Origin of the sequence: Mesorhizobium qingshengii, assembly GCF_900103325.1 — a bacterium.
Taxonomy (GTDB): domain Bacteria; phylum Pseudomonadota; class Alphaproteobacteria; order Rhizobiales; family Rhizobiaceae; genus Mesorhizobium; species Mesorhizobium qingshengii.
Window position 1 is genome coordinate 1 of sequence record NZ_FMXM01000002.1, and the last position, 57671, is coordinate 57671.

Here is a 57671-nt window from a genome sequence, read left to right on the forward strand (position 1 = left end):
AACCTTTCGTCAGAAAGTCTGGTTGTAGGCGCCGACTTCCGGGCTGCGGCGCAGCACGGCGTCGACGGCATCGAACATCTGCCGGCGACGCTCTGATGAAACCGGGCTTTCGACGACCACGACAAGCTCCGGCTTGTTCGACGAGGCGCGCACCAGCCCCCAGGTGCCATCCTCGGCGACGACACGCACGCCGTTGACGGTGACGAGGTCCGATATCTTCTGGCCGGCGAAACTGGCGCCATCCCGCTTCATCGCCTGAAAATCGGAAACCACCCGCTCGACCACGCCATACTTCACATCGTCCGCGCAATGCGGCGACATCGTCGGCGTACCGAAGGTCAGCGGCAGCGCGCGGTAGAGGTCGGCCATCGAGCTGCCCGGGTTGCGATCCAGCATCTGGCAGATGGCGATGGCGGTGACCAACCCGTCGTCATAGCCGCGCCCGATCGGCGGGTTGAAGAAGAAATGGCCGGACTTCTCGAAACCGGCGACGGCGCCGAGCTCGGCGACGCGGCGCTTGATGTAGGAGTGGCCGGTCTTCCAATAGTCGGTGACGGCGCCATTGGCACGCAGCACGCTGTCGGTGTTGAACAGCCCGGTCGACTTGACGTCGACGACGAAGGTCGAGCCCGGAAGCTGGCTGGAGATGTCGCGTGCGAGCATGACGCCGACCTTGTCGGCGAAGATCTCGTTGCCCTCATTGTCGACGACACCGCAGCGGTCGCCGTCGCCATCGAAACCAAGGCCGACATCGGCCCCGGTCTCCAGCACCTTGTCCCTGATGGCATGCAGCATCTGCATGTCCTCGGGGTTGGGGTTGTAGCGGGGAAAGGTGTGGTCGAGTTCGACATCGAGCGGGACCACTTCGCAGCCGATGCGCTCCAGTGCCTCCGGCGCAAAGGCGCCAGCGGTGCCGTTGCCGCAGGCGGCGACCACCTTCAGCTTTCGCGCGATGCGCTTGTCCCGGGTCAGATCGTCGAGATAGGTCGCGCGAAAATCGCGGACGAAATCATAGGAGCCACCACCGGCAAGGTCGAAATCGCCTGACAGCACGATCGCCTTCAGCGCGCTCATCTCCTCGGGGCCGAAGGTCAGCGGCCGCGCCGCGCCCATCTTGACACCGGTCCAGCCATTCTCGTTGTGCGAGGCCGTGACCATGGCGACCGAAGGCGTGTCGAGGGCGAACTGGGCGAAGTAGGCCATCGGCGACAAAGCCAGGCCGACATCCCTCACCCGCGCGCCGGCGGCCATCAGCCCGCAGACCAGCGCCAGCTTGATCGAAAGCGAATAGGAGCGGAAATCATGCCCGGTGACGATATCGGGCCCGGCGCCGAGACGGCGAATCAGCGTGCCGAGCCCCATGCCGAGCGCCTGGACGCCGATCAGATTAAGCTCCGGCGGCTGCGTCGAGCCAGGATGGCCGAACCACCAGCGCGCATCGTATTCGCGAAAGCCGGACGCCTTGATCAGCGCCGACGTTTCGAATTCGAAGCTGTTGGGTCGGGCCTCGCCAACGATCCTGGGGGTCAAGACTGGAAAACTCCGAGCAGCTGGAGGAATATTGGTCGGGATTGCAGCTTAACACACAAGTGTTCAAGCCACATTTATCCGTTTGGGTGGTCCTTGTACTTTGGCAGACTGTTGCGAATTTGGCGCGCCCCATTGCGCAAAAGTCGAAGGGTGCTGGCCGTCTCCTGGAAACGCCGTGTCCTTTCCACTGAACACCAATCTGACGCCGTATGGTCATGGTCCATAGGTTGCGGCTTTAGATGGGTAACGGACCAATAATCCCGTTTATAATTTGTGATCGAGTCCTAAAAGGGTTCTCCACAACGCCCTGTCAGCAGCTATCCGAGGTTGCTGGAATCCCACAGGCAAATGCCTTAATGACTTCCCAGCCAACACGCAGATCGTGCTGTCACAAAGGTTTTTTACCGAGGCCGGGCTCTCCCAAATGCCACTGTATTTTTTTGATATCCAAGATGGCGGTCACCGTTCTCACGACACAGAAGGCACCCAATATGCTGGTGCGCGTGAAGCTCGAGTCGATGCGGTAAAAATGCTGGTCGCCCTGGCGCAGGATGGGGTTCAGGGCGGTCTGCAGAGTAGACTCTCGGTCCTCGTATCCGACGAAGGCCGCCGACCAATCATGGAAGCAAATATTGACTGCTCCGTGACGGTTTTTTGACGCTTCTCATCTGCCGATTAGCCTCAGGCATTTTCGGTCAAGCCGGTCGGGACATCTCACCACCTAGTCCCCATAAACTGCCGTCGGGTCGGCGCTCACTTCAACTCGTTGACCTGCTTGCGGTTTGACAACGAACAACCGTACCATCCGTTTTCGACATCTCCGACGGGCTACCAAGATGACGCTCCATCTGCCTTTTCGTTGGCAGCTATGGGCAGACCATCCGCATTTCCCATCAATTCCAGATACCGCTGAGCCGATGCGGCCCACTGAAATTGAGCCGCTCGCTTGCGGCCACGTAGTATCAATTCGGTTCTTAGTCCGTCCTCATGCAGCAGGCGCATAAAACATTCGAACCAGGCGTCCGCATTTTCAGGTGATGCATAAAGTACGGCATCCCCGCCGATCTCCGGCAAACTGGTTCGGTCGGACATGACCACCGGACATCCGATTGCCATGGCTTCGAGCGGCGGCAGGCCGAAGCCCTCAACCAGCGAGGGGAAGGCAAGGCACAGAGAATCGCGCAGAAGTGCCCCGAGTTCTGCGTCCGACCTTCTTCCTAGCCAGATGACGTTTGGCGCATCCTTATAGTCGTTCCTGCCGAAGACACGGGAAGTGGATGCACCCACTACCGCCACCCGCAGTCCAGCCGATGCTAGCCGATCCTGTAATCCGAGGATCAAACCAACATTCTTGTGGGGAATGGAGCTGCCTAGGACAACGATCGTACGAGGGCCGGAAACTGCTTTGGTATGCTCTGTGTGAGCCGGGATCCAGCGCAGCGCGTGCTCATGCCCATTGCCTACGACTTCAATCTTCGCCGCCGGACATATTCCGTAACGTCTTAATTCATTAGCAGAATAGCGGGATACGGTGGTGATCTTGTGAGCTGTCCTGCCCAAGGCCGGAATCAAGGTGCGGTAGAGAAGGCGAAACTGCGACGAATAGCTCTGCGGGCATGCTCGCGTGTTGACGTCATGAATGCACAAAATCTGCTTGCGGGTGGCCAGCGGCCCGCTATTGCAGAGGCTGAGCAGACCGCCTCGGACATAGGCGGGAAGCACCGCCTGTTCCCAAGCGTGCCCTCCAAAGCTGCCTACCCTGCGCACTCGGATCGCTGCAAAGGACAACTTGTCCTCGAAATCTGGCGGAACCAGCAATTCAACGGACAAATCGCGAGCCAGGGCGGCGTTGTCAGCCACCAAGGCATCCATAGCCGAGACTATCTCTCGTGCATATCGCTGAACCCCGGTGATCGGCTGTGCGAGGAAACGGCCGTTGATCGTCCAGTGTCGTGTCATCGGTCAATCACGTCCAAGCGACAGCGTTTCGTCAGTCCGCCGCGCCTTGTCTGAATTGTGGCATTTTGGATCACCAATCCAGCGCGGTCATCTTGCCCTTTGGGACGTCACCGGCCTTCTCGACCACAGAGCTTCGCCTCTGGCTCATCCAAAGGGGTGGCGCAGCGGGACCCGCTTACATCCAATATGTTAAGTTGCCTCCGGCGTCACAGTGATAGACTGCATCGGATAGCAGCCTCGGATCACTTTGACCGCTTGTCCTGTCGGAAAACGGTGAATGGGGTGAAGCGCGTGATATCCAGCGTCGGACTGGCGGTATTTTGCTGATGTGGAAGCTTGCCAATACATTGGCGCCGAGAACCGCTGGGCATCCGGTCGCCGGAGCCAGACGTCTATGGTTATCGCTGGCGTGTCTCTGTGCCATGACCGGCTCATCAGCCGCGGATCTCCTGTGGGGTGTGAATGGTCATCCCTTCAACGCATATCGCGGGATCTCAATCGAACAGCAGCTCGACTACATCCGCGACCTCGGCATGAAGTCTTATCGTGTCAACATTTCCGGTGTCGACAGCGTCGCCAAACTTGCCGAGTTGGTCAAGGCGGGTAAGGAACGTGGCATACAAATCCTGCCGGTGATAACGCCCGACCTGGACCTGGACCATGGAACCGTCGATGAACTTTATGCCCAAGCCTACAGTCTAGCTGAGACGCTCGTATCGCGCTTCAAGGATGACATTACTGTTTGGGAATTGGGCAACGAGATGGAGAACTATGCCATCTTGTTGCCCTGCGAGATCCAGGACGACGGAGCGCAGTACAACTGCTCCTGGGGGCCGGCCGGCGGCATAGCGACATCCGACTATTTCAGCCCGCGCTGGGTCAAGGTGAGCGCAGTGCTGCGCGGCCTGTCAGACGCAACCATCGCGGTGGATCCGACCATAGGGAAAGCGATGGGAACGGCGGGCTGGGGTCATCGCGCGGCATTCACCCGCATGCGGCAGGACGGCATCAGATGGGATATTTCGGCCTGGCATCTCTATGAGGGTGACCCGGAGGAGGCATTCAAGTTCCTGGCGACGTTCGGCAAACCGATCTGGCTGACGGAGTTCAACTACAGCGGCGGCAGCCAACGAGGAGAGAAGCAGCAGGCCGAAGGTTTGGTCGAGACGATGACGCTCCTGCGCAAATATCAATCTCTCTATGGAGTGCAGGCTGCCCATGTCTACGAACTCCTCGACGAGCCCTACTGGGCGCCGAGCTACGAGGCCTTCATGGGTCTCGTCCGGCTGAAGAAGCGCGACGACGGACTATGGACGCCGAGCGGGCAAAAGCCAGCCTATGATGCTGTAAAGCAGATTATTGCGGGCGGGAATGCAGATCCCGTTTCGCTGACGGTTTCGACGGCGAGCTCCCAGCTTCCAGACCAGACGTCGGCGCCCTCTCCTGCCGCCGCCGACGCAACTCACCCCTGTTTCCTCGATGCGTTCGACAAGTCGGTCTTCAACCACGCCAACCAGGTTGCATATGCATACTGCCTGGTCTTGCGTCGCATGCCGTCTCCGAGCGAGCAGTGGAGCGCGGTCGTCGCGATGAAGAAGGATCCATCGATCGTTCCGACGCTGATGCAGATGCTGAACTCCGTCGAATTCAAGACCGACAGTCTGCCGGCTGGGCTTGGAAATGCGGAGTACGTGACCATTCTCTACCGGCTTCTGCTGGGACGGGAGCCGGATAATAACGGGCTTTCCACCTATGTCTCGAAACTGAACAACGGCGAGACGAGCGGCGAACAAATCATGGCGGAATTGATCAACTCGTATGAGTTTCGCTCCAGGCACACCATCTTGTTTTCCAACGATCCCAAGCAGGCGGTTCAATGAGCGTCTTCGGCAAACAGATCGCCAGCGGCGCTTTTTGGGCAGCTGCCGAAACGTGGGGCCGACAGGTCTCTATGTTCGCCGTATTCGTGGTGCTGGCGCGTCATCTCGGCCCGGAGGCATTCGGCCTCGCCGCACTCGCCATGGTGGTGCCCAATATTCTGGCCGCCCCGGTGACGCGAGGCCTGCCCGACGCCATCATCCAACGCGCGGAAATCGATCCCATTCATCTCGATTCGGCCTTCTGGCTCCTTGTTGCAACAGGCGTCACGATCAGTGCCGCTATCTGGATATCCGCCGGTACCATCGCAGCGGCGTTCGACCAGCCTCAGTTGGAGGCGCTGGTGAGGTGGACCAGCGCCATCGTTGCGATCCAGGCGTTTAATGTAGTTCCCGCGGCCCTCCTCAAGCGGGAGCTGAGCTTTCGACTCTTCGCCGTACGCACGCTCACGGGCTCCGTGTGCGGCGGCACCCTTGGCGTGGGAATGGCCATTGCAGGTTTTGGCGTCTGGAGCCTAATTTGGATGCAGCTCACAAAGGCCACGATCGAAACCACGGTCATCCTCTTTGGCAGTTCCTGGAAGCCAGGTTTCAGATTTTCCTACGCCCGCGTCCGGGAACTGTTCGGATTTGCAGGTCCTCTTGTTCTGCAAACTCTATGGAACCTCGGCAACGATGAACTTCCCAAGATAGTGCTTGGCGCGTTCCTCGGCCCGAGCGCGGTGGGCATCTACGCACTTGCGCGTCGGCCTCTAGACCTTCTGGTGGAGTTCTTGCTTTGGCCGCTCATGGCCATCACAATGCCGACAGTGTCCCGCATCCAGGCTCAGCCAGACAAGATAAACAGCTTTTTCAACACCACAGTTCGCGTCGCCGGCATCATAGGTTTTCCAGCCTTCTTCGGTTTCGCCGCTATCGCGCCCGTCGCCGTTCCATTCATCTTCGGCCAACATTGGTCGGTTGGCGTGGTGGCCGTGCAGATCCTGATGGTCTTGGGAATCCAGCGCACGGTTGACGGCATCTGCGCATACACCATTCTGGCACTCGGTCGCTCGGGCCTGCTGCTCAAGCTGAATATGATCTATACGGTCCTGGCTATTGTCTTGATAGCGGGTGGAGTGCAGGTGAGCTTCGGATGGGCCATTGCCGGCCTCGTGGCCAGCAACGTCGTGCTCCTGCCAATCTTCCTCGTCCAGATTCAGAGAATCGCCCACATTGACGTCTTGAGGCCGCTGGTGATCTTCCCCAGGCTTGCCCTGGCGTCGACTTTGATGTTCGCGGTCGTCAGCGCATGGCTGCGGGGCGCCCCTGCGAGCGCCCCGCCGAGCCTCGTTCTGGGCGGCGGCATCCTGATAGGCGCAGCAGTTTATGCCGCTGCTTCCTTTGTGCTGGTGCGTCCCGACCTGCTTAACGCACGCAATTTTGTAATCGGGTTGAGGGCTCGATGAAGGTCGTCATCCTAAGTCAACCCTTTGACACGGTCACTCCCCCGATCCAGAATTCTATCGGCATTTGGACCTACGAGGTCGCGAAGCGGCTGGGCGCCGACTGCGACACGACCATAATAGCTCGGCGCTTGCGAGGCATGCCGGCCCGAATGGAAATCGACGGCATGCGCTTCGAACTGCCGAGATGCGTGCCTGCACGTGCCTGGGCCACGGCGTCCCGTCTCTGGGGACATGTCAACCCGCGGTCGCCGCTGGTCGCGCAAAGTGTGTATGCGTTCGACTTTCTTGCCCAGGCCATGCGGACCATACGGCGCGTCTCGCCCGACATCGTCCACGTCCAGAATTTCCCTCAATACGTGCCGGCCGTTCGATGGGCGGCGCCGAATGCGGCAATCCTTTTGCATATGCATTGTGACTGGCTTGGGGAACTCGATCGCGGTGCGATGAAACGAGCGCTCGCCGCCACCGATCTCGCCGTCGGATGCTCCGAGCACGTCGTAGCTGTCGCGCGCGGCCGGTTTGCCGAAATGGACACCGCTTTTGCCGTGCTGCCGAACGGAGCGCCGACGAGTCATAAAATCGGCGCCGCTTCGCGAATTCCGGGAAAGGTACTATTCGTGGGCCGAGTGTCGCCCGAAAAAGGCCTCCACACGCTGATCGAAGCCTGGGAGACAGTTGTTTCGGCCTGTCCCGAGGCCCGCCTCGATATCGTTGGTCCCGCGGCAACGCTTCCTCGGGAATTCCTGATCGACCTCAGCACAGACCGTGAAGTTCGCGATCTCTCCCGCTTCTACAAAGGTGGCAGCGCGTATCTCGGTTCATATGAAACAGCGTTGCGCGCCATGATACCTCAGGCAATCGCGTCCACCGTCAGTTTCGTTGGCACGCTGCCTTACCAAGTTTTGGCCGAGCGATACGCCTCGGCATCGCTGGTCGTAAATCCTTCCTTGAGCGAATCCTTTGGGATGAGCCTGATCGAGTCGCTTTCGAACGGCACCCCTGTCCTGGCAACTCGCGTCGGTGGGATGACGGAGATCGTGGAATCGACCGGCGGTGGGGTTCTGGTGAAGAAGAATGACCCGGAAGCCCTGGCAGCTCAAATCATCGACCTTCTTGGAAACCCCGCTGGAGCAGCGAAGTTGGGGAGCCGGGGGGCCGCACAGATCGCCGATCGCTATGGATGGGACAAAATCGCTGAATCGACCCAGGATCTGTACGCCAGAGCCATCGCTATCCGACGTCCACAACTCGGACGGAGAAACTCATCTTTCGTTCAGCGGCGAGCCTTGAACGATGTGAAGACCGAACCCGTGTCATCCCCCCACTCCCAGTTGACGGCAAGTCCGACCCGCAAGATTTGAAGTGGAGGGTCATCGGGGTACACGTCGGTCAGCGCGCGCTGCATCACATACTCATCATCGATCATGATCGCAAATCGATTGCCGTCGAATGTCACGCGCATACGAAACGGTTTTCCCCACACGACCTTGTCGGCCACATTGGTCCAGATCGCATCGTAAAGTTCCTCAAAGCCGAGCCGCTTGATAAACACCGAAATCGAAGCGCCGGGATAGACGTCGTCCAACCAGGTCGTGACACAAACGTAGTTGTCCTTGTCTTGCCAGAACAGCAATCCCGCACGGCCACGCTGATCTTGTCCCCGACACTCCCCCGGGGGCTCAATCGTAACCTCGAGATCGCCGAATTGTGGCAAATCCCATGGCAACGAATAGAATGTCCGGCCAGGGTTCGGTTTGTCTACGCTCGCACGCACGCGGGCGCTGCCCCGTCCGTCGACGTCGATGATTCCTCTGCCGAGCGTCCTTGCCCATCGTCCATTTCCGAATTCCGTCGCGCGGTTTTCGAGTTCGCCGGCAAAACCGGCAAAATCGTCGGCGTAGGACAGTCGTCTTCCGAGTTGGTAGCAATGCTTCTCCAGAGGCGTCACGAATGGGATGGGAACCTCGTCCGGATGAGCCTCGAAGCTATGCCACCGGAGCTCGCTGCCGACGCTTTTCCAGATACCTACCCCGCTGGCATTCTCCACGGATTCGACACCGGGGTTCGCTTCGAAAAGTCGAGCCCCGTCCAGAAAGCAGTTCACCTGGCCATCCCAGTCCAGAATCTGGACCGAATGGCTGCAGCCCTCTCGCAAGGCGAACTCTGAACTCTTCGCGATCGTAATTTCTTCGCCGGATTGCTTGCTGACGAGACTGCACCCGAGCGCCGAAAGTTTCAGCAGCCAGAAATTGTCGGCGTCGCGAAACCGCCACACAAGACCGCATTCGCCCGAGACTCCATCGGTCCGGACCAATCCATGGATCAGCCCCGAAGGGCGACCGGGATCGACGATGGAGATATTCGCGCCACCGTCTCGCAAGCCGCGCCAACGGCCACCGATTACGGCGGACTGTCCCGGCACTCCAACGTCGCGTGCATCGGCGGCGTGGGCGAGTCCGAACTCTGTGGAGAAATCCGGTATCCTGCCGATTTGAATCGCCTGGACGCGTGTATCGACCCGAAACCCGATCTGCCCAAGTGCGGCTTGATGAACACCTGCAAAGAGCTCTTCGTCCTTGTTGAAGGGATCGATCGCGATCGGACGCATCATCGGGAATGCCGCAACGCCGACCGCGTTTTGGTCGGCCGCCGCATAATAGATGGCGCCCTGTTCCCGCAATGCGACGACATAGTAGATATGGACGTTCTTTAGGCGCCGAAACGCGCTCAGGCAACGGTTTCCGACACGGGCCCAAAGCTCGCCGTTTTCACCTTCGGCGGCGTGAACAACAATGCCGCAGCCGTCTTCGAGCGGATTGACCGGGGCTTCGCTGCGGAACCAGCCGACAGCCAAATTCTCGTTGATGTTCGGGCCTCGGTAGGTCCTGGACGTGCTAAGTGCCCACCAACAAAACCGACGCAGGGTGAGCCTCTTTCGCGGCGAACGTATCAAGGCAATCATACGGCTGGGCCACGGATCGATCCCAGGCCCCCGAAGCCAACGGTAAAAGCGCCTGGCGATGTCGTCAGGCAGCGGTGACCCCTGCGAAGTGTTGTGTCCGTTGGTTACCGAGACCAGCAGCACCAGGCCGGCTTCCCGCTGAAACGGACCGTACGCAATTCCTTGCCGGCCCCAGCCCGGTCTGACAAGTGGTTGAAACCGCAAGGCGCCGTGATCGATCGCAACCTGCCGCTCGATGTCGCATCCCCGCCTGACGCCCCCCTTCGTTGCGTGGGTCCCGATCACCGTGCCGCGCGCGCGGTTGTCCTCAAAATTGTCGACGACTATCACCTCCGGCAGGGCGTGGTCGGTCTTGACTTCTTCCCCCGGCTCCAACCAGTCATGACGTTGCAAGAAGATACCCTCACATCGTCATCGGCTGGGCTAGCAGATGCGAAACCTGCCAGCCGTCATTGGCGTATGCCAGAGGCAAGGGTGATGTGATGTACCCGACAGAGGCCAGGAAGTCGGTAATCTCACGTGCCTTTCGATCGGCGCCCGCCTTGGTCGCGTCATCTATCTCGCAGATTATCTTCGGGCGATGCGTGTTCAACGTCGCCACCATCCCACGAAAAACATCCATTTCCGCGCCTTCGACATCGACCTTGACCAGGCTCGGCGGTCTGAGACCGTGTTCGGCGATGGACGCATCGATCGTGGTCATCCTGACCTCGAGGCGTCCGTTCATGTCCGGTGGCATGGATACGGTGGCGAGCGTCGCACCTCCGAGATGGCGAGCCAGCAGCAACTCGGCGTGCCCGGTCTTCGAGCCGACTGCATCTGCGAAAACGTGAAGCCAGCCCAATCCGTTGGCATCACGGCTGCGTTCGATTGCAGAGGCATTGCGAGGGACCGGCTCGTAGGCATAGACTTGGCCGTCCGGGCCGACCCGTCGCGCGGCGATCAGCGAAAAGAAACCGATGTTGGCGCCGATATCGTAGAACACGTCACCTGCCGACAGGTGCGATGCAATCGTCTCCTGCACGGGAAGCTCGTACGTCCCCCTGGCAAAATCGGGATCCGCGCCCCGCGAAAATATCTTCAGGCCTGCGGCTTCTCCCTCGGCAATTGTCGGCATGCCGGACAAGGCATCGTGAATCTTCGTCGCCAGTCTCAAGACCATTCTCCACGAATGCACCCAGGAACCCGAACATGGCAGAATGAATGGCCGCGTTCGAGTCATACATCCGTTGCCCGGGTCATACTTCTGGCGGTGCCCTCCACAACGTCCGCAGGATCGCGTTTGAACGAGACAAGCCGATGTTCACGCGTTGAGTTCGTATCGAGTGAACATTTCATGGTCGCCCAGCAGCCGCTTTACGAAGTCGCCTCCACCTATATCCGCCAGCACAGGCCAATCATCGAGTCCCGCCGGCCGCTCGACCTGGGATCGGTGCGCCGCCAGCGCGTGGCGTTTTACATCCATCACGTCACCGACATAGGCGATGCAGTTGAACGTCCTGACGCCACGCAGACCCGCAAGGGTCCGGAGCGTTTGGCGCAGTGCGGCGCGACCGAGTCCGGGCACGTCGCCGCGCAGGCTAACCCAAGGCCACTGGTACCAATACCAGACGGGATATTCGAACAAGGTCACGCGCCGGCCATAAATCCGCAGCGCCTCCCTGGCGCCGAGATTGGCGGCAACGTGATCGGACGGTGGTTCTTGCGCGTGTGTGACGAACACGCTCTGCGGTCGCCATGCATCAAGCAGCGGAGCGATCGCGTTTGCGATCGCTCCGACATGGTCCCTCGCCGTGCCGTCCGGAACACGCAGGAACGTCACGCGGTCGGCCGACCCACCCAACCGACGAACGGCCTCGACTGCTTCACCTTCCCGAGCAATCCGCAATGACTCCGGGTCAACCCGATCCGAATGAGACGCCGACCCGTCGGTAACGAAGACAAATCGGACGTCGGCGCCAGAGCTGAGTTTCTTGCTGGCGACGCCTCCGCACCCCAACGTCTCATCATCGGGGTGCGGTGCAATGATGACCGCTGACGCCCGCCAGTCCGCTACATCGAATGGATGAGACCCCTTAAGCATCGCCCTATCGAGCATAGCGCCAATCGTATGCCTGAAGTCACGCATCCATACTTCCCATCATCCCTTCTTCGGTCTGGTTCAACCCGACAAACGCATGCTAGCAAAACCATAGGGGCAGGGGTGTGAAATAATGAAGGTGGGAATTCTAGCTGGCGGATTGGGTACGCGTCTGGCGGAAGAGACCGAAATCAGGCCAAAGCCAATGGTCGAGATCGGAGCCAAGCCGATTCTATGGCATATAATGATGCACTACTACGCCTACGGCCATCGCGAGTTTGCGATCGCCTTGGGATACAAGGGCGAATACATCAAGCGCTGGTTCAGTGACTATGTTGCCTTCGACGGCAGTTTGACCGTCAATGCCGGATCGGGAAGCGTCAAGCGCCACTCCAATTCGCTGCCAGACTGGTCCGTCGATCTCGTCGAGACAGGACTGAATACGCTCACCGGCGGCCGCATAAAACGGCTGATCGAGTGGATGGGCGACGAGACCGTGATGCTCACCTGGGGTGACGGCGTGTCGGATGTAAATCTCGACGAGCTGATCGCCTTCCATAGATCGCATGGCAAGCTCGCGACCATGACGGCCGTGCGGCCGCCAGCCCGCTACGGGCACATCGAGTTCGACGGCCATCGCGTCGTCGACTTCACGGAAAAGCCGCAGGCGTCAGAGGGCTGGATCAATGGCGCCTTCTTCGTGCTCGAACCGGGCATCAAGGACTACATCGACGGAGACGACGTCATGTTCGAGCATGCTCCCATGCAGCGGCTCGCGACCGACGGCCAGTTGATGGCCTTTCGCCACGAATCTTTTTGGCAATGCATGGACACCATCCGGGAAAAGCATCTGCTTCAGAAACTGTGGGACGGCGGCAACGCACCTTGGAAAACATGGGATTGATCGATGAAAGTTCTGGTTACAGGTCACCTTGGCTATATTGGCTCCGTCCTCACACCGATGCTGCTAGAGCGCGGTCATAACGTCACGGGTCTCGACAGCGACATCTTCCGCTCCTGCACCTTCGTCGGCACGCTGGCCAACACGGCGACGATTGAAAAGGACATTCGCGACATCGAGGCCGACGATATCGGCGGCTTTGATGCGATCATCCACCTCGCCGGGCTTTCGAACGATCCGTTGGGAGACTATCGACCGCATCTTACCGAGGAAATCAACTGCAACGCATCGGTAAGGTTGGCGCAACTCGCCAAGGCGGCCAGCGTGAAGCGCTTCCTCTACGCGTCATCCTGCAGCAACTACGGCGCCGCCGGCGACAGCTTCCTGGCCGAAGATGCCTCTTTCAACCCGGTTACGCCCTACGGCGTATCGAAGGCGAATGTGGAGCGCGCGGTCTCGCCGATGGCGGACCAAACGTTCAGCCCGACATTCCTGCGCGCCTCCACCGCCTATGGCCTATCACCTCGCATCCGCTTCGACCTCGTGGTCAACAACCTGACCGCCTGGGCCTACACGACCGGTCTCGTCTACCTCAAAAGCGACGGGTCGCCATGGCGCCCGATCGTCCATGTCGAGGACATTGCGCTCGCTTACATCGCCGTTCTCGAAGCCGACCGGGATCTCGTCCACAACGAGGCATTCAATGTTGGCTTGACCACGGAAAACTATCAGATCCGTGAGATCGCGGCCCTGGTGCAGGCCATCGTTCCCGGCAGCCGTGTGGAATTCGCCCCAGACGCGGGGCCCGACAAGCGGTGCTATCGCGTCGACTGTTCCTATATCGGGCGCCGGTTGCACGGGTTCAAACCGCAATGGACGGCGCGGCGCGGCATCGAGCAACTCTACGACACGTTCCGCGCCGCGAGCCTGACGCTGGAAGACTTCGAGGGCGAACGCTTCAAGCGCATCGCCCATGTTCAGAAGTTGATCCGTGACGGCGAGCTGGACGGCGACCTGCGTCGCATGCCGCAATTGGCGATGGCGGTTTAACCAAATCAAGGGTGGGACCCATGACCATGATGATCGCTGGCACAGCATCCGTCACCGAGCATACCTGCCGGTCCTGTGGCGGAAGTCACATCGACACGTTCCTGAAGCTCGGCAGGACGCCTCTTGCCGATCGGCTCACGTCGGCCTCCGACAATGGCGAGCAAGAGCCGGCCTTTCCCCTCAATGTCGCCTTCTGCCGTGATTGCAGCCTGGTGCAGATCACCGAGACCGTGAACCCGAGGATCCTGTTTGCCGACGCCTATCCCTATTATTCGTCGTTCTCGCAGGCATTGCTGCGACACTCGCGAGACAACGTGCTCGATCTGATCGAACGCCGAGGATTGAAGGCCGACAGCTTCGTCATCGAACTGGCGAGCAATGACGGCTACCTGCTGAAGAACTATGTCGAGGCGGGTATTCAGGTGCTGGGCATCGATCCAGCCGATGGGCCAGCCGCCGCCGCCGGCAAGATCGGCGTACCGACGCATCTCGCCTTCTTCACCCGCGAACTGGCCGAGACCCTTCGCAATGAAGGTGTACAGGCCGACGTCATTCACGCAAACAACGTGCTTGCGCACGTGGCCGACACCAATGGGTTTGTCGCCGGCGTTGCGCGGCTGCTCAAGGACGACGGCGTCGCGGTGATCGAGGCGCCTTATGTCGAGCCGATGATCGAGCATTGCGAATTCGACACGATCTACCACGAACATCTGTGTTATTTTTCGGTGACGGCATTGGACAAGCTGTTCCGCAGGCACTGCCTCTATCTCAATGAGATAAAACACCTGGCGATCCATGGAGGCTCTTTGCGCCTCTATGTCGAGAAGCTGGAGCGCGTCGGAGCGAGCGTGCTAGATCAGCTCGAACACGAAAAATCGCGCGGTATCGACGCCATCGATTACTATCGCGATTTTTCCACAACGGTCGACAAGTTGAAGGTCGAGCTTTCCGGGCTGCTGCGACGGCTGAAAGCCGATGGCGCCACGATCGCGGCCTATGGAGCGGCGGCAAAGGGAGCCACCCTCATCAATACCGTCGGCATCGGACGCGACCTCATCGATTTCGTCGTCGACCGCAATACCCATAAGCAGGGCAAGTGCATGCCAGGCCAGAGAATTCCCATCCGTCCCACCGAAGCGTTGCTGGAGGCGCAGCCGGACTATGTTCTCGTCCTGGCCTGGAACTTCATCGATGAGATAATGGCGCAACAGTCGGAATATCGAGCCCGGGGCGGCAAGTTCATCGTCCCGGTGCCGACCCCTCGGATCGTGTGACCATGGGAGAACAAAGCGCGGCCCGCGACGCAGCCGGTGGATCGGCGACGGACGCCATGCACCTTCGCACCGACTGTCCGGTCTGCGCGCAGCGGGACTTGCTGCATTCCGTCTCCTTCGAAGCCTTGCCCGTGTCGTGCAACTCGCTACACGCTGACGCAGGCTCGGCCGTCGCCGCACAGACCGGCCAGTTCACCCTCGCCTTCTGTCGCACTTGCGAACATTTTTTCAACGCGGCGTTTGAAGACGACCGGATCGGCTACACTCCAGATTACGAGAATTCCCTGCACTTCTCGCCACGTTTCGTGACCTTCGTGGAAGACCTCGCGGATCGCCTGTCCGTCGCATACGCGCTCGACGGAAAACTGGCCGTGGACATCGGCTGCGGCAAGGGCGACTTCCTCAAGCGGCTTTGCTCGACCAGCGGCGCCAGGGGCATTGGATTCGATAGGAGCTACGAAGACAATCGTGGCGAGAAAATCGCCGGCGTGGAATTCATAAACGACTGGTTCGGCGATGCCTATCCAGACGTCAGCCCCGACTTCGTTTCCTGCCGCCACGTCCTGGAACACATAGCCAACCCAGTTGCCTTCCTGGAAGGGCTTCGTTCCCATCCAGGTGTTGGATCGAACACGGTCTTCTACATCGAAGTGCCCAATGCCCTCTATACGCTGCGCGACATGGGTATCTGGGATCTGATCTACGAGCACGTGTCCTACTTTACACCGCATTCACTGCGTGTAGCCATGGAGACCTCTGGCTTCGAAGTGCTGAACGAAGGAGCATCGTACGGCGACCAGTACCTCTTCATCGAAGCAAGACCTCTCGAGACCCCGATGGCGGTCGATCTCTCGAAATCCGAGAATGTAGATGAGCTGGTCCGCCGCTTCGACCGAACCTATCGCGACAAAGTCACCTGGTGGCGCGACTATCTGTCAAAACGGAATCCGGAGCAAACGGTCGTCTGGGGTGCGGGATCGAAGGGCATCACCTTCGTCAATGTCGTTCCCGAGGGAGCGCGGATAAGCGCGCTGGTCGACGTCAACCCGCACAAGCAGGGGCGCTTCGCTCCGGGGTCAGGGACACCCGTGATCGGGCCGGAGTGCCTGCGCGGCAGGCCCTTGCGGTCGATCATCGTGATGAACCCTCTCTATCGGGACGAGGTCGCCCAGGCTGCCGACAGGCTCGGCCTCGCACCGGAGATCATCGTGGCATGACCGGACGACCCGGACGGCGCGGCTGCATGCCAAGCTTTTCGGCCCCGTCGACGTCGATCCTTTGCAGGTTGATCGGCCTCAGCCAGCAATGTCGCGTGTAGTCGGTCGCCCGCCGCACGAACTCGGTCCATTTGAGCGGTGTCTTGAACAGCCCCCGCAAAAGCAACAGGGAATTGAGCCCGATAAGAAAGCGGGAGCCGACGACTTGCCCGCCCCGGTTGACGGCTGCATAGGTTACGAATCCGCGAAACTCGGCGCCAAATCTCTTCAACACTGCATCGACCTGCGTATCGTAACGTTCGTTGGCGCGGAAGCCCTGCAGGGTTTTTGTTGTCCCTATCGGCCGCGTGTGCCTTACGACGACGTCGTCGACGATCGCGTACCGAAGCCAGGGGGTATCATTCAGGCGGGTCCAAAGAAGATCTATTCCGGTCTCGTAGCCTAACCCGAACAGGACCAGTGCCGATCGCAAGCACCTTGCGCTGAATACTGGGCACATCATTTCGACAGTGTTGGTGTAGCGCAGCACATACCGCTTACCGCCCGCCAATGTCGCTGCATAGGAAAAGTAACTGTCCGACGATAAAGATGGCTGAAACAAATCAAGGTTATACTTTCTACCTATTTCAAAAAGCCGGTTAATACAATTCTTGTCAGTTTCGATGTCATCATCAATCAAAGCAATGAAATCATACTTCGTCAGGATTTCCGGGTAGCATTGAAACAAGGCATGATATCCGGCGATCTTGCGCCCCGGCAGAAATACGCTCAATTCGTTCTGGCCTTGGGGAACGCCGGCCTCATAGGCGGCGACGAGAAGATCGAAATCGGCTTTGCCCGTGCCCATGACCCAGCCGGCATGCAAAGAGCCGCGCCCTGCCCGTACGATCACCAAATTTCTCGTGCCCGAGCCCTTCGGCAATTGGCGGGGGGCCGGGACTACCGCAGCGGCGGGCGCCACCAGACGAGGGTTCATTCAAAGGCTCCCAGTGGCTCCCGGCACATGTCGCCTGCTCTAGCCGGGAGATCGATCCGAGACGGCATGGATGCGTTTCAACGCTCCAAGGCCGGCGCCGCGCAGCTTGCTGCGAAGCTGCGGGGAGACGACGCCCACAGCTTCGAGGAACAGTCTCGCAACGAGCAACGGATCAAGGACCCAGGCAAGCAAGTGAAACAGGGTCCGTCCTAGCGGCACGATCCGACGGTGCCGATAGACAATCGCGACGAGGTGCCTTACCCGTCTCGACAATTCAAAGGCGTTCGCCGCGGAGCCATCTGGATTTTGCCAGGCCAGTCGCTCCGAGCTCGGCAGTCGCACCGAGCGCGTAGGATGGTCACGGCTGTACAAGATCGCATCGGGGGCTTGAACGAACGTCCCCAGCAGGGCCATCTCGGCCAGAAGCGCGCAATCGGACCCGTAGTAGGGCTCATGCAATGTCGTCTGGACCAAAGCGTCCTGCCGCCAAAGCCCAAACATGGCCGCATCCCACCCGTGCGCCGCAACCATCACCCGGAATCGTAAAGCGGGTGATGTCCCTCCCAGATCCGGTAGCACTCTCTCGACATACTGTGTCGGCTGTCCGTTTTCGTCGATTCCCAGCAGGCGCGGATAGGCGATGACGTGACGGAAGTCATCGTCGAGCGCACGAACGCAGTGCGTGAGAAAGCCGGCGCCCAATACGTCGTCGTGCGCGCACCACTTGAAGTATTTGCCCCTGCTCAATGTGAAAGCCAGATTGAAATTGGCGGCAGCGCCCAAATTTCGTTCGTTCCTGACATAGCGGATGCGCCGGTCGAGCCGCGCGAACTCCTGGCATATGTCGGCGGTCCGGTCCGTCGAAGCATTGTCGGTGATGACCAATTCAAAATCATCGAAGTCCTGTTCTAGGATCGACCGGATCGCCTCGGCGACGAAATTCTGACCGTTGTAGACGGGCAGACCAAGGGATACTTGCGGCAGCGTGGAGTGTTCCATCTTCAGGTTCTTCTTGACGACGATCAGACCGAGACGACTTCGGGTCGCAGGTCTAGCGCTTCCAGGGCCTGCATCACTTCGTTTCGGTATATCGGGTTCATGACGATGACGAGGTCGGGCGGATCTTGCACGAGGTCAGCGGGCGCAATCACCGGATGGCCGGTTCCAGGCGTAAACTTGCCTTGCTTGTAGGGGTTGATGTCGACTGCCGCCGATACCTCGTCCCCAAGCTGCAATGTCGTCAGGAACGACACAGCCTTTGAACCGCCGCCCCACAGGACTATCCGGCGGCCGGCGGCGTGCGCCGACCGGATGCGCTCCTGCCACAGATGCTGGCAAGCCCTCACGCGGACAGGAAACGTTTGTGCCAATCGGTGCATTTCTTCCAGGTCGCGCTCGAGTGGCAGTCTCGGCCCGGTCTGGCCAACGGACGGCCGGGCATACTGGACGATGTACTGGTTGTCGTAGACGAGTTCCAGATCGGTGACGTCGAAGCCTTCCTGGCGGAACAGCCGGGCGTGTGCGCCGGGACTGAAGTAGGAACAATGCTCGTAGTATATGTCCCAGAACGCGCTCTCGGCCAAAACGCGCTTTGCGTCCGGCGTTTCGAAAAACACCCAATCTTCGGTTCGTTCGCCAACCATCTCGCGGATCAGCCTCACGAAAGTGGCGACTGAACTTATGTGTTCGAGCGTATGGCGGCACAGGACTGCATCCGCTTCGAGGTGGCGGTAATCCGGCCCGAAGAAATCGACGATGAATTCTACCCGGCTGTCGTCTTCATTGCGCCCTTTGTCGACTCGATAGCCCGGATCGATGCCCAGTCCCAAGGCGTTGCCGGCCACACAAAGTTCGCGGAGAAACTCCCCCTTGCCGCAGCCAATCTCGAGCACCCGCTTACCGGAAATCTCACATTTCTGTGCAATCTCATGTGCAAGCTCCTTTGCGAAGCTGTTGAACGTCCCGGAGAAATGCTGGGATTCCTCGAAATTGGTCGAATAGACCATGACCTTTTCGTCAAAGATCTTGTTGAATATGAACCCGCATGCTTCGCAGAATGCGAGTTCCAGGTCGCGACGCGGAAAGGCGCGGGCTTCGTCGGCCGTGTTCAGCAGGACGCAGCTGTGTACCGGGACGGATGCGACGCGATAGATCGATCGACCAACCGATGCCGAGCAGCATGGGCACGCCGCCGGCCTAAGCGCGTGGCCATTCCTGACCGTGTGCGGGTCAACCGAATTCATGGCAAGGCCGGCTCGGCAAGAGAACCGGATATGCCGCGTGCCGAAGTCTCCGCCTCGAGGAATTCGTTGTGCCCCATTTCGCGAGCAGACTGGATGGACTGAGCAAGGCCGAGAGCATCGAATATCGCAAGGTCGAACCTCTCCTCGGAAAACCTCTGCGCATTCATCCGGCAGGCGTTGGGTGCAATCGACGCCCTGTTTTCTTCAAATATATCAATTGCATCCGCGATGGAGTCGATTGTCTGGCGGCTGAACAGGACACCGGTCGGATGACTGCTTTGGCCAAGTGGACGAACGATGTCGCGGGCGCCCCCACGGCCGAAAGCGATCAGCGGGGTGCCACATGCCTGCGCCTCGGCCAACGAGATTCCGAAATCCTCGCATCCGGCAAAAACCATCGCCCGCGCATTCGCGATCCTCTCGATGTAATCGTGCCGCGGCAGATAGCCGGTGAAGATGATGTTGGGACCGGCAATCGACCTGAGATGCTTTGACTGTACGTCGTCGCCCACGACGACCAAGCGCCGCGACGGCGTCTTGCTGAACGCCTCGATGATCAGGTCCGTACGCTTGTAAGGCGCATGGAACGCCGCCGTTACGTAGTAGTCTTCCTTGTTGGCAACGTATTCGAGTTCCTGGATAGCCACTGGCGGGTGGACCACGCGCGCGTCGCGGCCGTAGATCCGCTGGATCCGGGAACGCACGTAGTTCGAATTTGCCAGCATCAAATCTGGACCGTGCGCAGTTCGGGTGTCCCATGTGCGCAGGTTGTGAAGCAGATAACGAAAGGCCAGGCCCTTCGGCCCAAATCCCAATCCGCCCTGCTGCAGGTAAGAGAACTGTTCGTCCCAGGCATATCGCACCGGACTGTGCACGTAGCAAAGGTGCGGCTGATCCGGTCGGGTCAAGACCCCTCTGGAAAAGGCGGCTGAGGAGGAGATTACCGCGTCATATCCCGTTACATCGAACTGCTCGATCATGAATGGGCAGAGAAAGAAGAGAGAGCGGTAGTATTTTTGCACGAACGGCAGGCGATTTATCGGGGACACGTGAAAAACGACATGTTTGAAATACTCGTCTTTGACTTCTTTTGGTAGAAAGTCGAATAACGTGAAGACCTCGGCTCTCGGAAAAATCTTGCAGATTCGAGCCAGGACCCGCTCTCCGCCTCGAAAATTCGGACACCAGTCGTGCACTACCGCGATGCGGGCGTTGCGGTCGATGGCTGGGAATTGCGCCTTGCTCGTGGAACACGCATCTTTCGCGGCAAGGCCTTCCATCGTGGTCGATTTTGCCTGTCGCACGTGACGCATATCATGTCCTTCCCGCAGCGCACCATTCGGAACTACTTTTTCGCCGGGCTTCTGGAAGTGTGTGTCGTCTATCCAGCCCAAACAAGCTGCCTATCGGGCTAAGTTCCTCCTTCGCCAAGGGCTGATGATATTCCAACGGACTACGCGTCCTAGTTCGATGGGTCTAAGCATACGTTGAAGCTAACCTTATGCGCATGCTGTAGCTGCGGAGGCGACGGACTAGGATGCTTCCTCAAAGACAGTCCGAAAATCGGTTTTGTCTCCATTGGCCCGTGCGGAGTATTATTGTCGATGAAAGTGGCGGTCGTCATTGCAACGTTCGGTCGCCCTGAACACGTGACCCGGCTTCTCGCCCGGCTCGAGCATCAGACCAGACTGCCGGACGCGGTCATAATCTCGGCCCCCGACGCAGAGCATGTTCCGGGCGGCATCGCCTCCACTTTTCCCATATCGACCGTGTTCGGAAGGACGGGCCTGCCGGCGCAACGAAACATCGCCCTCGACGTCGCGGGCGACCGCTTCGACATCGTCACTTTCTTCGACGACGACTTCGTTCCTGAAGACACGTATCTCGCCGGTGTATCGACGGCGTTCGAGCGGCAGCCGGACTGGGCTGTCGTGACGGGACAGGTGCTGAAGGATGGAGCGACCACGGCCGGGCTTACATGGAATGAAGGTGTCCAGGTGCTTCGAGAGGCGGGGCCCGCGGCTGAAACGGGGGGTGTGGACAGGCTTTGCGGCTACGGGTGCAACATGTCCATAAGGGTGGCATTCATCGGTGACCTGCGCTTTGATGAACGCCTCGTACTCTATGGGTGGCAGGAAGACGTCGACTTCACCAGCCAACTGAGAGCCAAAGGGCGAGTTGTGGCCTTGCACTCGATCCGTGGGGTTCATCTCGGCGTCAAGAGCGGTCGCGTCAGCGGCGTGCGCTTCGGCTATTCCCAGGTGGCGAACCCTATCTACCTGATCCGCAAAGGTACCGTTCCATTGACCTTCGCATTGAGACTGGTCGGCAAGAACATTCTTGCCAATCTCGCGCGCAGTTTGTGGCCGGAATCCTACGTCGATAGAAGAGGTCGCCTGCGCGGCAATCTCTTGGCCCTCTCACATGTCGCAAGAGGCCGGGTGGAGCCAGAATACATTCTGGAAATCTAGGATAGAGGCAAAGATGCTCAAAGACCCGTCTCTTTCGATCGACAATGGCATCTGCCCAATTCGCCGGAGCAGATCCCCGGACAACCCGTCCAATCGGCGCCCCTCCACGCGCCTCCTGCATGTCGTGGTATCAGCAGGACTGTCATTGGCCTGCATTTTGGGTGCTTCGTCTGCCGGCGCGAAGGAATATCTGCTCGGGCCGCAAGACAAGCTCCGCGTCAAGGTCTACGAGTGGCGCCCCTCTCGCGACACGATCTTCGCCTGGGACGCCCTGAATGATACATATACCGTTGGTCCGGATGGCTCGGTGTCGCTGCCGCTGGTCGGCGAGATTGAAGCCGGCGGCCTGACGACCAACGAGATTGCGGACTCGATCGGCGAGCGCTTGATGAAAAACGTCGGCTTGGCGAGATCACCAAACATCGCAGTGGAGATCGTCCAGTTCCGACCGTTTTACGTCGTTGGCAAAGTGACACAATCGGGTGAGTTCGCATTCCGGCCAGGGCTGACGGTATTGCAGGCATTGAGTCTTGCCGGCGGATTGCGAACGCGGGAAGACAAGGACGCAAGGTTCGAACGCGAAGCGATCCAGAGTCGAGGGGACATAAGTCTGCTTCGGCTGAATGAGGTCAGCCTGCTCGCCCGCAGGGCGCGGCTCGAAGCGGAACTTTCTCATGCAAGCGCAGTCGAGTTCCCGCCCGAGATCACCTCACGCGTCCAGGAAGACGCCGTTGCCATGACCATGACGCAGGAGCGTTTGATCTTCCAGGCTCGAAGCGAGGGAATGGATACCCAAATCAAAGCGCTTCAGAGCTTGCGCGAGTTCCTCGACAAAGAGCTGGGCTCGCTCGGGGAGCAACTCGTCTTCCTCGACAAGCAGATCGAGTCTATCCAAAAAGAGTTGAACAACGTTTCGGCGCTCGTGGGCAAAGGGCTCGCGGTGGCGCCGCGTGAATTCGCGCTTGAAAGAACTCTTGCGCAAACGCAGAGTGAAAAATTGTCGGCGGAAACCAGCCTGCTACGGGGGCGGCAGGAGATAAGCAAGACAGACATCTCGATTATCGAACTTCAGGACGGACGGCGAAACGAGGTCACCAACGACTTGCGTCAAGTACAGGCTGAACTCGATGCCCTGAAGAGCAAGACCGAGACGACCCAGCGTCTATTGTACGATTCTGAGGTCTCCGCTCCAAATCTTCGGGCACGCGAGGCAGAATCGGGCCTGGCCACGCCGGTCTACACGATTTTCCGGTCCCTGGCCGATGGCACGACAGAGCAGATTCCAGCGACCGAAACGAGCGCTGTCGAGCCAGGAGATACCGTAAAGATCGACATACCGCTGACGCCGGATGAAACCGGCGTGCTGGGCGCGATATCAGCCGGACGGAAACAGGCTTCCGGAGTGGCGCGTCAGGCAGATGCCGCCAGCGATTCCGTGGCCATTCCGTAACTCATCGGTCATCGGTCAACTTTCTCACGGACTAAGCGCGGCTGGGAATTGAAGCCGATCGACGCTTGCCCGGACGGCCCCGGCGCTCGGGCATCTCCACAGGCGTTACAGCAACGCAGTCGTCTTGCACCGGCAGGCGCCGGCAGACGAGAACGACAGCAAGCGGAATATAGAAAACGATGCCGGGGTCCGGACTGCCGCTTGCGAGCGACCCGGCCACCAATGAAGCAAGGGCGCAAGCGCGAGCGCTTGCCGCGATTGCCTCGACCTCTGGATCGATACGGCCGCCAACGCCCCTCAGGCCCCGCACCAACATTGCCAACAGGATCATCATCATCACTGTGCCGAACAGTCCCAACTGAGAGAGGAGCGCTATCAGCCAACTCGAAGCCCGCGAACTGCCCAGCCCGACCCCCAGCCCGCCGGTGTCGAAGAACGACTGCAGGCTCTTGTAGTTCCAGTAGCTGCGCTCCTGGCCAGAGGCCGAAGCGACCTTATTGATCACCGTGGTGTCGACAAGCTGCGCCACCGGATCAAGGAAATGCGGGTAAAACAGGCTGACGGCCATCCCGAGGAGGAGCAAGGGCATCAGCAGCGCGACCAGCAGCGCCTCCCCCGGCTTCAACCGACCCGTGACGAACGACTTGGTGATGGAGATGACAACAGGCACACTTATGATCGCAAGTCCGACATAGGCGGTCGATGATGTCGATAGCAGCAGGAGAACGAACAAAATCGCCCCCAGGCCCAGCGCGAACTTGGATCCGGTCCTGGTCCAATAGGTGTAGGTGAATGCAAGCCCCGTCAGCGACACTCCACCGAACGCCGATGCTTCTGAAAACGCCCCTGCGATCCGCCAGAAGCCTGCTTCTTCAACTTGTGTCAGCATGGAGTAGCTGGCGGTGCGGATCGGGGCGAGGATGTCACCCGCGCCAACCAGTTTACCCAGCAAATCCAGGATTCCCATCGACACATGCAAGGTGAACCACAGGAAGTAGCCCCGTTTGATGTCCGCCAAGGTGCCATCACGCTGAAGCAGCAGGCAGACCGCCAGGAACGTCAATCCCGCTAGAACAAAGTATCCCGTCTGGGAGATATTGGCAGACACCGGTGCCAAGGCGGCTTCGTAGACGCCCCTGCCCGTCCGGGAAGCGACGAAAGCGCTCGTCTGCCCGGCAAAGAGCCTGGGGAACAGCAGTGCCCCGATCGTCACGTAGATCATGAACGCGCAGACGATCCATGCTGCACCAATATGGCCGAAGACGGTTCCCAGTTCCCTCCATATTCCCCTTCGAGCAAGCGCCGCCATGATCAGGAGCATGTTGAAGACCGTGAAGATGAGTGGCGATGAGCCGCCAAGCGAGCTTATCGTCCCAATCGCAGTCGCACCAAAAGCCAGCGAGGCTATCAACGCAGTGATCATCGACCAGCGCATACATGCGACGAAGGCCAGTATCCCCGTACATATCAATAATCCGACGACGGAAATCTGCATCTAGCTTCTCCGGCGACCAAAGCTGGTCCCGACTTTGACCAGGCGGCCGCGCCGCTTCGGCAGGTCGATGGCTTCACAGGAGGCGGCGACTCTGATTTCCTTGGATCGGGGCTGGTATCGCGCAAAGCAAATTGACCTGGGGAGGTCGCCGTGTCGTTCGCCATTTTCGGCGTTGCCTGCCTTGGTTTGGCAATTGGGTTGAAGCTGCGCGTGTCGGCCCTCATAGCGGCGACATTGGCTGTTGTCGTCGCCAGTATCGCTACCGGCAGTTTTCTCCAGCTGTCCGTTCAAACCATCATCCGCTCGACATTCTATCTCGTTATCGTCACTCAAATTGCCTATTTGATCGGCCTTGCGCTGGCGCTGCTGTCCTATCGCGCCAGACGGCGCTGAGACGATCTCTGCCGCATGGGCTGCAAGTTCACGAAGTCTGCTCGAATTTCATCATGGCGGGTATCGTCTTGACGAGGATCAGGAGATCGCGGCCCAGAGACCATGTTCTAACGTACTGGGCATCCAGCGATACCCGATGAGAATATTCGGTCATGCTCCTGCCGTTTATCTGCCAAAGGCCGGTGAGCCCCGGGCGTGTCTTCAAATATTCATGCGTTGCTGTGCCATAGCGCAGTAATTCATCGGCAACGACAGGCCGCGGACCAACGCAGCTCATATCGCCACGCAATATGTTGAACAACTGCGGCAGTTCGTCGAGGCTCGATTTGCGAAGCATCTTTCCGAAGAACAGGACGCGCGGATCAAGCTTCAGTTTCTGGTTGGCCGACCACTCCTGAGCAGCTTGCACATCACGACTAAGGTGCCGTTGCAACACCTCCTCGGCGTTCGGCACCATCGTGCGGAACTTGTAGCAGTCGAAGGCCTTGCCATTGAACCCGATACGGCGGTGAACGAACAATACCGGACCGCCTGTGGTCGCCTTGATCAAGAGTGGAATGAGAAGCATGAGGGGACTGATCAGAACAAGCGCCGTCGAGGCCACCAGCAGATCAAGAGCCCGCTTTGCCCGACCACCGAGTGGCTGGCGTCCTTCGCTCGGCAGGTTTTCCTGCGCGCCTGCCGCCGGCATGCCTTGATCAAACGGAATGGCATTGTGGTCTTGGCTTGCGCTCAAATGCGGCGGGGACACGTTCGGCATATTCGATCTGGCGGCCGCGCCGCCTCGACGCCAAAGAGCCCATGTCGCCGCAGGCCGGGTTCCGGCCAGAATGCCCAAGATCTCGCGTCGCCCCGGTTTACTTTCGATCACATTGGACATTTCTGCTCACACTACTTGCACACGTCTCCAGCTGTATTTTTGACAACTTTGGATGGCTAACGGCAAGCAGCGAAAAGGTTGTAGACTGGGAGGAGCGGCAATGACGGGCTACACCTAAGATGCTAGCCTCTCGTTCGCACGAACGGCTGCTGTTCCTGCCGGTGCCGCGCGCTTTCGGAATTTGGCGCCATCATCCGCGACCATATGGCGCCGTGTCGAGGGCGAACCGGCTTCTGCCGGGCCTGCCGATCCTCTGCATCACATTGGCAGGAGGCCTAGGCCACTCCCGCAGAAGGTGACCTACCACCGATGCACCCACCAACAGCATGCAAGTCAGCGCGGCGCTTGAGCCGCGCGCTTCCGGTAACCGCTGGTCGAAACGGAACGGACACGCGTCATCAGAACACCAAGTACCGATGAGTTCGTATTTCTCAGAGTCTGGGTCAGATCCGCAAGCTGACCAAGCGACGTCTCGCCCCATTGCGCCACGACGATTACCCCATCGAGCAGAGGGCAGACGGCGAGTGCGTCCGCACCCGATGTAAATGGAGGTAGTTCCACAATGACAATCTTGTAGGGACCAACCTCCCTTAATATTTTTTCCATATTCTTATCAAGAGTAGCGTTATTTGAAATTCTGTCGACATTGGTCAATCCGTAGAACGACATCCCTTCTACAAATTGTATCTTTTTTACAAATTCTTTCGGATCCACAGAATCCTGATCGAACACGTCGAAATTGGGAGAACTAAGAAGTTCGGCGGCCAGGGCAGACCTATGGTCAGCGTTGATAACCAGGGTTGTTATGCCCGACGCGCCATAGAGAGCAGCCAGATTGCTCACGACGGTGCTCTTTCCGTCGCCGGGCGAGACGGAGGTAATTCCGATGCAGCGCATCGGGCGAGAGGCCCCGGCCAGGCTGATGGTTGCCTTTAAGCCTTTCATACTCGTACTGAACGAAGACTGGGGGTCCCTGAGAACTTCGTCGAGCCGACCAAAGCCACCCCGCCTGAAGCTTACCTGCGGCAGTTCTCCAATGCAGGCCAGCCCCAATTCCCGACGAATCTGGTGCGGTCTCCTCACGTTCCGATCGAGGCTGCGTCGCGCTACGGCGAACCCAATGCCAGCCATCAGCCCGGCAAGTGCGCCAAAGGCGAGGACAAGCTTCTTGCGTGGGCGACTTGCCGTCTCCGGGCTCGTCGCGGATGTGATGACACGAGCGTCCGCGATGATGTAGGGTTGCTGGTCCACCGAGTTCGTGTAGGCGGCGAGCAGGCTTTCGTACATCTTGCGATAGGTGCCTGCGGCAACTTCGAGTTGCTCCAGCGTAGTCTGTTGTCCTGGGTGCTCTTTATCGGGGGGCAGATCCTGGCGGTCGATGGGTGTCTCGTTCGGGTCGATCGCGTAGTCGTGTTTGGCTCGAAACTCCTGTGCGACCCTGGTCGCCTTGTTCATCTGATCGCCGACCTCCCGCATTCGCCTTTCCAGCCATGCGATGCCCTCTGTCGCCGCGGCTGTGGTCGTCTGCACCTGCTCGCGAACGAACGCATCCGCAGTGGCGTTCGCTATGCGTGCCGACAGCTTCGGGTCCAACGATTGAAACGTGATGTCTATTGCGTATGAGACACCGACACGCTGAACGTCCAGGCCGTCGTCGAAAATCTCCACCGCCTTGCGCTCGCGTTCGGTATCCGGCTTCGGATTATTCGCTTGTGTTCGATCCACCCAAGGCAGCATTCGATCGACAAAGTTCGCCAGCCCAACATAGCCGGCATGGTCGCCAATTCCGCTCACCTGAACGGTATTGGTCCAAGCTCTGCGAAACCTGTCGCCGATGCCGGGACCGTTCAGGTCCCTGAACCTCGGATCGTTCATGAGCCCGAGGTCATCGATCACCATCATTGCGATCTTCTCGGAGCGCAGAACTGCAAGCTGGCTCTCGACTTGAGCGGTGTCGAGCGAAAGATTTATTTCGGCGGGCTGCTGCTGGAGGTTGCGGGGGATTTTCGGCTCGATGAGAATCTGTGTTCGCGCCGCATAGATCGGGTCGGAAGTACCAATGTAAAACGCAGAGCAGAGAATTCCCGCGACAGAGAACGACAGAATAAAAAAAAGATACTGCCGCACGAAAGAAACGATGTCGAAGAGGCTGATGAAATCATGCGGGGCATCGGCCTCGCGCCATGTCTTGTGGGCAATCGCCGACAACGGCCGTTCTAGCATGGCTTCAATCCATATCTGCGGGAAAGAAGGCCAAGCCGCACGGTCGAGAAACTCTCACCGGGCAGCAGCTTTAGCCGCTCTCTCACCATACCCTAGGCGCTCGTACCGCCTGCGAAAATTCGTTCAAATGGGGTAGACACCCTATCCCAAATCCCACCAATGGCGCTGCTTGTCGGATGGAGCATGATCGTCCCACGGTGCTTGGCCTTCCTAAGCTGAATCACGAAGTGCCTGGTCGAGTATACCTTGGTCGAAATTGGGCCTCAGCGCGCCGGACGATAGCGGCATGGGACGAATGACCGACCCCTCCGTCTTGTCCAGATATTGCATCAACGCCGTCACCAGGTGGTAGAATATGCTGGCTGGGGTTTCCGTAGCGACCGCCCTGCCCTTCTCATCAATCCTGTCGATCCACAGTCCAATCGGTGCCGGATCGATATGCCAGCGAAACAGCCGTCCAACGCGCGTTTCTATCTCGGGCTTCAGGTCTGGCCCACCGGATCCTTCCAATGCAATCGCGGCCTTGATCGCTTCGGCCTGGGGCCAACTTCTCGATATCAGGTCGACCGGCAATGCCGAACGAGACACGGCGCCATAAGCCAGCCCCGTCGATCGGTTGAGGCCATTGGCTATCGCGGAAGCGTAGAGTTTTCTAGCATACGGAATAAGGTCCGCCTGCCCGGTCTTTGCCGCGAACTCGACAAGGAGCGATGCCCATTCGAAATGATGTCCGGGCTCGGTCCATTGACCCTGGTCGCCTGCAGCGGGCTTCCACCCATCGTCGAAGTACTCGCCGAGCGTCCAACTGTCGGCATCAAAAAAATGCGTTCTGAAGAGATCGACAACGCGGGCTGCGTGTCGAAGATAGCTCCTCTCGCCAGTGGCCGTGTGCCAGGCAAGGAACGCCTCAAGCAAATGCATATGGGGATTGCTGCGACGAAGACCGGTACCGCTCGACGACTCCAGAAATCCGTTCAGCCGTCCGTCTTCGAGATGCGCATCGACGAAAGCCAAGGTTTCCTCGCCAAGCCTGAGCGCATCCGGGTTTTTGGCCTGGTGGGCGTAAGCCAGGGACAGAAGAACACAGGCGTGATCATAAGCGTCCTCACATGGATCGGCGACAGATCCGTCGACATTGAGCGTCCGCGCCCATCCGCCTCGGCTGGTTCGCCCATTCTTCATGAATTCAATGCCATGCGCGATCAGCCGGTCGGCAGGACCGTTCCATCCCCGCAGCTTGGCGACCGAAAACGCGTAGACTTGTCGCGCCATCGTTCGCATCCGCTTCTGCTTGACAAGCGGCGTACCGTCCAGCGACAAAGCCTCGTGAAACCCTCCGTAGAGTTCGTCCACCCCGACGGTCGACCAGTGCGGCAATGTCTCGTCGAACAGCCAGTGTGCAACCCGTTCGCGCCAGGCGCCCGGCAACAGCACGTGATTGTGGGCGGGCGTAAACTTGGTTTCGAGGCGGCCCCATTTCTCGAGGCGCTCGACAACTCGCTTGACGTTCTGGCTTTCTCCCACGGGAGCCACGAACGTGGCGTCAGCGGTAGAGACGACGGCAACATTCCTCAGCCCGACCGCCGACAGCAATCTGCCGCGGCTGCGCAAGTAGGAATGTTGGCAATCGATCGCGACGACATCGCCAACGATGACATTGCCGTTTTCGTCGGTCGAACTTGCGTCCAACAGTGATTGCCAGGAGCCCAGGTCGCTCCATTTGAAGCTCGCCGGCACCAAGGTGATGTCGCTGACCTTTTCCATGATCGCGTAATCGATCGATATCGACGGAATTGGCGAATATAGGTCCAGCGGCAGATAGGTGCCGGACAAATTTGTCGTAGCAGCACTCAGTGCTTTTTTCGCGCTGTTCCAGATCTCCGGCCGATGCCAAAGGAAGGCCTCGCGCATAGCGCTCGCCCGGAACAGGAAAATGCCCATATTCCAGAAGAAGGAGTCTGACGCAACGTACCTCTCGGCCGCCTCTATTTCCGGTTTCTCGATAAAGCGAACCACTTTGCGAATATCGGAGGTCCCGATGGGCAAACCGCCCTCGACATAGCCGTAACCTGTTTCAGCGCGGCTTGGACGCAAGCCAAAAACCACAATGCTGCCTGTATTTCCGGCAGGTACGCCCCTCTCGATGGTCTCCCAGAATTGCAGATCCGTGGTTATGGCGTGGTCGGATGGGACGACAAGGACAATCCCGTCTCCATGGCTATTGATAGTGTGCAACGCCGCAACGGCCACGGCAGCCGCCGTGTTGCGACCAACGGGCTCAAAAATGGGACCTCCGCCCGAGAGATCGATACCGGCGAGGTCAGAGTGGATCCGTTCAGCATTCCGTTCCGACGCGATCAGATGGATCGGTGTTTCCCCGTCACAACGGCTTTTCAGGCGCCGTACGGTTTTCGTCAGCATCGATCCATCGCCGGAGAAATCATGGAACTGCTTTGGATTATCCTCCCGCGACAGCGGCCACAGCCGTGACCCAACCCCGCCGCTCATCACGAAACACGAAATTCGATCAGCCATAACAACACCACGCTTTCAACTGAACTGCAGCGTAACGAATTGCCCAGGACTTCTTCCCAAGCGACCCGCGTTGGCTCGTCACCGGCAAACGTCAGTCGCTCCCGCAACCCTGAAAGGCCATGAAGGCAATAGCCGACTTCTCCGGCCCTGGGCGCCGGCGATCACCTTGCTTGTCGATGCACAGCCTGCCCCTACGAGGATTCTTCAACTCGATCGCATCGACATGTTGGCGTTAGGGAACAACTCGTTGAGTTTGTAGACGACCTCCGTCCTGTTGGTCGCCTTCAACTTTTTCATGATGTTGCGAATATGGATCTTGACCGTGCTCTCGCGCAGATTGAGCTCGTGAGCGATTATCTTGTTCGCCTTGCCCCGCCTGAGGGCTTGGACCACCTCTTCCTGGCGCTGGGTGAACACGCTCGCCATCGGTCTGGCTACATCGACGCTCGTGTCTGTTCCCTTGTGAAGCGCCAGGAAGCTGTTTGTAGGGACGAAAGTCCCGCCGGCTATCACGAAGTTCACAGCCTCGACGCAGATCTCGAAGCGGATCGATGAGGGGATGTAGGCTTTTACGCCATAGCTCAAAGCCCTTAGAATCTGCTCCAACTCATCGGTGTCGGCCAAGATCACCACTGGAATGGGGCGGGCCTCGTTGACGAGATCGGCGATCTCATTGCCTGTCTTGGTATCGGTCACCTTGCGGCTGCCCAAATTCAGCATGATGGCCGACGCTGACGGCGCGTCGTCTTGCTGACGCCACTCCTCGATCGAACCAAACGACAGGATTTCCTTGCCGACGCGATACGCTGTCAGGCACTGGGCAAGGCACTGCCGGTCAAGCGTGCGCTCATCGAGCAGAACCAGGCAGGATTCAGCCGGGTCCTGCCTGTGAAGGTGTATCGCACCCCCGACCTTCTGCGAAACGAGATCCAGTCCACTAGGCGATTTGCGATCGAATTGAATTGCCGGATTCATAGCTTATCCCCAACGTTTCTCGCGTACTCAATCAGCACGAGACAACTCTGCAGGGACACACGCCGAAGGGGCGAACGGAACCGCGTTCGCGCCAGCAGGATTGCAGACTGTGATATTTCCTCGGCCCCCGCCATGGTCACAGTGCTATCAAGCACCAAGGCTACCGGCCAAAAGTTCCAAGTTCACTAATTTAAGTTAACAAACCCTAAATAAATCTTAGTCCTTTTGATCTATACGCGCCTGCTATCTCATCCCAGTGCCAGAGGTGTCCTAACCCGTCATGGCAGCCACCGGCCAAACGATGGCTACGCCTTACCTGCCATCTGGCATCGCGTTCCAGCGCTGCGTCTCAGTTGTCGACATACCGCTTATCGAACTCGGCAAATCTCCTGACGCCGGCGTCGTCGAGTATGCGAACATAACCTTGGCGGAATTCGAGCAGTCCGCGCTCCCGCAATTCCCGGAGCATTCGATTGACGTGTATCGGCGTCAGGCCGAGCGCATCCGCAAGGTCATACTGGGTAAGAGGACATGCGAATCCCTTGTGGGTCACGGCGCCGGTACGATCCAGGCGCGTCTTGAGTTCGAGCAGCAAATGGGCGGTGCGCGCCAGCGCGCTGCGCCGCCCTACATTGGTGAGATGCTGCGCAACCAACGCCCTCTGGAGTATGAGAGTTTCGAGACAAAGAGAGGCGATGCGAGGCGAGTTGGCTAGGGCAAGAAAAAACTTCTTACCCGATCCTTCGAACACCGAAAGCTCGGTCTGAGCCACAAAGGTCTCCCCCGCGACCCCGGAGTACGACTGTGGCATGACGATATCGCCCTTGAGGGCGAAATCCAGGATCTGTCGCTGCCCGCCAGCGAGATCATGTGAAATGCATCCCCAGCCCGACTCGACGATGAAGATACGATTGCTCTCGTCGCCTTGATTTACGATGACGGTCTGAGCCGGATACTGCTTCGGTACGAACCCAATCGCCTGGATATACGCGTTGTCATCGTCCTTAAGTCCGGCATACCACTGTCGGTTCTCGTTTCCGCTCAAATAAGGATGCGAAGCTGACGCCATTGATCCCCACTAACCCTTCCCCCATCTACCTCCAACGGCAAATGTATAGCAACCTTGGCGTCATGAGTACCCCCAAGCCACCTACAACTATCGGATGAGCTTAACCAACGCTTTTTAGCCACGGCGAATGCCCCGACTGGCAATAGCATGCGGATTTTGGTGGGATAGGAAGATTTATCTGCCAGCTGGCTTGGCGCCCGTAGGGCACGCTCCGATCCCAACCCCCGTGGCGGCTGCCGGATGCATGGAGTATTGGCTCTACCGAATACCTTGCGGGACCCGTGGGCGGGCCCGGCCTGCTCAAGCTTTGCTTTTCTTGAAATTCTCTCGCATGGACTCAACTATCTCGCTGGCCACAAGGCAGCTGCGGTTGTCCACTTCGCCTGCGGCGTTGCGCAACGTCGTTGCCGCGTCCTTCAACACTCCCCTGATTTCCCTCGCGGTCAAGATCTCCGATGCCTCCAACTCGAGGAGCAGAGATTCAATCACATGCAACGCGGCAAGTGCTATCCCTCTAGGTCTGCTAGCCAGCAAGACGAGGAGGTCACCACTTGGTCTGTCGCGTGACTTTTTCTTTGCCATCTCAATGTCTCAATGCATAAGAGGGTGGTCACATATGGAACGGTCTGACTGGTCGGCAGCGATCCTCGCCGGAAGTCGGACGTTGAATGGAGTTGATTTGATCCCCTTCCTTTTGGATGCCATGCTAGCCTTGTTTCCTGCCCCGACACAGCAGCGAAGCATACCAATCTGGCTGTAGACAACGGGACTTAGCTCGGTCGGTCGATGTGAGACCTCCCCCAGGCAGCAGTCGCGCAACCGCCAGGCAGTTGGATGCCACAGGAATATTCCGGAAACACAATTGCACCCGCCGAGCTCGTCCGAATTTTCCGTTTCATCATCCGATGGCAAGTGTCGCCCTGCCTGGACGGGGGTGCTGGAATCTTGCGTTGATGGCATTTTGAATCCTTCGCTCGAGCCACGTTACGGCAGAGCTCAAGCTCAAGACGCAAAATCCAGAGACCACGAGCACCGCCGGCGCGGACAGTTTTAGCTGAAATAGCCACCAGACCAAAACCATCCCGGATACATAGTGGTTGAGGTATATTGAGTAACTCAAGCCACCAAGGTATCTAACGGTTTTTCTATGGTTATTTAATCTTTCGCTTATCAATCTATCGTGCCATTTTCCGAGCACCATGATAGATATAAAAATGCTCAATATAATAGCCGCCAGCCCGCGATACTCTTCAGGGCTGTCGATAGAAATAAGAACCTCAACAACCCCCATGGCCCAGAAGAGCAAGAACAAGGTATTCATCGACGCAACGCTTCGACCCTCTATGCGATCGTCGCTGGAAAGATAGAATATGATGCCGGCCGCGAAGAAAACGCCATGCTGCAGCAAGAGCACCTTGAAGGGGAACCGCGACAGCACCGAAATCGCCTCATCCGATTCCATGGACGAGGGCATCAGGTGAAGGCCACACAAGAGGAGCAGATATGCGGAACTCGAGAGCCCTATCAATTTCGCCAAGTCATAGAGCGACAGGCGAAATTTGGACAGAATGGACGCGGCCACCAGGAAATAGAACACCATCTGCACGACGAGAGACCAAACGACGCCGTCGATATATGGCCCCTTTGGAGACAAGATCGCAGATCTCGCGAAAGCCAGCAGCAGACCTTGAATATCCTCGCCGTAAAAGGCACGTGCACCTAAGCTCACGAGCGCCGACAACCACAACGCAGGCAGAATTCGCGTCGCGCGAATACGGGCAAATCGTAGGGCCGGCGTCATCCCGCCGTCGCGGGAGGCGCTCATGGCGATCGCAAACCCCGAGATTGCAAACAGGGTTCCGACACCTGCCGCCCCCAAACCCGCAAACACTGACAGGAATCTGAAAGCCACATCTTTTCCATCGGCGATCGAGGCGGTTTTCGCAGCGTATGTGGCGAAATGACTGAGCAAAACCAGGATCGCAGAAACAATCCGCAACAAGTCCAGCGTGAAATAGTGGGTCTTGCGTTCCATTTGACGTTTAAGCCCTTGCCGGACGCCAGGAAGCGAACCGCCTTTTGCTACCATCGAAAGGACCGGTGCGACCATTGCTACGTTTGGGGGCGAGACCATTCCTTTGGCTTACCTACGTCCGAAGAAGCCCGCCGAGCGACCGCGACGGAACGATGTGCATCGGGCGGCATCCCGCATGAAATGCCCACCGTTCCGAACCATTGCTCCTGGACAATCTGCATTACCCTACCTTTGCAATGCTAAACTGCCAGCTTGAGCCTTTCCCGCGCCGGATTTGGAAACCAGCTCTTGATCGCGGTTTGGATCTTTCTTTCCAGCCACATCACCCCCATGCTCAAACCCAGGACGATTGACACGGAGACCAAAAAGGCGATGCCGTCAGGAAGGCCCAAAGAGCACACCATCCAGACGATGACCATGCCGACTGAATAATGATTCAAATATATCGGATAACTCAACCCTCCAAGATAAGTAATAATTGACTTATTCCTTCGAAAATACACTCCAATTAAATCAACGTATTTTATCCCGACGATCATCACGAAAACACACACAATCCAGATCACGACTGCCATCGTCCTGTATTCGAAGGCGCGGTCAACAGACATGAAAATCTCCGCCATGCCCATGACGGAGAAGACAGACAGAAGTTCCAGCTTAAATTTACGGCTGTCGCCCTTGTCATGATCGGATTTCACACTGAAAAGTATCATCCCAACGGCGAAAAAGACGCCATGCTGGGCCATGAGAACTTTGAACTGAAACCGCGACAGGAACGATATCCATTCGTCTGCATCCGTGGACTGCGGAACGACATGGAGGCCAGCAAGGACCAGAATATAGACGGCGCTGGAGAAACCTATGAGTTTAGCCAGACCATAGAGCGACAATCGAAATTTTGACAGGATGGCCATTGCGACCAGGAAATAGAATACGGCCTCGATGACCAGAGACCATACGACACCGTCAATGTAAGGCCCCTTGGGCGACAGTATCACCGATCTACTGAAATCCATAAGCAAGGGCATCAGATCCTCGCCGTAGCAGGCTCGGGCGACCAGACTGACGAGCGCCGACAGCCACAAGGCCGGCAATATGCGAATGGCGCGAATTCGTGCGAACCTAATCGCGTGTGACAGCCCACCATCGCCCGAGGCACTCATGGCGATCACAAAACCGGAAATTACGAAGAAAACCTCAACCCCTACGGCGCCCAAACCGGCAAAAGCGGACAGAAAGCCGAATGCGACATGATCACCCTCGACGACTGACGCGGTCTCCCAACCGAATGTCGCGAAATGATTGAGCAACACCAGTATCGCCGCGAAGATGCGCAGGATATCTATGGTGAGATAGTGGTCATGGCGTTTCATGCGTTTCCAGGATTTTGGCGGCGCGCCGACCTGATGATAGATTGAAATGATCAGCACGCCTGCTAGTCCGTTTGGAGGTCAGGCGAATGGGGAGCTTTGCTGCGTACAGACGCGGTGGCTGACGATGTCAATCGTTGCTAGGGAAGGAAGATGCTTCGCACCGCCCTCCGGATCGCCCTATGGCTGGTCCTGATCGCCATCTTGATCGTGACGCTCGTTCCGATCGGATTTCGCCCCCAGTCGGGTTTTGGCCCGGAGCCGGAACGAGTAGCCGCCTTCTTCGCGCTTGGGCTGTTGTTCCGTCTCGCCTACGACCGAAATTGGTTTTTGACCATTTGCCTAATGGTTGCGGCTGGGCTCGGCATCGAAGCCTTGCAGTTGTTCAGCCCGACGCGGCACCCCACTGTCGATGACGCAGTGATCAAGGCGATAGCCGGCATCATCGGGGCACTGGGGGGTCTTTTGATTGCCAGGATGGAATGGCTGCGACTGCGACCGTGAGTTGGGTCCGACCGCTTGCAATTCCCTCGCCTTACACCCGGCTATTTGCGGTTCTCTCTGTGCATCAGGCGATGTGCCAGTCCAAGCACGTCAGTGTCGGTAGACCAGCACGCCTGGTCGGCCCAGCTTCTCGGCGTGGATAGCATCCAAGTCGATCTTATGCCCACCGGCCGCGGTAGAGAACCTGCAAATCGAGCGCAATCGTTCCTCGGAGCTCATCCAAGGAGTGTAATAGACGCAGCGCCGTATTGGGTTGTAGGGTTCAGTTGGGGAGTTAGCTCTGGGGGGAACAATGTGGATTCCAATACAGATAAGAGAGGAGTTGGAACTTGGCGCACATCGGCGCACGATCAGAAAACTCGACAATGCATATGACCTTGCACTAGCAAATTCCGAAACAGTAGCCGAGCGTAAGAAAGCGGAGTATCGGCGTCACTGGGAAACCATTTTGTACTACGAGTTGATTGCGGAGATCAAAACGCGGCGACTGCTGAGAGAGGCAGATCGTCTCGATGTGCCGATTGACTATGCGACGGACGACAGCCCGCTGTGGAGGAGGTCGTCTCAGCTTAACAGCTGGAGTCTGACGGCGTTAGGCTACTCCGAGGTCCGAAAGGCGATCGGGCAAGAACGTAGAGATCGGCGAGAAAGGCTTGTTGCCTGGGCCAGTGTTATAATCGGCATCGTTGGGGCGCTTACCGGGTTGCTGTCCGTGAGTCTAATCGTGCGAGGCCTGTAATGGGATATGGCGAGCGACGCGGCAGGGTCGCCCTCGCAGGATGGAGTTTGTTTCCCTGCTTGTGGAGAACATCCGCAAGATCACCGTTGGCAATGGGCTCGAGTCGAATTCCACGATGGGGCCACTCGCCAATGTACGGCGTGTCGATGCGATAGCGAGCCGTCGATCGTGGCGCGGAAACTAAGAGCCCAAAAGGAACTCGCAGTCGAAGACGATAGTTGTTTTCACGGTCGTCACCCCGTCAGTCGTTTTCTCTGCCTCAGATTTTCGCTGCCAGGAAAGCGTTGGCAGCATATTTGATTACTTCGGCAGCGTTGCGACCGGTCACAATCATCGGAACGCCCTTCTGGCTAAGTGGAAAATAGAGCTCGGCAATGCGTAAGGCGGCCCAGTCCTCGTCGGCTCCGACCACCACGCGGTCCGGGCTCATAAAGTCGGCAATCGCTGTACCTTCTTTCAAGAACTCGGGGTTGGACACGACCGCACATTTCAAATCCGGCCGCATCGAGCGGATCAGGTGTTCGACTCGAGTCCCAGTTTCTACGGGCACGGTCGATTTTGTGACCAGAACGAGTCCATCTGCGGCGTGAGATGCAATCTCGCGTGCGGCAGAGAAGATTTCAGATAAGTCAGCCTCGCCGTCGCCCGGCTGCCGGGGCGTTCCAACCGCGAGAAACACGACATCAGCTCCTCGAACGTGAGGACCGAGTTGGTCGGCAAACATGAGACGATGAGCCGCAAAATTGCGCTGTACAATCTCCTGCAAACCAGGCTCATAGATCGGTATCACACCGTCTATCAAGGACCTCACGCGTGCTGCGTTGCTATCAACGCAGATGACGTCGTTGCCAAGCTCGGCGAAGCAAGCGCCCGTAACCAGACCGACATAGCCGACGCCAACAATTGTAATTCTCATGGAACACGCTCCGAAGGGCTGAATTCGGCTTCCAGGCGACAAGCGCCGAGGACGAATGTTCCTCTTTTGAGAGCTCTTTCTCGAAATCGTCGATCGTCGCTATCAGCCCGTCCCGAAGACTTGCTTTGGGCTCCCAACCGAGCACCGTCTTCGCCTTGCCCTGTGCCTCGCAGGTGATCTACATTTTCCCTTCGGCCGGCGGAGAAATTGTCGATCCAGTGAACGACGTGGCCATGGTCCCGCAGCAAGCCGCAGAGATGAGAACCTAAAGAGCCCGCGCCACCTGTTACCAAGCTATATACTGGACGTGATTCCACAGTCGCAGCCTTAGGCTCCGGCGATTTCTTAATTGACATGAATCTTTTAAACCCCAACTCCTGACGCAAAATCGCAACAACCAAGGAGCCCCCACTCCCTCTAAAATGTTGTTAATTAAATGTTAATTTGTGAACATAAGAGAGTCAACACGCTAAATCTAGACGGATTTATTCTTGGTTAAATTTGACTATATATAGAGTTACTTGAGACTATATTCGGTATAATTAACTAATATCACAGATAAAATATATATTAAATGACTATCAACAGAAACAAAGAAAACTAATTTCAGATCCCAGGCATAATTTAGACTGTTCTAAATTAGCTAAGCGAGACAGGGTTTCCCTTTTAAAAGGGCGATGCGGAATCAACGTCTGTGGGTGGGTACACAGTCGCTCCAAATGGTCGCGCAGCAATCCGAGATCCGCATCCTTTGTATCGGCCTGCGGATCGAACACGAACACCGTTACTTTCCGCGCCCGGGTCAAAAGGGGCATCGCGTCGTGTACGGCACGGGCAGCCGCCCGCTCGGCGACCAGGGCGATCACGATGTCCTCTCCAACGGGTGCCGGCTGCCAGTTCCGCAACAGCATGATGATCGGCGCCCTGCCGACATCAACAAATCCCCGACACTTCGGACCGGATCATGTCGGAGATATCCAGGTTGGGCTGGTGTGGCAGCACGGCGGCCAACGCCTGGGCTCACGCGCCGTGGCCGTTGCAGCATTTGACGTTGCAGCATTTGACAATGCATAGGTAGGTGCCACCCGCCATAACTGGTCTCATGGCCTGATGGTTATTTCGGTCGCGCCCTTGCCGTATAGTCTGACCAGTTCGAAGAGGCGATGTGCGTTAGCGGGGTGTAGCCGCACGCAACCGTGAGATACGGGACGCCCAAGTTTGCCGATCTCCTTCGTGCCGTGGATGGCATATCCGCCGCGAAAGAAAATCGAATAAGGCATCGGCGACAAGTCATACCGCGTAGAAAACCAAGTCCGCTCAAGCCTTGTCGGTTGAAAGTGCCCGATTGGCGTCCGGTAGCCCCGCCGCGCCGTCGAGACAAGCCAGCTGTAGCTATTTTCGCCGCCCACTTCGACCATCATTCTTTGCTCTGAAAGGTCGATCAGAACTTCGACTTCTGCTGCAAATGCATGCGCTGCAGGGGAAAACTCAACCAACTGGACCGCGAGGGCAAACCAAAAGAAGCGCAATGTCTTTCCTTTGCAGAAGACGACACAATCATGGAACCCCTTCCTATTCATTTCCTACGCGAATGATTTGATTCACATCACGACCATGATCAGAAGTGCGTTTGCATCGGACTAGAGGACACTATGCCAGGTTCGTTTCGTTTGACGTCGGCTAGTACCGTGGCTCCTACGAACGCCACCATGAGCAAGCTGCCGAGGTGGTCTGAGGATGGCTGGCTGACCAAAATCCTGTGCCAACGGCAAGAATGTGGCGTGTCGCCAAGGATGCAACCTCGCTTTTGACTCTCATGGGGGGTCGGCCTGTCGATTGCCAATTGGCCAACAAAGCCTGCGGAGTAGCCCACTTTGTCGTTGATGATCCAAGCTCGTCCATATGATGCCGATCAATGCGGCGATGGATCAGCAGCGCTAGGTGGATCAGTGATAAATTTCTCGAGGACCGCGGCTTCGATGAAGATATTGATGCTCACAAACACCTTCACCCCTTATATTGGCGGCGTAGCCAATAGTGTCACTTGGCTTGCTGAAAGTTTGCGAGCGGCCGGCCATCGGGTTCTGATCATCGCGCCCGAGTTTGCCGGCGCACCAGAAGATGAAACCGATGTACTGCGAATTCCGGCCCTACAGCGCTTCGGAGGCAGCGATTTCTCGGTGCCGATCCCGCTCAGTCGCTCACTCGACGAGGCCTTGGATGCCTTCCAGCCCGACATCGTGCATTCCCATCACCCATTCCTTCTGGGCGACACGGCTCTCCGCATATCGGCGACGCGCGATCTGCCGATCGTATATACGTACCATACCCGGTACGAACTCTATGGCCATTACGTTGCGCAGCACTCGCCTGTTCTCAAACGGCTCGTTCTTAGCTTGGCCCTCGGCTATTGCGACCTTTGTGACGCCGTCATCGCGCCAAGCCAGAGCATTGCCCGATTTCTCATGGAGAATGGAGTCAAGACACCCGTGACCGTCGTTCCCACGGGGATCGATGCTGCCCGCTTCGACAACGGCGACGGCAAGCGAATGCGGTCTTCCAACAACATTCCGAGCGACGTCTTTGTAGTTGGTCACGTCGGCCGCCTGGCGCCCGAGAAAAACCTAGAATACCTGACCGAAGCCGCAAAACAATTCCTGACCTCTCATGCAGGCGCCCATTTCCTCGTCGCCGGAAGTGGCGAGGCGATGCCCTACATCCAGAACACTTTGACCGAAGCAGGCTTAGGCAACCGGGTGCATTTGGCGGGCGCGCTTACGGGACCGGACCTTGCCGACGCATATGCGGCCATGGATGTCTTTGCATTCTCCTCGCATTCCGAAACGCAAGGCCTCGTCCTTGTCGAGGCGATGGCCGCTGGCATCCCCGTTGTAGCGCTCGATGCGCCCGGTGCTCGCGAGGTTGTGGCCGATGGCCGCAACGGACGACTCCTTCCAGCCAACTCACCCGCCGATGATTTTGCGCGCGCGCTCCATTGGGTTGTCGATCGCAGTGTCGCCGAACGAAAGACGCTACGAGATGCGGCGCTCCAAACGTCGACGCGCTTTTCCAAAGAAGTCACGACGCAAATGGCGCTCGCTCTCTATGCGTCCACACTGGAGGCGCACAGAGTGGCGAGAGCGGGCAATGACAATACTTGGCAGGCCGCAAAGCGCGGCTTTGGCGAAGAATACAAAATCCTTCGAAATCTCGCCCACGCGATCGGCGATGCTGTCCTGGCAACGGCACCATGATGGTAGGCGCTTGCAGCTCCAGTCGATGAGTGCTCCGCCTCATGATGGCCGGCCTGATCAGGAACGGTGGTCGCGGAGGATCATGCGCGCTAGTCGCGATGCGTTGGCAAGCACCGCAAGCTTCTGTGCAGAGGTAGTTCTAAGAAGATGGTCCGCCTCGTGGCGGAAGAACACCGAACAGATTCTCCTCCTCGACCGGCTGTTGGCAGAAGGGGCTCCCGTCTTGGCTGTGTTTTGGCACGGCAAGTACCTCCCCTTGTTTGCCCTGGCTGAGGGACGCAGCGCGACAGTTTTCGTTGGTCAGTCATTTCGGGGGGAAGTCATCGCTCGGATATGTCGTCGCTTCGGTTATAAGGCTGTACTCATCCCGGCGCATTCTCACAGCGGTGACGCTTACAAAGTCATGGTTGAACGCCTCGCGACGAAGAAACTCGGGGTGCTTGCGGTGGACGGACCACTGGGCCCTTATCACGAAGTGAAGCCAGGCACGGTCCTGTTGGCGTCGCGACTTCAGTTCATGATCGTTCCGGTCTCAGTTGCCAGTGATCCCAAATGTGTCATGGCCGGACGATGGGACCAGCGAGAGTTGCCTCGTCCGTTTGCGACCGTAGCCATATCCGTCGGCGAGCCAATCCGGATACCAAAGGATCTCGATCAGAAGGCATTGTTGGAATCGTTAGTCTTGGTTCGCGCCAGACTGGAAGCCGTTGATGCGGACGCCGAAGCGCGCGTGCGCTCCGCAGTCGCCTTTCGGAGGCGAAAGCTGGCATAGGCCGATTGCCGACGTTCCGAATAGTTTCATGCGCGCGAAAGTCCCACTCGTCACCTGCATCAAACGGCGGTCAAGGAACCACGATGACGACGCATGGCGCCAAGGTCGCTACCTTTTGCGACACGCTTCCGAGGAGCAGTCCCGCAAGGCGTCCGTGGCCGCGTCGACCTATCACGATTGCATCGGCCTTCTCTCGTCGAGCCGTCTCGATGATCAACTCCGCGGGATCACCCCATCCAATTTGCACACGGACATCCGTTACACCGGCGCCCTCTGCTCGCTCCTTGGCCTGCCGCAACACCTGGTTTGAGAGTTCTTCCAGCGCATCAGCGGCATTTCCCTCTGCGCGCGCAAGCTGCCTCATCTCTTCGCCTGATATATTTCCGCCAACAGTCAGGATAGACAAGCGACTTCCAGTAGCACTAGCAAGCTCAGCCGCCACCTCAGTCGCGCGACTGGCTCCCATCGATCCATCCGTGGCAAGCAACATGCGCCGCATCGCGCTTCTCCCATTCGGAAACAGACCATCAGCACCAGTCTCAAGCAGGATTGCTCTCGATTGCATCGAGCAGTTTGCAGGTGCCGCCTTGATTTCGCGTCATTCAGGCAACTCCCCTACTCAGCACCCAAGTCATTTGGCTGTGTACCCACCGTCCACGAGATGGTAGCTGCCGGTGATGAAGCTGGCATCGGCAGACAGCAGGAAGCATGTCAGCGCCGAGACTTCCTCTGGTGTTCCCAGACGACCAATTGGATGCAGGGCCGCCAGTTGTCCGATAGCTTCAGCGTCCAGGTTCTTCGCCAGTAGCGGCGTATCGATGAAGGCGGGCCCGACGGCGTTGATGCGAATATTCTGGCCGGCATACTCCAGGGCTGCAGTCTTCGTCAGCCCGACGAGCGCGTGCTTGGTCGAAACGTAGGCACAGGCATTCTCCCAACCAACCGAGCCGAGAATGGACGACATGTTGACGATCGCGCCTCCGCCCGATTTCAGCATGGCGGCGATCTCATATTTCAGGCCGTAGAAAACGCCGTTGAGGTTGACGTCGATGATTTTCTGCCAGTCCTCGAGGGGATAGTTGACCGTCGTCTCGCTAGGCCCGCCGATGCCGGCATTGTTAACTGCGAGCTGGAGTCCGCCAAAAGTCTCCACTGCGAACGCTACCATCTGCTCGACCGAGCGCGGATCGGCGACATCGACCTGACAGGCACGCGCGTTGCCGAGCGTCGAGCTGATCTGCGTCACAGTTCTTACGGCAGACGCGATATCGATATCGGCGGCGACGACATGCGCTCCGCTTGCCGCCAGTTCAATTGCGATTGCAGCACCGATGCCTGATCCAGCCCCGGTTACGATCGCGGTCTTTCCTTGGAAATCTCTCATCGCGGCGCTCCATTGCCTACAACCCTAGCGACAAGCGCAAGATGACGACTTGATCATCGTCAAACTGCGGCCGCGGAGGGACGCCAATGGACCCGAAGCTGATCGCAGGGAATTTTTTCCGCGCAGCGGTCAGCGGATCGCAATGCCGGCGAGACCTCCAGCATGCATACTTTCTGCGGCCGAGCAGAGCGCTCATACGGCGATCGTGCGCATGGTGCGCAGCGCCACCACCAACCAAATTAAACGACTCCAGGAATTTCATCACCGGCGACGAGCGGCTGTTGCGGGTGGAGCAGATCACCGTTGACGAAGTGCAGATTGGTCCGGCAGACAGCCATGCCTCAATCTTCAACCCGGTCTCACCCACCGATCAGCTTCAAAGGAGTGCCGATCCTTTCGAGTACCATCGCTTTCCTGATAGCTGCCGAAAAAAGAGGGAGCGGACCACGATCCGCCTCCCCTTTACCGCCCGAACATATCAGACGATCATAATACGGTCATCGACCATATGGACCCCAGGCGCGGCCCAGGCGGCCCTCACCGTCGCACTCCGCTCGGCCCAGGTATGCACCTTGCCATCGAGCGTAACCTTTCCGCCGGACACGGTGACTTCTATGCCCTTCGCCTCAACTTCGGCGTTGCGTTTCAATGCATCTTCTATGCGCTTTTTTACGTCCGGTACTGATGCGTGGGGCTTTACCTCAATGTTGTTGTAGACGCCGAGCACGCCGTCCAAGTACCGGATGGCGGCGAACGCTGCGGCTCTCTGATACTGCCAGTCCACCTTACCGGTGAGGGTTATCCAGCCATCTTGGACCTTCACCTGCACTGCTCCGTCGGGGACCACCGTATTCCAGCTGATTGTATGCAGAGCACGCTTCGCGATCTCGTCGTCAGCGGTGACATTGGCGCCGAAAGGCCGTACTTCGATCTCCTGGGCAACACCTTTTACGCCCTTGACGGAGAGTACCGCATTTTCCGCTGCTGCCTTCTGTGCAAACGTCGAGACGTGGCCAGTCAGTGTGACTACACCGTTGTCGACGGCGACGCCGATGTTGGCCGCGTCGATACTGGGCTCGAACTCCAGCTCATCGATGATGTTCTGTCGCAAGATATTGTCGTTCATGTCGCACCTCCACGAGCGGTTCGCACCCACTCGACGATTTCAAAATGCACGAAGGAGCGGTCGCCGCCTTGATGAGAATCAAAAGGCTAGTGTGCTTGGGGGATCCTCTTCCGGGTGCGCCGCGAGACTGATCAGCGCGATTACCGTTCGGCCGAAGCGGCGGTCACCGTCGCCATCCTCGCCGTTTACGAGATGTGCACCTGTGCCGTCAGCGCGCTGCGAAAGGATTGGCGCAAGACAGGCCTGAGTGCCCACTGCGAGGTCGGCCGTCTGCGCGAGGCGATGGTCCATCGTCCGGACCTCAGCCTGCGCAGGCGTACAGCGGAGAACTGCAAGTCCACTCTTCGGCGACTGTGGCCGCCCACTCACCCACTTGATCTCGATGGACATTGCCGGCACGGGTTCGATACGGTGGACACGACCCGCCGAGATCGCGGCAGTATCGACCTGCTGACAGGGGAGGCATGGAACACTTCGAGACGTCAGAAAATGCCCCCATCCGCCTGCGGACCATCCCCGCAGGAATCTGGGCGCTGGGCTTCGTGTCGCTGCTGATGGACGTCTCGTCCGAGATGATCCACGCTTTGCTGCCGATCTACCTCGTGACCGCAATGGGGGCATCAATGGTGACGGTCGGGATGATCGAAGGCGTTGCTGAGGCGACGGCCGCCATCACCAAGGTCTTCTCCGGTGCGCTGTCTGATTGGTTGGGAAAACGCAAGCTGCTGGCCGTCATCGGTTACGGTCTCGCCGCCGTCACCAAGCTGGTGTTCCCGCTGGCTTCAACAGTCGGCTGGGTCATGGCGGCGCGCTTTGTCGACCGGATCGGCAAGGGAATCCGCGATGCACCCCGTGACGCGCTGGTTGCAGATATTGCTCCGCCCCACTTGCGAGGCGCGAGTTTCGGCCTTCGTCAGTCGCTCGACACGGTTGGTGCATTTGTCGGACCGCTCCTGGCGATTGGCTTCATGTGGCTGACCTTCAATCAGTTTCAGATCGTGTTCTGGGTCGCGATCCTACCTGGCGTGCTGGCGGTGGCTTTGCTGCTCGTTGTGGTCAAAGAGCCAGCGCGACCTGCGGGTCTGCGCGAGGTGCGCGCGCCCTTGAGTCTGCCTGAGCTGCGGAGCCTTGGCTCTTCCTTCTGGCTCGTCGTGTGCGTCGCCACGGTGTTCACTTTGGCCAGATTCAGCGAGGCCTTTCTGATACTGCGCGCGCAAGCAATGGGTTTGCCGATCGTACTCATCCCCTTGGTACTCGTGGTCATGAACGTAATCTACTCGCTCGCGGCCTATCCGGCGGGCGCGCTCTCCGATCGCGTCAATCGCCTGACAATGCTAATTATCGGCTTTTCGATCCTGATTGCTGCAGACCTTGTCCTGGCGCGTCCCGGAAATCTTGCCGGTGTCGCGCTCGGCGTGGCGCTCTGGGGCCTGCATCTGGGATTTACACAAGGGCTTTTGGCAACGCTGGTCGCCGATACGGCGCCGCCAGAATTGAGAGGCACCGCCTTCGGGATTTTCAATCTGTCGGGTGGGCTCTCGCTGCTGGCGGCCAGCCTGTTGGCAGGCATGCTCTGGGACAATTTTGGCCCGCAGATGACCTTCCTGGCGGGCGCGGGTTTCACCGCGCTGGCGCTCCTTGGTCTTGGCCTGGTCCGCTGGCGTGTCCCAGCCCTTGGGCGCAATCAGAAGACCGAGACCGAAGAAGGAACGACGTCCAGTCAATCCGAAACTCGTCCCTGATGTACCTATTCGATGGAAACCAATTGGCAGCGATGCAAGGCAGCATTGACCCGGATCAAAACCAAACTTCTAGCCTACTGTATGATTCAAAATAAATCATCTGAACGAGGCTATCATGAAACCGCAGAGAACCTGGGTCCTGGTCGCAGATGGAGCACGCGCACGAATTCTGCGAGATGTCCTATCGACCGGGAAGACGCCTGACAAACAAGAAGATCTGGTGTTCCATTCGGAACCGCGGCAATTGCGCGAGATCATGGCCGACAAGCCGGGTCGCAGCTTCGCTTCGACTGGGGCACGACGATCGGCGATGGAATATCATTCCGATCCGGTTCGCGATGAGGACCGAGCCTTTGCTGCAAAGCTGGCCGACACGCTGCAGGGTCATCATCTTGCTGGAGATTTCGACCAGCTCGTGGTCGCCGCCGCCCCCCAAATGCTAGGCGACCTTCGTCTCGCTTTTCCGGAAAGCCTTCGCAAGGTCACGGCCGCCGAAATAGCCAAGGATTTCACCAAGCTGCCGGAACATGAGCTTCGGGACGTGATCCGGAAGCTCGAAATCAAGCGCCTATCCACGGATGAATGAGCAGCAGAGGCGTTCGTTCACGCTATCGATAGGGGTTTCCTGCGGTCATGGATGAAAACGCCGCGCAGGCGCGACCTCGGCTCATATGTAGCGGTCCCGACGAGATAGTTATTTCCGTGGGCGCCGTCTCAGCCCTCGGGGTTGAACCTGGCAGCAACCGGCCGTGTTCAGGCCGGCGAAGAATCAGGTGAAAGCGATCTGCTGTCTGCCGCGAGACCGGGCCATCGGCTCTCCGGGGCAATTTGATGCATCTGACGGTGGCCGCGCGAATTCCTAGGTTCTTGACCCTCGGGAGATGAACGATGTTGATACGCACCCTAGGCATGAACGAATGTACAAAGGTGCTGGCCGGGCATCATTTGGCCCGTCTGGCTTGCGCCAAGGACGGGCGCCCCTATCTGGTTCCGATCTACTACGCCTACGCGGATGAGGCACTCTATGCCTTCTCCATTCCAGGCAAGAAGATCGACTGGATGCGTGCCAATCCGCAAGTGTCGGTGCTCGTCGAAAGTCCGCTACAAAGACGTCAATGGAAGAGCGTGATCGTGGACGGACGCTATGAAGAGCTGCCCGAGCGGATTGGGCACAAGCGCCAGCGGGATCATGCATGGTCGTTGCTGAGCACTCATACGGATTGGTGGGAGCCCGGCGCCCTGAAGCCTGTGACGCCTCCCTTGGCCGACGATGCCCGGCACATCTTCTTCCGTATAGTCATTGAGGAGGTTTCGGGGCGCGAAGCGAAGGAGTAAAGGGCGTGCGCGGATCAACTCTGGTCACGAGCCCCCTTGATGAATTCCGTTGCGAGCTCCCGAGGGACGCTCACGTGTAGCCGGCAGATAAAGTGACAACGCGGAGATTGTCCACTACGCGGACAGCGCCGGGCGTGTTTTCCGCCGCGATGCGTATTGCTGCGCGCACCTTTTCATCCGCGACCGTTCCGTTCAGATTGACGACACCGTCGCGAACGACGACGTCGATCGTGGCGCCATGCGTCCAGGGTTTGCTTTCGACTTCGTCCAAAATGCTCTTGCGGATTGCCAGGTCGCTGAAGACCGATGAAGGGATTTCACCAGTATGTCGCGACAGCGCCGACAATAGGTTGGAGCGGCTTACGATGCCGATCACTTTGCCGTCGCTGACGACAGGCAACCGCTTGATGCCGCGTTCTTCCATCAGGTCGACGATCTCGCTGACGGGGGTGTCCGGTCCGACGCTTGCGACGTCGCGGCTCATGACGTGCTCGACCTTCCGCCCATGCTCCTGCGCGTATTCCTGCGCCAATTGTCTCGCACTCAGCCAGATTTCGAGCCATCGTGGGCGATGACGCTCGGTTCCGATCTCCTCCCGACGCAACAGATCGCGCTCGGTAACAATGCCCAGCAGCTTTCCTTGTGCGTTGACGACCGGCAGGCCGCTGACGTGGTGCTCAAGCATGACACGCGCCGCATGCTCGATGGTGGTGTCAGGACGTACCGTCGTCGCCCCCAAGGTCATGATGTCACTGGCTTTCATTGTATTGCCTCACTGTTTCTGGTCGCCGCTTCAGCCATGGCGACCTTGCGCTTCACCGCGATGAAGCTGTCTGGACTGACCGAGATCGAGTCGATGCCGCAGTCGACGAGGAATGTCGCGAATTCGGGATGATCGCTCGGCGCTTGCCCACAGAGGCCAATCTTGGCGCCAGACTTGCGGGCTGCACTGATGACGTTCGAGATCATCCATTTGACCGCGGCATCTTGTTCGTCGAACAAGCTCGCGAGCTCGGCGGAGTCCCGATCGACGCCAAGTGTGAGCTGTGTAAGGTCGTTCGATCCGATCGAGAAGCCGTCGAAGCGTTTTGCGAATTCCGCCGCTAGGATGACGTTGGATGGGATTTCGCACATGACGAAGACCTCCAAGCCATCTTCGCCGCGCCTGAGCCCGTTCGCTGCCATGGCCTCGAGCACCTGGTCGGCCTCATGCGTCGACCGGCAAAACGGGATCATCACGATGACGTTCCGAAATCCCATTTCGTTCCGCAGCCGACGGATGGCTCGGCACTCAAGCGCGAAGCCCTCGCGGTAAAGCGGGGAGTAGTAGCGGGATGCTCCTCGGAACCCGATCATCGGGTTTTCCTCTTTTGGCTCGAACTGGGCGCCACCTATCAGCCCGGCATATTCATTGGTCTTGAAATCGCTCATGCGCACAATGACGGGCTTCGGGTAAAGCGCCGCGGCGATGCGCGACAGCCCGCGCGCCAACCGGTCGACAAAATACTCCGTCTTGTCAGCATAGCCGGCCGTCAATTCCGCGATCTCGCGCTTGGCGGCCTCGTCCTTGAGCTGGTCGAAGTGCACCAGCGCCATCGGATGGACGCGGATGTGGTTGCTCACGACGAACTCCATGCGGGCGAGACCGACACCGTCGGCGGGAAGACGCCACCAGTGCAACGCGGCGGCCGGATTTGCCAGATTGAGCATAATCTGGGTGTGCGTTTCGGGAAGGTTGGTCATGTCGACCATCTCTGTTTCGAAGTCGGCCGTTCCTTCGTAGACAAATCCCTGGTCGCCTTCGGCGCAGGACACCGTTACCACCTGCTCGCCATGCAGCAACTCAGTAGCGTTGCCGGTCCCGACGATTGCTGGCAAGCCGAGTTCGCGACTGACGATGGCAGCATGCGACGTGCGCCCGCCGTGATCGGTGACGATCGCCGCTGCCCGCTTCATGATTGGCACCCAATCCGGATCGGTGGTTCCGGTGACGAGGATTGCACCGTCGACGAAGTTGGCGATATCGCGGGCATTTTCGATCAGGCAGACGCGACCTGCGACGACCGCATCACCGATAGCAAGGCCAGTAGTGAGCTTTCTGCCCTTTCGCGTGATCGTGTAAGACCTGAATGCTGCCATTTCGCGACGGGACTGGACCGTCTCTGGCCGCGCCTGGACGATGAAGGTCTCGCCTGTCTCGCCGTCTTTTGCCCACTCCATGTCCATCGGACAGCCGTAATGGGCCTCGATCGCAGCAGCCCATCTGGCAAGCACCAGGATATCCCGATCCTCAAGAACGAAAGCCGTGCGCTCGATCTTCGAGGTCGGCACATTGCGGGTTGGCTTCTCGCCGTTGGCGTAGATCATCTTCAGCGCCTTGCCGCCACACTTCTTGCCGATGATGGGGACGAAAGCGGGAGTGGAGAGCAAGGGCTTGAAGACCTGATATTCGTCAGGATCGACGGCGCCTTGCACAACATTTTCGCCCAGTCCCCAAGCGGCGTCGATGACGACGACATCCTTGAAGCCGGTTTCCGTGTCGATCGAGAACATGACGCCCGATCCACCAAGATCCGAACGGACCATCTGCTGCACGCCGATTGAAAGGGCGACGCTCATATGGTCGAAGCCTTTTGCCTGGCGATAGCTGATGGCTCGATCGGTAAAGAGCGATGCGTAGCAACGGCGGCATGCCACCAACAGAGCCTTGTCACCACGAATGTTCAGGAAGGTTTCCTGCTGACCGGCGAAGCTCGCGTCGGGCAAATCCTCGGCGGTCGCGCTCGAACGCACGGCGACATCGACCTCTGCTTTTCCAATGCGCTGGCAAAGCTCGCGATAGGCGGTCGTGATTGCCGTCGCGGTTTCCTCGGGCCAATCACCATGCAGAAACAATTCCCGAATCGCCTGGCCGGTCTCGGCAAGAGTGGCCTTGCCGGCAGCCAATGCGCCAAGCAGCTTTTGGATGCGCTCCTCCAGCCGGTTCGCCTGTATGAAATCCCAGTAGGCCTCAGCCGTGGTCGCAAAACCAGGCGGGACACGAATGCCCTTTGGTGCCAAAGCCTGCACCATCTCGCCCAGCGAAGCATTCTTGCCACCGACACGGCCGACATCACCGCGTCCGATCTCTTCAAATCGGACCGTTAGCCTGGCGACTCGTGATGATTGCCCACTCATTCGACTCTCCCGGAACATTCTGGTCAATCTGCCGATTTCGCGGTCAGAAACCTTGATCCCGGTCAAGAATTCGAAACAGGACGTCGGTGCGAACGCCTTATCCATCTCGTGCCATCGATATATCGGCATGGACAGCGCGCCGCACTGCTGCGCGGGCCAGCAGGCGGATATGTCGGACAAGTCCAATCTACTGGAAGGGTGCTGGAATATGGCATTGCGTGCACCGGCTCCCGCCCCCGCGACTTCAACGCCTTCGATCGTGGCTAGGGCCTGAGCGCCACATCGAAGCCGGGTGTCTCCCACATATTGACGCAAATCAACGACGCTACCACGCATCCGTCGCAGCCTGCCCTAAGTCGGACCGATCCGACCTAACGGGAGGATAATATGAAACTGTTCATTCAAGGCGTGGCGATCGCGTTTGGGCTTGGGCTGGCGATGGCATCCACCACCGCGCGAGCGGATGGCACCGTGGAGGTGCTTCACTGGTGGACATCGGGCGGCGAGGCAAAAGCTGTCGGCGAACTGAAGAAATCATTTGAGACCCAGGGCGGCACCTGGATCGACTCGCCGATCGCCGGCGGCGGCGGCGACGCCGCAATGACGGCTCTGCGCGCGCGCGTCGTGGCAGGAAATCCGCCAACGGCGGTGCAGCTCAAGGGACCAGGCATCCAGGAATGGGCCAAGGAAGGCGTGCTGAACAACGTCAACGACGTTGCCACCAAAGAGGGCTGGGACGCCGTGCTGCCGCCGGTTCTAGCCGGCATCATGAAATATGAAGGCAAGTACGTCGCAGCTCCTGTCAATATTCACCGTGTCGATTGGTTCTGGGCGAATCCGGCCGTGCTGGCCAAGGCTGGTATTACCGGGATGCCAACGACGTGGGACGAGTTCAACGCCGATGCCGAAAAGCTGAAGGCGGCAGGGATTACGCCGCTGGCCCATGGCGGCCAGCCTTGGCAAGATGCAACCGTGTTCGAGACCGTCGTGCTGGGCGTCGGCGGGGCCGATTTCTATCGCAAGGCGCTCGTCGATCTGGACCAGAAGGCCTTGACCAGCGACACGATGGTCAAGTCGTTCGACGAACTGCGCAAGCTTCGCAGTTATGTCGACCCAAACTTCTCGGGACGTGACTGGAACCTCGCCACGGCGATGGTCATGAATGGTCAAGCTGGTTTCCAGATCATGGGCGACTGGGCAAAAGGTGAGTTCCTGGCCGCCGGCAAGAAGCCAGGCGTGGATTTCGTGTGTGCGCCCACGCCGGGCAAGGGGTTCATCCTGAATTCGGACAGCTTCACCTTCTTCAAGGTCTCCGGCCAAGAGCGGCTGAAGGGCCAGACGGTGTTGGCAAGCTTGATCATGTCGCCTGCTTTCCAGGAGACCTTCAACCTTGCCAAAGGCTCGATCCCCGCGCGTACCGACGTGCCGCTCGACAAGTTCGATTCCTGCGCGCTGAAGTCGCATGAGGATCTGTTGGCGGCGGTCAAGGACAACTCGCTGGTGCCTTCTATGGCTCATGAGATGGCGGTCTCGCGCTCCGTGCGGGGCGAGTTCCTCGACCTCGTGACGAACTTCTTCAACTCCGACATGAGTTCGGCAGATGCCGTCAAGGCGCTTGCCAAAGCGGTGAAGCGCGCGCAGCAGCCGTGACCTGAACCATTGCGGGACCGCCCTCCGCGGTCCCGCTCCGCCGGAAGTGAAGTCCAGAGGGCGACGGGCAAGCTTATTCGACAGCTATCCCGCGAGGGGATGGAAAGACGCCCCGCGACGCATGTCGCGGAAGCCGCCTAAAATGAATGCTGCGGTGCAGGATATTTGATCCGAATTCTGCCCGAGACCGATGAGTTGTCGTGTTCGTCTTTCGATCTGCAGGAAAGCCATCAAAATGAACCGGGGCCGATCCGAGGATCGCAAATCGAAACGCAAACAGCGGGCGATTGTGGATACCCACCCTGTTCCTTCGCCACCCCACCCCTCGCGGAGGCAGCTGCCGCTGCCCTGGCAGACTCCCAAGTCTCCCGAAGACGATCCGGAGGCGGCTGGCAGGCTGGAGGCAATTCTCGCCAGTCCCAGTTATAGGTTGCCTGTCGAGGATCCCGCCTTTCTCGAGAACGATGACACCCGTGGCCCGCGGCTTGAGATTGACTATCTGAAGCCGGAAATGCTGCTGCGCCAGCACGGCATTCGCGGAACGATTGTCGTTTTCGGTAGCACTCGCATCTGCGAGCCCGCTGCCGCGCAGCGTAACCTCCGGGCGCTTCGTGGTACGGAGGTGGTGCAACCGGACGCTGACGCGAGCTTACGCCTCGGAGCGGCCGAACGCATCGCGGCAAAGGCCCACTTCTACGATGTCGCACGCCAGTTCAGCAGACTGGTCAGCCGTGCCAACCATGATCAGCAAGATCGCGGCATCGTCATCATGACCGGTTCCGGCCCAGGGATCATGGAGGCCGCCAATCGTGGCGCCTTCGATCTCGGCGCGCCATCGGTGGGCCTCAACATCAGCCTGCCGAACGAGCAATATCCCAATCCATATGTCAGCCCGGAACTCTGCCTTCGGGTGCATTATTTTGCCATCCGGAAGCTTCATTTCCTGCTGCGAGCCAAGGCTCTCGTCGCCTTCCCTGGCGGATTTGGAACGTTCGACGAGCTGTTCGAAACCCTGACCCTCGTTCAGACCCGCAAGATCAAGCCGATCCCAATCATCCTCGTGGGTGAGAGATTCTGGCGCCGCGCAATAGACATCGATTTCTTGGTCGAGGAAGGGGTCATCGATCCCGAGGATCGCGACCTCTTCTGGTTTGCCGAAACCGCGGAGGACATCTGGGAGGGCATCCTTCGGTGGCATGCGGCGGCTGGAGAGCCGCTCTATCCTGTTGGGGGCGCCGGCACATGAAGATTTCTGTCCATGGCGCGGCCTGCGCCGGTCGGCGCACCTTGATTGGCTGAGGAGACTTTCAGGCCGTCACTCAAGTTCGAGCTGCCGCAGATAGACTGCGTGCCGGCGTCAGTGCCCGCGGATGAACTGCTTCGCCGGCTTGAGACTTCGCCTGCAGGGCTTTCGGGCCCGGAGGCTGCCGGACGGCTCGCAGATCCTGCCGCGACACGCCAAGTCCACCGCGGCACAACAGCGTAAATCGCTACATCGGAACGATGTTGTCCCGGCAAATTGACGCAAATCAACGAGGTCACCATACACGCGTCGCAGACTGTCTAAAGTTGGATCGATCCGACTTACTCGGGGGGTGAGATGAGGCTGCTTCTTCAACTCCACCATGAACTCGGCAAATGCTGCCAAGCCGTTTGCCAAAGCGGCGAAGCACGAGCAGCAGCCTCGAGTTTGTTGCGGGACTGTCCCCTTGGCCCCGTACTCGCAATGGGGAGGCGCAAGTGGTCCAGCCAATGAAGCGTCGCCCGACGACTGTCGACCGGTTTCTGGATCGTTGGCTGCCGCAGATCGTAGTCTCACCGCTTTTCGCGATGAGTCTGTTTTTCGTCTATGGCTTCATCGTCTGGACCGTCTACATCTCTTTCACCCGCTCATCCGTGCTGCCCAGCTACGCTCTGGACGGGCTCAGTCAGTACGTCAGGCTATGGGCCACGCCCCGCTGGTACGTGGCCCTCACGAACCTGTTCATATTCTCGAGCCTGTTCATCATTTGCTGCACGGCGATCGGCATCCTGCTCGCGATCCTGCTCGACCAGCGCATCCGTATCGAGGGCGCGATCCGGACGATCTACCTTTATCCGATGGCGCTCTCATTCATTGTGACCGGCACGGCGTGGAAGTGGATTCTCAACCCCGGCCTTGGCATCGAGCATCTGATGCAGCAGCTCGGCTACGAGAACTTCCATTTCGATTGGCTCGTCAATCCTGACATGGCGATCTACACGATCGTCATCGCCGGCGTATGGCAATCGTCTGGATATGCGATGGCGCTGTTCCTGGCGGGCCTCAGGTCCGTTGACGACGAGGTGCTCAAGGCCGCCGCGATCGACGGCGCCGGGCCGATCCGCACCTATGTCTCGATCATCCTGCCGATGATGCGGCCTGTCTTTATGTCGACCTTCATCATACTGGCGCACCTGGCCATCAAGAGCTTCGACTTGGTCATGGCGCTGACCGGGGGTGGGCCGGGCTACGCTACCGATATGCCCGCCACCTTCATGTATTCCTTTGCGTTCCAGCGCAGCGAGCTGGGCACTGCGGCTGCGAGTGCGGTGATGATGCTGGTCACCATCCTGGCGATCATTGTCCCCTACCTGTATTCCGAACTCAGAGAGAAGAACCGGTGAGCGCGCAGGCGGTGGCCGGAATCGTTCGCGCCGGTGGCATGCGCCAGCGAGTGCTGCGCGTCCTGCTGTTCGCCGTGCTTTGCCTCTTCTGTCTCTATTATCTAGCTCCCCTGTTCGTGATGATCACAACATCGCTGAAGCCGCTGGCGGAGATCCGGTCGGGCTCGCTGATCAGCCTGCCCAAGCAAGTGACTTTCGATGCCTGGGGCAAGGCCTGGAGCACAGCTTGCGTCGGTGTGCGCTGCAACGGGTTGAAACCCTATGTCTTGAACTCCGTGATGATGGTCGTGCCAGCGGTGCTCATCTCGACCTTTTTAGGCGCGATCAACGGATATGCCCTTACCAAGTGGCGTTTCCGCGGGGCTGACACGATCTTTGCGATGATGCTGTTCGGCGCGTTCATCCCCTTCCAGGTCGTGCTGCTTCCGATGGCTCGCGTGCTGGGTGTGCTTGGCCTGGCAGGATCCGTTTACGGGCTCATCCTCGTTCACACAGTCTATGGGCTTGCGTTCACGACGCTGTTCTTCCGAAACTTCTTCATTGGCGTTTCGGACGGCATCATCCGGGCGGCGATGATCGATGGCGCGGGATTCTTCGGCATTTTCTTTCGGATCGTCGTGCCGATGGCGCCGCCAGCTATCGTGGTCACGGTGATCTGGCAATTCACCCAGATATGGAACGATTTCCTATTCGGGATCGCGTTCACCGTGGGCGACAGCAATCCGGTGACGGTCGCGTTGAACAACGTGGTGAACACATCGACCGGTGTAAAGGAATACAATGTCGACATGGCGGCTGCCATCATCGCCGCGATCCCGACGCTTCTGATCTATCTGGTTGCAGGCCGATATTTCGTCCGCGGCCTCGCCGCTGGGGCAGTCAAGGGATGATACATTGGCAAAGATAGAATTGAAGAACGTGCGCAAGCTCTTCGGCTCGAGCGAAGTGATAAAGGGCATTGACCTTTCGCTGGAGGAAGGCGAATTCGTCGTTCTTGTCGGGCCATCCGGCTGCGGCAAGTCGACTCTGCTGAACCTCATCGCCGGCCTTGAGACGCTGAGCAGCGGCGAAATCATCATCGGGGATGAACGCGTCAACGACATTCCGCCGCGTGACCGCGACGTCGCGATGGTATTCCAATCCTACGCCCTCTATCCGACGAAATCGGTGGAGGACAATATCACGTTCGGCCTGGTTACCAGGCATGTTCCGATTGCAGAGCGCGAGAGGGCGCTGGCCGACGTTGCCGCGCTCCTGCACATCGAGAAATTGCTGGATCGCAAGCCTAGCCAGCTTTCGGGAGGCCAACGCCAGCGAGTTGCAATGGGACGGGCACTGGTGCGTCATCCCGCCGTCTTTCTGTTCGACGAACCGCTTTCAAACCTTGACGCCAAGCTGCGCGTCGAGATGCGTACGGAGATCAAGAAGCTGCATCAGCGGCTCGGCAAGACCACCGTCTATGTCACGCACGACCAGATAGAGGCGATGTCCTTGGCATCGCGCATCGCGGTCATGGACAACGGAACGATCCGGCAGTTCGGACCGCCCGAGGAGATATATGAAAGGCCGGTCGACCTGTTCGTGGCGAGCTTCATCGGGTCGCCATCGATGAACCTGTTCAGCGGGCGCGTGATCGAGCAGGCGGGTCTCAGGCTGCAGGTCGAGGATCGCGCAGGCACAGTCCTGTTTCCGATCCCCAAAGCGCTGGAAGCGGCAGCGAGACCCCATCTGGGCGGCGAGCTCATACTCGGCCTCAGGCCAGAGGTGATCGTTCGTGAGGGCGCGCACCGGCCCGGGGCGGATACGTTTTTGTTCGAACGCGCGATTGACGTGGTCGAGCCGACTGGTCCGGACACGTTGCTGGTGTTTACACTGGGGGGGATCGAGGCGATCGGGCGCGTCGACCCGCAGGACAAAGTGCCCGTAGGGACGATGTTCCGGTTCGAGGTCAACATGAACCGCGCAAAGATATTCGATCCTGCAACCGGCCTTCACCTCTGACGTCAGGATCCT

At 58.6% G+C, this 57671-nt stretch carries 49 protein-coding genes; 22 read left to right on the top strand and 27 right to left on the bottom strand.

Going from position 1 to position 57671, the window contains the following annotated elements; genetic code table 11:
* Positions 1–9: 9 nt before the first annotated feature.
* Positions 10–1530 carry a phosphomannomutase/phosphoglucomutase gene (locus tag BLS48_RS00010; RefSeq protein ID WP_091574487.1) on the bottom strand — a complete coding sequence of 507 codons (1521 nt, stop codon included), beginning with the start codon at positions 1528–1530 and terminating at the stop codon, positions 10–12.
* A gap of 424 nt (positions 1531–1954) precedes the next feature.
* On the opposite strand from BLS48_RS00010, the gene BLS48_RS34730 reads away from it, so the two are divergent.
* A complete protein-coding gene (locus BLS48_RS34730; RefSeq protein WP_143019357.1) occupies positions 1955–2188 on the top strand; it encodes a DUF6894 family protein in 234 nt (77 codons plus the stop codon).
* Positions 2189–2358: 170 nt separating this feature from the next.
* On the opposite strand, the gene BLS48_RS00015 is transcribed toward BLS48_RS34730, so the two are convergent.
* The gene (locus tag BLS48_RS00015; protein ID WP_091574489.1) at positions 2359–3489 is read right to left on the bottom strand and encodes a glycosyltransferase family 4 protein; all 1131 of its coding nucleotides are present in this window, start codon (positions 3487–3489) and stop codon (positions 2359–2361) included.
* A gap of 422 nt (positions 3490–3911) precedes the next feature.
* On the opposite strand from BLS48_RS00015, the gene BLS48_RS00020 reads away from it, so the two are divergent.
* The 3 genes from BLS48_RS00020 to BLS48_RS00030 are packed head-to-tail and all read left to right on the top strand — an operon-like array spanning position 3912 to position 8175.
* Positions 3912–5369, top strand: coding sequence for a DUF4214 domain-containing protein (locus BLS48_RS00020; protein WP_091574490.1), 1458 nt, complete (start codon positions 3912–3914; stop codon positions 5367–5369).
* The gene (locus BLS48_RS00025; protein ID WP_091574492.1) at positions 5366–6814 is read left to right on the top strand and encodes a lipopolysaccharide biosynthesis protein; all 1449 of its coding nucleotides are present in this window, start codon (positions 5366–5368) and stop codon (positions 6812–6814) included. Before BLS48_RS00020 ends, BLS48_RS00025 begins: the two co-directional genes overlap by 4 nt.
* Positions 6811–8175, top strand: a complete 1365-nt coding sequence (locus tag BLS48_RS00030) for a glycosyltransferase family 4 protein (protein WP_091574494.1) — start codon at positions 6811–6813, stop codon at positions 8173–8175. Before BLS48_RS00025 ends, BLS48_RS00030 begins: the two co-directional genes overlap by 4 nt.
* Here the strand turns inward: BLS48_RS00030 and BLS48_RS00035 are convergent.
* The 3 genes from BLS48_RS00035 to BLS48_RS00045 all read right to left on the bottom strand — a co-directional run bounded on the left by BLS48_RS00035 (position 8088) and on the right by BLS48_RS00045 (position 11904).
* Positions 8088–10169, bottom strand: a complete 2082-nt coding sequence (locus BLS48_RS00035; RefSeq protein WP_091574495.1) for an oxidoreductase — start codon at positions 10167–10169, stop codon at positions 8088–8090. The genes BLS48_RS00030 and BLS48_RS00035 overlap by 88 nt on opposite strands.
* A gap of 10 nt (positions 10170–10179) precedes the next feature.
* Positions 10180–10893 (bottom strand): FkbM family methyltransferase, encoded by a 714-nt coding sequence (locus BLS48_RS00040; RefSeq protein WP_244529497.1) that lies wholly within the window; start codon positions 10891–10893, stop codon positions 10180–10182.
* Positions 10894–11079: 186 nt separating this feature from the next.
* Complete coding sequence (locus tag BLS48_RS00045; RefSeq protein WP_091574497.1) at positions 11080–11904, bottom strand: PIG-L deacetylase family protein; 825 nt, start codon at positions 11902–11904, stop codon at positions 11080–11082.
* 85 nt (positions 11905–11989) lie between these two features.
* Here BLS48_RS00045 and rfbF point away from each other — a divergent pair, with 85 nt between their 5' ends.
* The 4 genes from rfbF to BLS48_RS00065 are packed head-to-tail and all read left to right on the top strand — an operon-like array spanning position 11990 to position 16298.
* A complete protein-coding gene (rfbF, locus tag BLS48_RS00050) occupies positions 11990–12760 on the top strand; it encodes a glucose-1-phosphate cytidylyltransferase (protein ID WP_091574498.1) in 771 nt (256 codons plus the stop codon).
* Positions 12761–12763: 3 nt separating this feature from the next.
* On the top strand, positions 12764–13807 hold the full coding sequence (locus BLS48_RS00055; RefSeq protein ID WP_091574500.1) for an NAD-dependent epimerase/dehydratase family protein: 1044 nt from the start codon (positions 12764–12766) through the stop codon (positions 13805–13807).
* Positions 13808–13827: 20 nt separating this feature from the next.
* On the top strand, positions 13828–15081 hold the full coding sequence (locus BLS48_RS00060; protein WP_244529469.1) for a class I SAM-dependent methyltransferase: 1254 nt from the start codon (positions 13828–13830) through the stop codon (positions 15079–15081).
* A gap of 2 nt (positions 15082–15083) precedes the next feature.
* On the top strand, positions 15084–16298 hold the full coding sequence (locus tag BLS48_RS00065) for a class I SAM-dependent methyltransferase (protein ID WP_091574501.1): 1215 nt from the start codon (positions 15084–15086) through the stop codon (positions 16296–16298).
* Here BLS48_RS00065 and BLS48_RS00070 read toward each other — a convergent pair.
* The 4 genes from BLS48_RS00070 to BLS48_RS00085 all read right to left on the bottom strand — a co-directional run bounded on the left by BLS48_RS00070 (position 16285) and on the right by BLS48_RS00085 (position 20797).
* Positions 16285–17274: a DUF707 domain-containing protein gene (locus BLS48_RS00070; protein WP_091574503.1), complete on the bottom strand. Its 990-nt coding sequence runs from the start codon at positions 17272–17274 to the stop codon at positions 16285–16287. The two genes, BLS48_RS00065 and BLS48_RS00070, sit on opposite strands and share 14 nt — an antisense overlap.
* 39 nt (positions 17275–17313) lie before the next feature.
* A complete protein-coding gene (locus BLS48_RS00075; protein WP_091574505.1) occupies positions 17314–18273 on the bottom strand; it encodes a glycosyltransferase family 2 protein in 960 nt (319 codons plus the stop codon).
* A 23-nt stretch (positions 18274–18296) separates the two neighbouring features.
* A complete protein-coding gene (locus BLS48_RS00080) occupies positions 18297–19280 on the bottom strand; it encodes a class I SAM-dependent methyltransferase (protein WP_167364885.1) in 984 nt (327 codons plus the stop codon).
* Between the two features lie 233 nt (positions 19281–19513).
* On the bottom strand, positions 19514–20797 hold the full coding sequence (locus BLS48_RS00085; protein ID WP_091574508.1) for a glycosyltransferase: 1284 nt from the start codon (positions 20795–20797) through the stop codon (positions 19514–19516).
* Positions 20798–21121: 324 nt separating this feature from the next.
* Here BLS48_RS00085 and BLS48_RS00090 point away from each other — a divergent pair, with 324 nt between their 5' ends.
* On the top strand, positions 21122–21988 hold the full coding sequence (locus tag BLS48_RS00090; RefSeq protein ID WP_091574509.1) for a glycosyltransferase family 2 protein: 867 nt from the start codon (positions 21122–21124) through the stop codon (positions 21986–21988).
* A gap of 13 nt (positions 21989–22001) precedes the next feature.
* Positions 22002–23438 (top strand): polysaccharide biosynthesis/export family protein, encoded by a 1437-nt coding sequence (locus tag BLS48_RS00095; protein ID WP_091574511.1) that lies wholly within the window; start codon positions 22002–22004, stop codon positions 23436–23438.
* A gap of 31 nt (positions 23439–23469) precedes the next feature.
* On the opposite strand, the gene BLS48_RS00100 is transcribed toward BLS48_RS00095, so the two are convergent.
* Entirely contained in the window at positions 23470–24933 is a 1464-nt protein-coding gene (locus tag BLS48_RS00100) for a hypothetical protein (RefSeq protein WP_091574513.1), read from the bottom strand.
* 150 nt (positions 24934–25083) lie between these two features.
* On the opposite strand from BLS48_RS00100, the gene BLS48_RS00105 reads away from it, so the two are divergent.
* Positions 25084–25326, top strand: coding sequence for a hypothetical protein (locus BLS48_RS00105; RefSeq protein ID WP_091574514.1), 243 nt, complete (start codon positions 25084–25086; stop codon positions 25324–25326).
* A 28-nt stretch (positions 25327–25354) separates the two neighbouring features.
* Here the strand turns inward: BLS48_RS00105 and BLS48_RS00110 are convergent, their stop codons facing one another.
* From BLS48_RS00110 to BLS48_RS00145, 8 genes are all read right to left on the bottom strand, one after another.
* Positions 25355–26206 carry a sugar transferase gene (locus BLS48_RS00110; protein WP_091574516.1) on the bottom strand — a complete coding sequence of 284 codons (852 nt, stop codon included), beginning with the start codon at positions 26204–26206 and terminating at the stop codon, positions 25355–25357.
* Positions 26207–26539: 333 nt separating this feature from the next.
* A complete protein-coding gene (locus tag BLS48_RS00115; protein ID WP_244529470.1) occupies positions 26540–28429 on the bottom strand; it encodes a GNVR domain-containing protein in 1890 nt (629 codons plus the stop codon).
* 210 nt (positions 28430–28639) lie between these two features.
* Entirely contained in the window at positions 28640–30964 is a 2325-nt protein-coding gene (locus BLS48_RS00120; RefSeq protein ID WP_091574519.1) for an AGE family epimerase/isomerase, read from the bottom strand.
* A gap of 204 nt (positions 30965–31168) precedes the next feature.
* A complete protein-coding gene (locus tag BLS48_RS00125) occupies positions 31169–31939 on the bottom strand; it encodes a response regulator transcription factor (protein ID WP_091574520.1) in 771 nt (256 codons plus the stop codon).
* Between the two features lie 349 nt (positions 31940–32288).
* Entirely contained in the window at positions 32289–33008 is a 720-nt protein-coding gene (locus BLS48_RS00130; RefSeq protein ID WP_091574522.1) for a Crp/Fnr family transcriptional regulator, read from the bottom strand.
* 300 nt (positions 33009–33308) lie between these two features.
* A complete protein-coding gene (locus tag BLS48_RS00135) occupies positions 33309–33590 on the bottom strand; it encodes a hypothetical protein (RefSeq protein WP_091574524.1) in 282 nt (93 codons plus the stop codon).
* A gap of 316 nt (positions 33591–33906) precedes the next feature.
* Positions 33907–35043: an acyltransferase family protein gene (locus BLS48_RS00140; protein WP_167364886.1), complete on the bottom strand. Its 1137-nt coding sequence runs from the start codon at positions 35041–35043 to the stop codon at positions 33907–33909.
* Positions 35044–35282: 239 nt separating this feature from the next.
* Positions 35283–36473: an acyltransferase family protein gene (locus tag BLS48_RS00145; protein ID WP_143019358.1), complete on the bottom strand. Its 1191-nt coding sequence runs from the start codon at positions 36471–36473 to the stop codon at positions 35283–35285.
* 93 nt (positions 36474–36566) lie between these two features.
* On the opposite strand from BLS48_RS00145, the gene BLS48_RS00150 reads away from it, so the two are divergent.
* Positions 36567–36917, top strand: coding sequence for a VanZ family protein (locus tag BLS48_RS00150; RefSeq protein ID WP_091574528.1), 351 nt, complete (start codon positions 36567–36569; stop codon positions 36915–36917).
* A 998-nt stretch (positions 36918–37915) separates the two neighbouring features.
* On the opposite strand, the gene BLS48_RS00160 is transcribed toward BLS48_RS00150, so the two are convergent.
* From BLS48_RS00160 to BLS48_RS00170, 4 genes are all read right to left on the bottom strand, one after another.
* Positions 37916–38572 (bottom strand): nucleotide sugar dehydrogenase, encoded by a 657-nt coding sequence (locus BLS48_RS00160; RefSeq protein ID WP_091574531.1) that lies wholly within the window; start codon positions 38570–38572, stop codon positions 37916–37918.
* Positions 38569–38928 carry an NAD-dependent epimerase/dehydratase family protein gene (locus tag BLS48_RS36725; protein ID WP_143019383.1) on the bottom strand — a complete coding sequence of 120 codons (360 nt, stop codon included), beginning with the start codon at positions 38926–38928 and terminating at the stop codon, positions 38569–38571. Before BLS48_RS36725 ends, BLS48_RS00160 begins: the two co-directional genes overlap by 4 nt.
* Positions 38929–39153: 225 nt before the next feature.
* Positions 39154–39438: a hypothetical protein gene (locus BLS48_RS00165; RefSeq protein WP_143019359.1), complete on the bottom strand. Its 285-nt coding sequence runs from the start codon at positions 39436–39438 to the stop codon at positions 39154–39156.
* Positions 39439–39672: 234 nt separating this feature from the next.
* A complete protein-coding gene (locus BLS48_RS00170; RefSeq protein WP_244529471.1) occupies positions 39673–40101 on the bottom strand; it encodes a L,D-transpeptidase in 429 nt (142 codons plus the stop codon).
* Positions 40102–40551: 450 nt separating this feature from the next.
* Here BLS48_RS00170 and BLS48_RS00175 point away from each other — a divergent pair, with 450 nt between their 5' ends.
* Together BLS48_RS00175 and BLS48_RS35500 are read left to right on the top strand one after the other, a co-directional pair.
* Complete coding sequence (locus BLS48_RS00175) at positions 40552–41826, top strand: glycosyltransferase (RefSeq protein WP_091574536.1); 1275 nt, start codon at positions 40552–40554, stop codon at positions 41824–41826.
* Between the two features lie 229 nt (positions 41827–42055).
* Entirely contained in the window at positions 42056–42598 is a 543-nt protein-coding gene (locus BLS48_RS35500) for a lysophospholipid acyltransferase family protein (protein ID WP_244529499.1), read from the top strand.
* Between the two features lie 70 nt (positions 42599–42668).
* Here the strand turns inward: BLS48_RS35500 and BLS48_RS00185 are convergent, their stop codons facing one another.
* The 3 genes from BLS48_RS00185 to BLS48_RS00195 form a co-directional block, all read right to left on the bottom strand.
* Positions 42669–43163: a universal stress protein gene (locus BLS48_RS00185; protein ID WP_342028489.1), complete on the bottom strand. Its 495-nt coding sequence runs from the start codon at positions 43161–43163 to the stop codon at positions 42669–42671.
* Positions 43164–43229: 66 nt separating this feature from the next.
* Complete coding sequence (locus BLS48_RS00190; RefSeq protein ID WP_091574540.1) at positions 43230–43982, bottom strand: SDR family NAD(P)-dependent oxidoreductase; 753 nt, start codon at positions 43980–43982, stop codon at positions 43230–43232.
* 478 nt (positions 43983–44460) lie between these two features.
* On the bottom strand, positions 44461–45108 hold the full coding sequence (locus tag BLS48_RS00195) for a BON domain-containing protein (protein ID WP_091575588.1): 648 nt from the start codon (positions 45106–45108) through the stop codon (positions 44461–44463).
* Between the two features lie 464 nt (positions 45109–45572).
* On the opposite strand from BLS48_RS00195, the gene BLS48_RS00205 reads away from it, so the two are divergent.
* From BLS48_RS00205 to BLS48_RS00215, 3 genes are all read left to right on the top strand, one after another.
* On the top strand, positions 45573–46850 hold the full coding sequence (locus BLS48_RS00205) for an MFS transporter (protein ID WP_091574543.1): 1278 nt from the start codon (positions 45573–45575) through the stop codon (positions 46848–46850).
* A 115-nt stretch (positions 46851–46965) separates the two neighbouring features.
* Positions 46966–47436: a host attachment protein gene (locus tag BLS48_RS00210; RefSeq protein WP_091574545.1), complete on the top strand. Its 471-nt coding sequence runs from the start codon at positions 46966–46968 to the stop codon at positions 47434–47436.
* A 302-nt stretch (positions 47437–47738) separates the two neighbouring features.
* Positions 47739–48185, top strand: a complete 447-nt coding sequence (locus BLS48_RS00215; RefSeq protein WP_091574548.1) for a pyridoxamine 5'-phosphate oxidase family protein — start codon at positions 47739–47741, stop codon at positions 48183–48185.
* Positions 48186–48255: 70 nt separating this feature from the next.
* Here BLS48_RS00215 and BLS48_RS00220 read toward each other — a convergent pair whose 3' ends face one another.
* Both BLS48_RS00220 and ppsA read right to left on the bottom strand, forming a co-directional pair.
* The gene (locus BLS48_RS00220; RefSeq protein WP_091574550.1) at positions 48256–48948 is read right to left on the bottom strand and encodes a CBS domain-containing protein; all 693 of its coding nucleotides are present in this window, start codon (positions 48946–48948) and stop codon (positions 48256–48258) included.
* The gene (gene ppsA, locus BLS48_RS00225; protein WP_091575589.1) at positions 48945–51362 is read right to left on the bottom strand and encodes a phosphoenolpyruvate synthase; all 2418 of its coding nucleotides are present in this window, start codon (positions 51360–51362) and stop codon (positions 48945–48947) included. Before ppsA ends, BLS48_RS00220 begins: the two co-directional genes overlap by 4 nt.
* A gap of 387 nt (positions 51363–51749) precedes the next feature.
* On the opposite strand from ppsA, the gene BLS48_RS00230 reads away from it, so the two are divergent.
* The 5 genes from BLS48_RS00230 to BLS48_RS00250 all read left to right on the top strand — a co-directional run bounded on the left by BLS48_RS00230 (position 51750) and on the right by BLS48_RS00250 (position 57659).
* Positions 51750–53012 carry an ABC transporter substrate-binding protein gene (locus BLS48_RS00230; RefSeq protein WP_091574553.1) on the top strand — a complete coding sequence of 421 codons (1263 nt, stop codon included), beginning with the start codon at positions 51750–51752 and terminating at the stop codon, positions 53010–53012.
* Between the two features lie 235 nt (positions 53013–53247).
* Entirely contained in the window at positions 53248–54258 is a 1011-nt protein-coding gene (locus tag BLS48_RS00235) for an LOG family protein (RefSeq protein ID WP_091574556.1), read from the top strand.
* 506 nt (positions 54259–54764) lie between these two features.
* The gene (locus tag BLS48_RS00240; protein ID WP_091574558.1) at positions 54765–55658 is read left to right on the top strand and encodes a carbohydrate ABC transporter permease; all 894 of its coding nucleotides are present in this window, start codon (positions 54765–54767) and stop codon (positions 55656–55658) included.
* The gene (locus BLS48_RS00245) at positions 55655–56548 is read left to right on the top strand and encodes a carbohydrate ABC transporter permease (protein WP_425284641.1); all 894 of its coding nucleotides are present in this window, start codon (positions 55655–55657) and stop codon (positions 56546–56548) included. The genes BLS48_RS00240 and BLS48_RS00245 overlap by 4 nt, the downstream gene beginning before the upstream one ends.
* Before the next feature lie 4 nt (positions 56549–56552).
* Positions 56553–57659, top strand: a complete 1107-nt coding sequence (locus tag BLS48_RS00250; RefSeq protein WP_091575591.1) for an ABC transporter ATP-binding protein — start codon at positions 56553–56555, stop codon at positions 57657–57659.
* The last annotated feature ends 12 nt before the right edge of the window (positions 57660–57671 follow it).

Bases quoted from the DNA above. Each gene is read 5' to 3' on its own strand.
- BLS48_RS34730 (WP_143019357.1), top strand. From the start codon at position 1,955: ATGCCACTGTATTTTTTTGATATCCAAGATGGCGGTCACCGTTCTCAC.
- BLS48_RS00015 (WP_091574489.1), bottom strand. From the start codon at position 3,489: ATGACACGACACTGGACGATCAACGGCCGTTTCCTCGCACAGCCGATC.
- BLS48_RS00020 (WP_091574490.1), top strand. From the start codon at position 3,912: ATGACCGGCTCATCAGCCGCGGATCTCCTGTGGGGTGTGAATGGTCAT.
- BLS48_RS00025 (WP_091574492.1), top strand. From the start codon at position 5,366: ATGAGCGTCTTCGGCAAACAGATCGCCAGCGGCGCTTTTTGGGCAGCT.
- BLS48_RS00030 (WP_091574494.1), top strand. From the start codon at position 6,811: ATGAAGGTCGTCATCCTAAGTCAACCCTTTGACACGGTCACTCCCCCG.
- BLS48_RS00040 (WP_244529497.1), bottom strand. From the start codon at position 10,893: ATGCCGACAATTGCCGAGGGAGAAGCCGCAGGCCTGAAGATATTTTCG.
- BLS48_RS00045 (WP_091574497.1), bottom strand. From the start codon at position 11,904: ATGCGTGACTTCAGGCATACGATTGGCGCTATGCTCGATAGGGCGATG.
- rfbF (WP_091574498.1), top strand. From the start codon at position 11,990: ATGAAGGTGGGAATTCTAGCTGGCGGATTGGGTACGCGTCTGGCGGAA.
- BLS48_RS00055 (WP_091574500.1), top strand. From the start codon at position 12,764: ATGAAAGTTCTGGTTACAGGTCACCTTGGCTATATTGGCTCCGTCCTC.
- BLS48_RS00060 (WP_244529469.1), top strand. From the start codon at position 13,828: ATGACCATGATGATCGCTGGCACAGCATCCGTCACCGAGCATACCTGC.
- BLS48_RS00065 (WP_091574501.1), top strand. From the start codon at position 15,084: ATGGGAGAACAAAGCGCGGCCCGCGACGCAGCCGGTGGATCGGCGACG.
- BLS48_RS00070 (WP_091574503.1), bottom strand. From the start codon at position 17,274: ATGAACCCTCGTCTGGTGGCGCCCGCCGCTGCGGTAGTCCCGGCCCCC.
- BLS48_RS00075 (WP_091574505.1), bottom strand. From the start codon at position 18,273: ATGGAACACTCCACGCTGCCGCAAGTATCCCTTGGTCTGCCCGTCTAC.
- BLS48_RS00080 (WP_167364885.1), bottom strand. From the start codon at position 19,280: ATGGTCTATTCGACCAATTTCGAGGAATCCCAGCATTTCTCCGGGACG.
- BLS48_RS00085 (WP_091574508.1), bottom strand. From the start codon at position 20,797: ATGGAAGGCCTTGCCGCGAAAGATGCGTGTTCCACGAGCAAGGCGCAA.
- BLS48_RS00090 (WP_091574509.1), top strand. From the start codon at position 21,122: ATGAAAGTGGCGGTCGTCATTGCAACGTTCGGTCGCCCTGAACACGTG.
- BLS48_RS00095 (WP_091574511.1), top strand. From the start codon at position 22,002: ATGCTCAAAGACCCGTCTCTTTCGATCGACAATGGCATCTGCCCAATT.
- BLS48_RS00100 (WP_091574513.1), bottom strand. From the start codon at position 24,933: ATGCAGATTTCCGTCGTCGGATTATTGATATGTACGGGGATACTGGCC.
- BLS48_RS00110 (WP_091574516.1), bottom strand. From the start codon at position 26,206: ATGTCCAATGTGATCGAAAGTAAACCGGGGCGACGCGAGATCTTGGGC.
- BLS48_RS00115 (WP_244529470.1), bottom strand. From the start codon at position 28,429: ATGCTAGAACGGCCGTTGTCGGCGATTGCCCACAAGACATGGCGCGAG.
- BLS48_RS00120 (WP_091574519.1), bottom strand. From the start codon at position 30,964: ATGGCTGATCGAATTTCGTGTTTCGTGATGAGCGGCGGGGTTGGGTCA.
- BLS48_RS00125 (WP_091574520.1), bottom strand. From the start codon at position 31,939: ATGAATCCGGCAATTCAATTCGATCGCAAATCGCCTAGTGGACTGGAT.
- BLS48_RS00130 (WP_091574522.1), bottom strand. From the start codon at position 33,008: ATGGCGTCAGCTTCGCATCCTTATTTGAGCGGAAACGAGAACCGACAG.
- BLS48_RS00135 (WP_091574524.1), bottom strand. From the start codon at position 33,590: ATGGCAAAGAAAAAGTCACGCGACAGACCAAGTGGTGACCTCCTCGTC.
- BLS48_RS00140 (WP_167364886.1), bottom strand. From the start codon at position 35,043: ATGGAACGCAAGACCCACTATTTCACGCTGGACTTGTTGCGGATTGTT.
- BLS48_RS00150 (WP_091574528.1), top strand. From the start codon at position 36,567: ATGCTTCGCACCGCCCTCCGGATCGCCCTATGGCTGGTCCTGATCGCC.
- BLS48_RS00160 (WP_091574531.1), bottom strand. From the start codon at position 38,572: ATGAGAATTACAATTGTTGGCGTCGGCTATGTCGGTCTGGTTACGGGC.
- BLS48_RS36725 (WP_143019383.1), bottom strand. From the start codon at position 38,928: ATGTCAATTAAGAAATCGCCGGAGCCTAAGGCTGCGACTGTGGAATCA.
- BLS48_RS00175 (WP_091574536.1), top strand. From the start codon at position 40,552: ATGAAGATATTGATGCTCACAAACACCTTCACCCCTTATATTGGCGGC.
- BLS48_RS00185 (WP_342028489.1), bottom strand. From the start codon at position 43,163: ATGCAATCGAGAGCAATCCTGCTTGAGACTGGTGCTGATGGTCTGTTT.
- BLS48_RS00190 (WP_091574540.1), bottom strand. From the start codon at position 43,982: ATGAGAGATTTCCAAGGAAAGACCGCGATCGTAACCGGGGCTGGATCA.
- BLS48_RS00195 (WP_091575588.1), bottom strand. From the start codon at position 45,108: ATGAACGACAATATCTTGCGACAGAACATCATCGATGAGCTGGAGTTC.
- BLS48_RS00205 (WP_091574543.1), top strand. From the start codon at position 45,573: ATGGAACACTTCGAGACGTCAGAAAATGCCCCCATCCGCCTGCGGACC.
- BLS48_RS00210 (WP_091574545.1), top strand. From the start codon at position 46,966: ATGAAACCGCAGAGAACCTGGGTCCTGGTCGCAGATGGAGCACGCGCA.
- BLS48_RS00215 (WP_091574548.1), top strand. From the start codon at position 47,739: ATGTTGATACGCACCCTAGGCATGAACGAATGTACAAAGGTGCTGGCC.
- BLS48_RS00220 (WP_091574550.1), bottom strand. From the start codon at position 48,948: ATGAAAGCCAGTGACATCATGACCTTGGGGGCGACGACGGTACGTCCT.
- ppsA (WP_091575589.1), bottom strand. From the start codon at position 51,362: ATGAGTGGGCAATCATCACGAGTCGCCAGGCTAACGGTCCGATTTGAA.
- BLS48_RS00230 (WP_091574553.1), top strand. From the start codon at position 51,750: ATGAAACTGTTCATTCAAGGCGTGGCGATCGCGTTTGGGCTTGGGCTG.
- BLS48_RS00235 (WP_091574556.1), top strand. From the start codon at position 53,248: ATGAACCGGGGCCGATCCGAGGATCGCAAATCGAAACGCAAACAGCGG.
- BLS48_RS00240 (WP_091574558.1), top strand. From the start codon at position 54,765: ATGAAGCGTCGCCCGACGACTGTCGACCGGTTTCTGGATCGTTGGCTG.